Genomic DNA, 57057 nt, shown 5'->3' with positions numbered 1-57057 from the left:
CAGGGCGTCGAGATCGGTGATGGCGAAGTCCATGGAACGCACGAGGAACGGGACGTCCAACGGCACACCGTAATAGCGGTGGAAGACGAATATGGACGCCTGTCTCGCGGTCTCCACCACGACCATGCTGTCGGTGAGCCCTCCCGGGCCCGGCTGGAAGACCGCGTGATCACGCGGCCATTGGGCGGCGAGCAGGAAGCGGTCGCCCGCGGCCCGCTCGGAGTCGGTCAGAAAAACCTCCGAGACTGCCGACTTGTGGACCAGCTTCCGCGATACCGTCCGGTGGAAGTCGAGTTGTGCGGCCGCTCGCGGTGCCGGTACGGCATCCGCAGCGGCGATCCGGTGGGCTGGTGCAAGTGTGTTCATCGCAAGCCTCCCCCGCAGGGCTGTGAACAACGTGGCTCTAGCCGAAGTCCAGGGCTCGGACTGCGAAAAAATATACCTACGAGAAGGTATGTTGCCAAGCCTGTTGCTCGCTGTAGAGTGACGGAGGGGTCGAGATCTGTAACGAGACCACCACAGGACCTCCACAGAAAACACAGAGAGCCCGCGCCGCAGATGCGGCACGGGCTCCGGCGCTCCCCCTCGCTACGAGGGAAGCAGCAGATCGAGAAGCTCGTCGATCCTCTCGACGACGTCCGTCCGATCGTTGAGGATCCACGAGACATGCTGGACACCGAAGAACGAACTCACCAGCGTCCTTGCCAGCGTGGCCGGTTCGACGTGGGGCGGCAGCAGGCCGGCGTCGGCGGCCCGGGTGAGCAGCAGGCTGATGAAGGCGATGTAGTCGACGAACGGCAGCGGCAGGTCCACGTCGATGCTGACGCGCTCCGCCTGCAGCCGCACCGCGGCCTGGGCCACGGGCTCGTCCCGCAGGCTCCGGCCGGTGGCGCGGGTCAGCTCGCGCACGGCTTCCAGCGGCTCCAGCTTCGGGTCCACCAGCTCGGAGGCCTGGCGGGTGGCGGCGGTGTAGAAGGAGTGCACCAGCTCGACCGCCATCGCCTCCTTGTTGGCGAAGTGGAAGTACACGGCGCCCTTGGTGGCGCCGGCGAGTTCGGCGATGTCCTGGATGGTGACGGACTGGAAGCCGCGCCGGGCGAACAGCTGGGCGGCCGCCTCCAGGACGAGCGCCCGGGTGCGGACGGCGCGGGCCTGCCGGGGCCCGGGCGCCCGCTCGGCGGCCCTCCGGGCAACGGCTCCCCCTGGTTTCGGTGTGGTCATCTCTCAACCCTCCAGAGGGGCGCGGGGCCCGCATCGTGCCGGCGGTGCGCGCAAAGCATAACGTCACGAAGGTATGTTCCGACAGCGCACGACCGGACGAACCCGCGGAGCGCGGCGTCCCGGCAGCCCGCACGGCACGGCACCAGCCCGCCGGAGGACGTCCGGCGGCACCCGACGACAGTACCGAGGGGGAGACCGTGAGCGGTCCCAGGCTGGCATTCTTCGACGTCGACGAGACCCTGATCACCGTCAAGAGCCTCGCCGGCTTCTTCGTGCGCCACCGTACGGACTCCGGGCATCCGGCCGACGAGACCGACCGGATCCTGCGCGAACTCTGGGCCATGGTGGCCGCCGGCACGCCCCGGGAGACGCTCAACCGTGCGTTTTTCCGCCATCTCGCGGGCAGCCCGCTGCACCGGCTGCAGGAGAGCGGGACGCGTTGGTTCGCGGAGGTACGGGACGGCGGGCTGTTCCACCCGCCCGCCGTCGAGGCCGTGCGGCGGCACCAGCGCGACGGCGACGTCCCGGTGCTCATCTCCGGCTCCTGCGAGGCCTGCATCCGCCCGATCGCCGACCACCTGGGCATCACGTACGTCCTCGGCACCGAACTCCGCACCACCGGCGGCCCCGACCCGCAGCTCACCGGCGAGACCGGGCAGCCCCTGATCGGCGCCGGCAAGGCCCTGGCCGCACGCGCCCTGCTCGACCGCCTCGGCGCCCGGGCCGAGGACGCCACCGCGTACGCCGACGACGCCACCGACCTGCCGCTGCTCCACACCGTGGGGCGCCCCGTCGTGGTCGGCGACGATCCCGAACTCCGCCGCCGCGCCGAACGGTTCGGCTGGCGGCGGCTGCCCGGCGTCGACCGGGCCCCGGCGGGCCGGCCCGCCTGAACCACCCGAGGCACCGTACGCACCGGACGCACCGCACCCACCGGGCGCACCGGCGCCTCCCGGAGAACACCGTCAACGATCCAGGGGGACAACAGCTGTGACCACCGTCGACCGTCCACGCCCCGTGCCCGCCGCCCCGCTCTCCGAGGGCGTCCTCGCCACCCTCGGCGGACCGCTCACCGCGGCGGCCCGCGCCCTGCCCGCCACCGCCTTCGACGGCGCCGCGGAGGCGGACCGCGAGCGCACCCTCGCCCCCGGGCTGGCCGCGCGCCTCGTCGAGGCGGGCTTCGCCCGGCACTTCGTGCCCGCCGACCGGGGCGGCTCCGAAGGCACCTTCACCGACCTGGTGACCGCCACCGCGCTGCTCGCCGAGGGCTGTACCTCCGCGGCGTGGTGGGCGGCCCTCCAGGCCGCGCACGGGCGCCTCGCCGCGTACTTCCCGGAGGCGGGCCGGGCCGAGATCTGGAGCGGCTCCGCGGACGTGCCGATCGCCGCCGCCGTGGTGCCGCCCGCCGGCCGGATGACCAGGACGCCCGACGGCGGCGCACGCGTCGAGGGCCGCTGGAGGTGCGTGAGCGGGGTCGAGCACGCCGCGTGGGTGCTCCTGGCGGTGCCCGACCCGGCCGCACGGCCGGGCGACTTCCTCGTGGTCGCCGTGCCGCGCGCCGACGTCACCGTGCACGACACCTGGCACAGCGCGGGCCTGCGCGGCACCGGCAGCCACGACATCGCGCTCACGGAGCCGCTCGCCGTGCCCGCCCGCCGGTGCATGGGTTTCACGGACGTCCTGCGGCAGTCCGCCCGCACCGACGTCGCCCGCTGTCACGGCGTGCCGCCCCGGCTCGTCGCCGGCCTGGCGTTCGCCGCGCCCGCCATCGGCGCGGCCCGCGGGGCGCTCCGGGCGTGGGCGGCACCACTGGCCGACGCCCGGACGGGCCCGGGGGCCGCCCAGGTCAGCCCGGCCCGGTGCGAGGTGCTCGCGCGGGCGTCGGCGGAGATCGAGATCGCGGAGTCGCTGCTCGCCGGCGCGGCCGCCCGCGCCGACCAGGGCCCGGTCACCGAGCAGGCGGTGGGCCGCAACCTGCGGGACGTCGCCCTCGCCGTCGAGCAGACGGTGGCCGCCGTGGAGCGCCTCTACCGGGCCGGCGGCATCGCCGCCCAGGAGCAGAACTCCGCCGTCCAGCGCGCCTGGCGCGACGTCCACACGCTGGCCGCGCACGGCGCCCTCAACTGGGAGGCCGCGGCCGCCGAGTACACCCGGACGGAGCTGCCCGCCTTCGCACGCTGACCGGCCCGGCACGGCACCGGGACGGCGGACGGCCCCGGTACGGAGGAATCCGTACCGGGGCCGTCCGCTGCGGGCCGTGGAGGCCGCCGGGGGCAGTGCGCCGCTGCCGGGCGGCCGGCCGCCGCCTCCCGACCCGGGCGGGTGCGCCCGGGGCAGGAGGCGGCGGTTCAGGCCGACATCTCGGTGGGCAGCAGCAGGTCGCGGGCGATCTGCGGCAGCATCTCGTCGAAGAGCTGCTGGCCGCACAGCTCGCCGTCCAGCGTGTAGGGGATGTCGTCGACCGGCACGACCAGCGCGGGCAGCGTCGGGACGAGCCGGGCGCAGGCGGCCCGGGCGGCCCGCTGCGTGGACTCCTCGCGCTCCGCGTCGGCGGGCACGAAGGCCACGAGGAGCAGGTCCCCGTGGGCGGGCAGTTCACCGATCAGGACGGCGGTCTGCCGGGAGGCCGGCAGTTCGGAGAGGGCCCGCTCCAGCAGGAGCAGCCGGGACTCGATGTCGTCCTCGTGCAGTTCGTCGGAGGTCTGCGGCGGAACAGGCGTGGTCATGCGGGGATCTCCGTAGCTGACTGCTTGTCCAGGTGGATGTAGAGGTTGACCAACGGCATGATCTCGGTCAGGAGTTCGGCGGACCGGATGGTGCCGGTGGGGCTGTAGGGGATGGCCTCGACCGCGATGACGTGGGCCGTGATCCACGGCACCCGTCGGGCGCAGACGGCGCTGACGGCGCGGTACGCCGCGGTCTCCACGTCACGGCCGACCGGCACGAACGGCACGGCGAGCACCGGCCCGTGGTCGGGCACGTTCACCCGGAGCACGGCCAGGTCGTGCACCGCGGGCTGGTCGAGCAGTTCGGTCTCCAGCCCGAAGAAGGCGGTGTCCTGTTCGCCCGCCGCACGGGCCCGGACGGCGCCGGCCGTGCGGCCGGTCAGTTCGAGCCGTCCCTCGTAGTCGAGGACGCCGTCGTCCCCGGTCAGCAGGAACGGGCGCGGGCCCTGGCCGTCCGCCAGGTCGACCAGCACCGACGGCGCGGGGGCGTCGCCGTACGAGTCCATCAGCTGGTAGCTCGCGACGGCGACCCGGCCGCGGACGCCGGGCGGCAGCGGCCGGTGCTCGGCGTCGAGGACGGCGATGCCGATGCCGGGCATCGCGCGACCCGAGCGGCAGGGAGAGAGCGCGAGCTCCTCGGGGCCGAGCACGGTGACCAGACCGGTCTCGGTGGGCCCGTAGTAGTGGTGCAGCACGGGGCCGAAGCGGTCCCACGCCTCGTTCACGATCCAGCGGTTGAGGTGCTGGCCGCCGGTGAGCAGGAAGCGCAGCCTGGAGGTCTCGCGGAGCGCCGCGGAGGCCGGGTGCGCGAGCAGCCGCGACAGCACCGGCGGCACCATCAGGGTGGCGGTGACGCCCTCGTCGGTGATCAGCCGGCACATCTCGCCGAGGTCGTGGTAGGGGCCGAGCACGACGGTGCCGCCGAGCGCGAAGAACACCCGGGCCCAGCCGGGGCCGGAGGCGTGGTACATCGGCACGGTGACGAGGTAGGTGTCGTCCTCGTCGAAGGCGAACTCGTCGACGAGTTCGGCGAGTCGGCGGGCCTCGAAGGAACGGCGGCGCACGACCAGCCGGGACGCGCCGGCCGCGTCGTAGCCGACCGCGAACGACTCGTAGGGCTGGGAGACCGGGGCGGTGACCGGGGTGAGCGCGGCGGCGAGCGTCGAGTACGCGACCGGCTCGCCGGCCTGCGGGTCGGCGACGATCGGCTCCGGGGCCGCCAACTCCTCGCCCACGCCGTGCAGGTGGACCTGCAGGACGCCCTCGCGGTCGTCCCAGCCGGTGGCGATGAGCAACGGCCGGTGCAGCTTGCTGCTGACGACCACGGTGGGCCTGAGCTGTTCCAGTGCGTCGGCGGTGGCTTCCGGGGACGCCTCGAAGTCGAGTCCGGTCACCGGCACCCCGAGGGTCTCGAAGGCGGCCGTGGTGATGACGAGTTCCCAGCCGTTGCAGCACAGGAAGGCGGCGCGGGCGGGTCGGCCCTCGGGCAGGACCGTGGCGAGGCCGCCGGCCACCTTCGCGATCTCGTCGGCCAGTTCGGACCAGGTGATCCGGCGTCCGCCGTCCACCAGGGCGACATGGTCCGGCCGTTCAGTGGCGTGCCGCAGGGCGTCTTGCAGCTTGATCATCTCTAACTCCGTTCCATTGGGCTGGAGTTGGCCCGTCTGGTTCGTCCATCGATTGGGGCGCCGGAACACCTGCCCGGCGGTTCGCGCTGGGGAAGGTCGGGCTCTTACTGCTGCACGCGGTCGCCGCCGAATGCGCGGGCACGCGTCGGGGGGACACCCCCACGATGGAAACAAACCTTCGAGAAGGTATCAATAGACATCGGCAGCTCCGATGTACATCCGCACGACTCCCCGGAGGGCGGCCCGCGAGCCCTCCGCCCGCCCCCACCTGCACCGATACCCGACGTGCGCGGATCCACGACGGCCGGTGCGCGCACCGGCAACACCGCCGCACGCGGCCTCAGTAGCTTCAGCCGGGCACCACCCTTCGCCGCCAGAACCCCGCTCACAGCCCCTCCGTGGAAGGACCAGCACCATGAAGCGCCGCCTCGTCGCCCTCGCAGCCGCCCTCGCCATCTCCGCCTCCGGCGCCACCCTCGTCGCCACCCAGGCGTCCGCGGACGACGGCACCGCGGCCGTGGCCGCCGGCGCCGCGTACAGCTCCCTGCCGCCGTTCGCCGGCAAGACGTTCCTGATCACCGTCGACAACGGCAACGTCTACCGCAACACCTACTCGGCGGACGGCACCTCGCTGCACTCGGAGACCGTCCAGGGCACCGGCGTGGGCGAGGTCTTCGACGCGACCCTCGCCAACACCCAGGTCGGCCTCGGCCTCTGGTTCAGCAACTGGGTCGAGCCCAACGGCGTGACCGTCAGCCACGTGCTCAACTTCGCCAACCGGACGGTGCAGGTGTACTTCACCTTCGCCACCGCCTCCGGCACCCGCCTCGGCCAGCTGCACAGCGCCACCCTGACCCGCGTGGCCTGATCCTCCGCACCCACCCGCGGCACGCGCCCGGGCCGGCCCGACCGCCGGTGCCCGGGCACGTCCGCGGACAGTGGTTGACTGGAGAACATGAGCATTCACGAGAACCTGCTCGGCGGCCCCCCGCCGACCCACCTGCCGGCCGAGCCCGGTCCGCTGGAGGCGCTGGCCCAGGGCGCCTCGCCCACCGAGGTCGCGGCGACGTTCCCGACCTCCTCGCTCGCCTGGGCGCAGCTGGCCGACGACGCCTTCGCCGCAGGCCGGGTCGTCGAGTCCTACGCCTACGCCCGCACCGGCTACCACCGCGGCCTGGACGCGCTGCGCCGCTCCGGCTGGAAGGGCCACGGCCCCGTGCCGTGGGAGCACGAGCCCAACCGCGGCTTCCTGCGCGCCCTCCACGCCCTGGGCCGGGCGGCCGCCTCGATCGAGGAGAAGGGCGAGGCCGAGCGCTGCGCGCAGTTCCTGCGCGACAGCTCGGTCACCGCCGCCGACACCCTCGGCTGACCCGCCACGCCTCCTGGCGCCCCCGCGACCGGTCGCGGGGGCGCCTTTCTTTCTGCGCGCGCCCCGTACGCATGCGCACGCCCCATCGGTGGAATTCGCGCCGCCCGTTCCCGTTCACGCCGCCGCAATGCACTCGCACGTCCGGAGAAGTCCCCCGGCCGCACGACCGTGCGGCACCCGCGGTGAATACCGGCGATTCCCGGCATTGCCGGAGTGCATTTCCCTTGGGGTGCCCGGCCCCGGGCGGTTCCGACGGCCGCACGGAGACCCGTCCTCTCCCCGCGTCCGGCGCGACCGCGACCGGCACGTGGCGTGCGGCGTTCCGGCGGAGTTCCGCGCACCCGACCGGAGGGCCGGTTCGCACGACCCGGCAGGAATCCTCAACATCCTTGCTGCACAAGGGAGATGGATGCTTCCGCCGCAGGTCGTCGACACCGGGACACGGCCTGCCGCGCTGCGGTGTCGCCCGCCGCTGGTAGGTAGGTGGGTGGTTATTCTCACTCTTCTTTGGAGGAGATGGCTTCCCACCTACACACCCACCAGAGAAAACCCACCAGCAGAAAACCGGCCGTCACTCACGAGAGTGAAACGCGTACGGATCGTGTTTTCCGCCGGATAGAGTCACCTCGTCCGAGAACGAGAGCGGCCCCCGGCACGGGTGATACCCCGACCGGAGGCCTGACCACACAGGAAGCCCAAACCACTTCCCGATGACTGATCGTCAGCGTACCGGCTCCCGCTCGGGAGTCACGCACATCCGCACCGGACACGCCGGTCCGAAGCTCGGAATCTCCGAGGACCTCGTGCTCACCACCAGGAGCGCACTCGCCATCGGCCTCGCGGCCTACCTCACGGCGGTGCCCGAGGGCACACCGGTCACCATCAAGGCACTGGCCCAGCACTTCTGCGAGGGCGAGATCTCCACCGCCAAGGCCCTGAACGTCCTGGTGGACGAGGGCTGGCTGGTCCGCAGCATGTCCCGCCTGGACAACGGCCGGGTCTTCACCCGCACGCTGCTCCACGACGCCCCCGTCGGACGGACCGCGCCGGCACATGCGCCGGCGCCCCCACCGCCCGTCCCTCCGGCCCTCGCCCTCGGGCCGGCGGCCGCCCCGCCCGTCCCCCTGCCGGTCGGCCACCCGTCCGACTCCGTGGCCGCACCGTCCTGGCGCAGCTGGAAGATGCGCGCCCGCACGCGCCGACGGGAGGGCAGCGCGGCTCGCCCGCCCACCCCGGACACCGCGGACCCCGCACCCCCTCCTGCCGCACCCTGCTGCGGGGCGCACGCGGTACAGCCCGTACGGCCGGTTCCGGCGGCAGAGGCGGTGGAGGCGGTGGAGGCGGCACAGCCGGTACCGGCGACGGCCCCGGGTCGCCGTCCCGCCGCATCGCGCCCGCCCGGGAAGCCGGGGCGGCCTACGGCTCCCGGCACCGCCGGGCGGCCTCCCCGGACCACTGCCCCGCCCGCCGCGCCGGTCGTCCCGTTCGGCCGGCCGGCGGCCGACGACGACGATCCGGTCGACCCGCAGGCGGCCCTGATCCTGGCCTCCCTGCACCAGCACGACAGCCGGCTGCTGCTCTCCGAGGGAGAGATCCGCCAGCTCGCCCCCTTCGTCAGGACGTGGCTGAGCAGGGCCGCGACACCGAAGCAGATCATCACGGCCGTCACCGAGGGCCTGCCGACCGAGTTCAGCCACCGGCCCGTACGGATCCTCGGCTACCGCCTGCGGGCGCTGACGCCCCCGGAGCCGCCCCCGCCGGGCACCGTGCGGGCCGACCACGTCCTTCCAATGCAGACCTGCGACGGCTGCGAGCGCGCCTTCCGGGCGGCCGAGCCCCGGCTCTGCGCCGAGTGCGCGGAGGAGCCGGACCTTCCCGCCACGGCCTGACCGGCGCCGCGACCGCTCCCGATCCGGACCGGAACCGCCGCTCCGGGCTCCGCGTCCGTAGCCGGTGAGCAGGTGGTCCGGACCGTCCGGCCACCGGGCGCCACCGCGGGTGCATACCGGGTATGTGGACACCCGGCCCGGTTGCGTGCGAGGGTGGATCGCCGGTATCGATCGTGCATCGCCATGACGCTCCGTCAGATCGTGTCCCCTACCAGAGAGCCACCCGTGCGATCAGCCTCCGCCCACAGGAACGCACCCGCGCCCAGCAGACGCCGGGCCCGGCAGCAGCGTCGGCGGCGGGCGCGACGGCGGACGGCCTTCGGTATAGGTCTGCTCTGCTCGCTCTCCGTGCTGGGCGCGACCGCCTTCATGATGCTCGGCGACGACGGCGAGACCGGCAACGGCCAGACCTCGCAGGCCCGGCCGATCCCGCCGCTGACCGGCAACGCGGTGACGACCAAGGCGGCCCCGTCGCCGAGCCCCTCCCCCAGCCCGACACCGACGTCGACGCCCAGCCCCAGCCCCACCCAGGTCACCGAGAAGGGCAAGGGCACCTTCACCGTCGCCACCGCCTCCGGCAGTGCCGTGGGCAAGGGCACCGTCCGCCGCTACCGGGTCGAGGTCGAGGACGGCATCGGCATCGACCCCCGCGCCGCCGCGGAGCAGGTGCACGCGATCCTCAGCGACCGGCGCAGTTGGACGGCGGACGGGAAGAACGGCTTCAAGCTCGTCTCCGACGGCGTCTACGACTTCACCGTCAAGGTGGCCTCGCCGGACACCGTCGACCGGATCTGCGGCTCGGCCGGCCTCGACACCAAGGGCGAGGTCAACTGCGACGTCGGCAAACAGGTCGTGGTCAACTCCAAGCGCTGGCTGACCGGTTCACCGCAGTTCAGCGGCACGCTCGACGACTACCGGGCGCTCATCATCAACCACGAGGTCGGCCACCGGATCGGCCACGGCCACGAGGGCTGCCCCGGCAAGGGCAAGCTCGCGCCCGCCATGATGCAGCAGATCTACGGCCTCGACGGCTGCCGTTCCAACGCCTGGCCGTACACCGCGAGCGGCACCTACATCAGCGGGCCGAGCGTCCCGTAGCGCCCGCCGCGCGCCCCCGCCCGGCAGCCGGCGGGGCCCACCGCCGGGCGGGCCCCGCGGTCAGTACCGGACCGCCGCGACGCCCTCCGCGGTGCCGGCCACGAGCAGCCCGTCGGCCAGGGCGAGCGCCCAGACCGGCGAACCGAGCCGGAGGTCGAGCGGGCCGTCGGCACCCGGCCGCCACAGCCGCACCAGGCCGTCCGCCCAGGCCGCCGCGACCACCGGTCCCGCCGGGGTGTCGGCCGCCGCGACGGCGCTGACCGCACCCGTACGGCGGTCGAGCGGGTCGGGCGCCGCCGTGCCGGCCGCCGCCCCCCACAGCCGGACGGCACCGTCGAAACCGCCGCTGACCAGCAGGGTCGTACTGCCGGCCAGGGCCGTCACCGGCCCCTCGTGCAGGTGCTCGGCCACCACCGCACCACCATGGAGGCGGCGCACCGTGCCGTCGCCGTCGGCGAGCGCGGGAACCCCCTCCGGACCGACCGCGGCCAGCGCGCTCGGCCCGCCCCGGGCGTCCGCGCCCAAGACGTCGAGCGCCTGCCGCACGGCGGCCGCGCCGGTCGGGGCGTCCTCGGCGGGCACCACCCCCGGGACACCCTGCGCGTCCAGGACGACGACCGTGCCGTCGGGCGTCACCGCGAGCGCCCGGAGCGGGCCCGTCCCGGGCCGTTCCACCCGGGCGAGCGGGCGGCCGGTGCCCGCCTCGACGGTGCGGATCGTGCCGCCCGGGTCGGCCAGCAGCAGCTGACCCGCGGTGGGTCCGGCGCCGACGGCGAGCCCGGCCACCGCTCCCGGCCAGCCGGCCGACGACCCCGGCCACATCGCCCAGGCCGCCTGCCAGGGTGCGGGCACCTCGGCGAGCCGGCCTGCGGCCGCGTCGTCCATGCCGATCAGGCGGGTGCGGAGCACGGCGGCACGGACCCCCGGATCGGGCTCGCCCGCCAGCGCGGGACCAGCCGTCGCCCAGGCGGCGGGCAGTGCCCCGTCCAGGCCCTCCAGCGCCGCGGTGACGGCCACCGGGTGCGCACGGGTCAGGAGTTGGGGGTCGGCGAGGAGCCCGGCCGCGGAGCCGTCCCGGGCGGCGGCGGTCCACAGGTCGGAGAGCAGTGCCTCGTCGGCGGCGGCGAGGTCGGGGCTGCCGTCCGGATGGCGCGGGATACGGGCGATCAGGTCGGCGCCGGACTCCGGCGGCCCGTCGACCGCCCGGCCGAGCGCGACGGACGGGTGCGGGTAGGCCGCGGGGTCGCCGCCCGCACGGACCGCCCAGGAGGCGAACCGCTCCCGGTCGGTCCACTGCTCGTGGTCGAGGTCCAGCACGGCGGGATGCTCCACGGCGAGACCGAAGGCGGCCGCCGCGACGCCGCCGTCCGGCGCCTCGACCACCAGCCGGATGTTCGGCAACTCCACCAGAGGGGCGAGCAGTTGGGCGATCAGCTGGGATGGGTGCACGGCCCGTCCGAGGTCCGGCACGCAGATGACGGCCCGTCGGCCGTCGTCCGCGAGCGCGGAGAACAGCTCGTCGGGGCTGTGGGCCGGGTGGCCGAGCCGGCGGCCGAGCAGCCACAGCGCGGCGGGCACGGTGAGCCGCTCGCCGTCGAGCAGGGCGTGCACCCGCCGGTGCTCGGGCAGGTCCTCGCCGGAACAGCCGTCGGCGAGCCATCGGAGCAGGTGCGTCTTGCCCGAACCCGCCGAACCGGACACCCGGCAGAGCCGCGGCGCGCGGTCGTCCGCGAGCCAGCCCAGGAGAGCCAGTCCGGCCGGTCGGCGGCCCGCCCGGAGCGGCGGTATCCGACGCGCCTCGTCACTCATGCCCTGGTCCCCTCGTAGCCCGACGAACGACCTCCGAGCTTACTTACCGCCCGTCACCCCGCGGACCGTCCGCCCCCGCGGCACCCGCACCCGCGGCACCCGCACCCGCCGGCCGTCCACCGCCGAGGCCGCCCTGGCCCCCGGCCGTCGGACCGTGCCACGGCACAGGCCGACAGCCGACGGCCGACGGCCGACGGCTCAGCCCATCAGCGGCAGCAGCGCGCCCAGCCCGGCGGGCACGTCGTGGTCGTCGGTCCAGGCCGTCCGCCCGGTGGCGAGCCCGATCCAGGTCAGGGCGTCCAGCCGGGACGTGTCCGGGGCACCCCCGGCGGGGCTCCGTCCGGCGGCCACCGCGGTCAGGAGTCCGGCGACGGTGCCGACGGCCTGCCGGTCGTGCGGGAAGTCGGTGCGGCCGAGGGCGTGGGCGAGGTCGTCGGCGTGCACGACGGTCTCCACGAGCCGGGTCACCAGGAAGTCGGTGAGGAGCATCGGGCCGAAGCGCATGGCGATCGACCGGTTCGGGTCGGCCGCGGACGGCCCGTGCAGGACGGCCAGCAGGGCGTCGGCCGCGGTGTCGAACTCCGCGGCCACCGCGGCCGGGGGTCCGGCGAAGGCGTCCGCGGCGTATTCGCGTACCCCGGCGGCGATGGCGGCGGCGGCCGTCCTGGTGACGGCCACCCACCCGGTCAGGGTGAGCGGCTCGCCGTCGGGCACGGGCTCGTCGAGGTGGCGCGGCACCCAGTCGAGCACGATGCCGAGGTGGGCGACGAGTTCGCGCACCGTCCAGTCGCCGAGCCGGGTCGGCCGGGCGAGGTCCTCCGCCGTCAGCGCGTGGACGGCGGCACGGAGCGCCCCGGTCTGCGCGGCCAGCGCGGTACGGGTGGCCAACGGGTCGTGCCGGTAGGGAACTTCCTCGGTGATCGACATGGGACGGAGCGTACCCGCCACCGTCCCGGTCAGTGCAGCACCGGAAGGAGGCCGCCGATGTCGCTGCGCTCGCCGCTCGCGGTGACCGCGGCCGTGTCGACGGCGTCGGCCCAGCCGGCCCGTCCGGCGGCGAGGCGGATCCAGGTGAGCGGGTCCGTCTCGACGACGTTCGGCGGGGTGCCGCGGGTGTGCCGGGGGCCCTCGACGGCCTGGACGACGGCGTACGGCGGGACGCGCAGCTCGACGGCCCCGCCCGGCGCGCGGTCGGCGAAGGCGTCGGCGAGCAGCCGGGTGACGGCCGCGACGGCCTGCCGGTCGTGCGGGAAGTCGGTGAGGCCGAGGGCGTGGGCGAGGTCGTCGGCGTGCACGACGGTCTCCACGAGCCGGGTCACCAGCATGTCGGCGAGCGTCATGGAGCCCAGCCGGATCTCGAACCGCCGTGCGGGGTCCGCGGCTTCGGCGCCGGCGAGGAAGTCCGTCAGCAGCGCGGTCTCGTCGGCGAAGGCCTCGGCGACCTCGGCGGGCGGCCCGTCGAAGGCCTCGGCGGTGTGCTCGCGGGTGCCGGCGTCGAGCAGCGGGGCGAGGCCGCCGACCCCGGCGACCCACTGCAGGAGGCTCAACTCGGCCCGGCCTTCGAGCGGTCCGTCGATGTGCCGGGGCACCCAGCCGATCTGCAGGGCGAGGTGGGCGACGAGTTCGCGCACCGTCCAGTCGCCGAGCCGGGTCGGCCGGGCGAGGTCCTCCGCCGTCAGCGCGTGGACGGCGGCACGGAGCGCCCCGGTCTGCGCGGCCAGCGCGGCGCGCACCTTCACGGGGTCGTACGAACGGCTCTTGGGCGGCATGCCGGCCAGGGTACGCCGAGGGGCGGCCGGTTCGGGAGAACCGGCCGCCCCTCGGGCACCGCTGCGGGACGTCAGGCGAGCAGGGCCTCGATGACGCCGGTGTGGGCGTCCTTCAGCTCCGCCAGCGAGACGGTGAACTGTCCCTGGACGTCGAGGGTGTCGCCGTCCACGACGCCGATGCGGGCGACAGGCAGGCCGCGCGCGCCGCACATGTCGTTGAAGCGGACCTCCTCGCTGCGCGGCACGGAGACCACGGCGCGGCCGGCCGACTCGGAGAACAGGAACACGAAGGCGTCCAGGCTCTCCGGCACGACGACGCGGGCGCCGTTGCCGCCCTTGAGGCAGCTCTCGACCAGGGCCTGGGCGAGGCCGCCGTCGGAGAGGTCGTGCGCGGCGTCGATCATGCCGTCGCGGGAGGCCGCGATGAGGATGTCGCCGAGCAGCCGCTCGCGCTCCAGGTCGACCTTGGGCGGCAGGCCGCCGAGGTGGTCGTGCGCGACCTGGGACCACGCGGAGCCGCCGAGCTCGTCCGCGGTGTCGCCGAGCAGGTAGAGCAACTGGCCCTGCTCGCCGAAGCCGATCGGGGTGCGGCGGGTGACGTCGTCGATGACGCCGAGCACCGCGACGACCGGGGTCGGGTGGATGGCGACGTCGCCGGTCTGGTTGTACAGCGAGACGTTGCCGCCGGTGACCGGGGTGCCGAGCACCAGGCAGGCGTCGGCGAGGCCGCGGGTCGCCTCGGCGAACTGCCACATGACGTCCGGGTCCTCGGGGGAGCCGAAGTTGAGGCAGTCGGAGACGGCGAGCGGCTTGGCTCCGCCGGCGGCGACGTTGCGGTACGCCTCGGCGAGGGCCAGCTGGGCGCCGGCGTACGGGTCGAGCTTGGCGTAGCGGCCGTTGCCGTCGGTGGCGACCGAGACGCCGAGGTTGGTCTCCTCGTCGATCCGGATCATGCCGGAGTCCTCGGGCACCGAGAGCACCGTGTTGCCGAGCACGTAGCGGTCGTACTGGTCGGTGATCCAGGCCTTGGAGGCCTGGTTCGGCGAGCCGGCGACCTTGAGCAGGGCGTCCTTCAGCTCGGCGCCGGTGGCCGGGCGGGCGAGCCGCTCGGCGGTGGGGGCGTCGGCCTGCAGCGCGTCCTGCCAGCTCGGGCGGGCGTAGGGCCGGTTGTAGGTCGGGCCCTCGTGGGCGACGGTGCGCGGCGGCACGTCGACGACCAGCTCGCCGTGCCAGAAGATCTCCAGGCGCTCGCCGTCGGTCACCTCACCGATGACGGTGGCGATGACGTCCCACTTCTCGCAGATCTCCAGGAAGCGGTCGACCTTGCCGGGCTCGACGATGGCGCACATGCGCTCCTGCGACTCGCTCATGAGGATCTCCTCGGGCGAGAGCGTGTTGTCGCGCAGCGGCACGGTGTCGAGCTCGATCCGCATGCCGCCGGTGCCGGCGCTCGCGAGCTCGCTGGTGGCGCAGGAGAGGCCGGCGCCACCGAGGTCCTGGATGCCGGCGACGAGGTCTTCCTTGAAGATCTCCAGGGTGCACTCGATGAGGAGCTTCTCCTGGAAGGGGTCGCCGACCTGCACGGCGGGGCGCTTGGCCGGGCCGGTCTCGTCGAAGGTCTCGGAGGCGAGCACGGAGACGCCGCCGATGCCGTCGCCGCCGGTGCGGGCGCCGTAGAGGATGACCTTGTTGCCGGGGCCGGAGGCCTGGGCGAGGTGGATGTCCTCGTGCTTCATGACGCCGACGCAGAGCGCGTTGACGAGCGGGTTGCCCTGGTAGCAGGGGTCGAAGACGACCTCGCCGCCGATGTTGGGCAGGCCGAGGCAGTTGCCGTAGCCGCCGATGCCCGCGACGATGCCGGGCAGCACGCGCCGGGTGTCGGGGTGGTCGGCCGCGCCGAAGCGCAGCGGGTCCATGACGGCGACCGGGCGGGCGCCCATGGCGAGGATGTCGCGCACGATGCCGCCGATGCCGGTGGCCGCGCCCTGGTAGGGCTCGATGTACGACGGGTGGTTGTGCGACTCGACCTTGAAGGTGACGGCGTAGCCCTGGCCGACGTCGACGACGCCGGCGTTCTCGCCGATGCCGACGAGCATGGCGTCGTTCTCGGGGGCCTTCTCGCCGAACTGCTTCAGGTGCACCTTGGAGCTCTTGTACGAACAGTGCTCCGACCACATGACGGAGTACATCGCGAGCTCGGCGCCGGTCGGGCGGCGGCCGAGGATCTCCCGGATCCGGGTGTACTCGTCCTGCTTGAGGCCGAGTTCGGCCCAGGGCTGGCCGGCCTCGGGGGTCTGCTCGGCGTTCTTGACGGTGTCGAGGCTCATCAGGCGTTCACCAGCTGCTTCAGGACGGAGGTGAAGAAGCCCAGGCCCTCGGTGGTCGGACCGGTGAGCGGCTCCACGGCGTGCTCGGGGTGCGGCATGAGACCGACGACGTTGCCGGCCGCGTTGGTGATGCCGGCGATGTCGCGGTACGAACCGTTGGGGTTCACGTCGACGTAGCGGGCGACCACGCGGCCTTCCGCCTCCAGGGCGTCCAGGACGTGTGCGTCGGCGACGAAGCGGCCTTCACCGTTCTTCAGCGGGACGACGATTTCCTGGCCGGCCGAGTAATCGGACGTCCACGCGGTGTTGTCGTTCTCGATGCGCAGCTTCTGGTCGCGGCAGATGAAGTGCAGCGAGTCGTTGCGCGTGAGTGCACCGGGCAGGAGGTGCGATTCGCAGAGCACCTGGAAGCCGTTGCAGATACCGAGGACGGGCATTCCCAGGCGGGCCTGCTCGATGACGGTCTCCATCACGGGCGAGAAGCGGGAGATGGCCCCGCAGCGGAGATAGTCGCCGTAGGAGAATCCGCCGGGCAGCACGACGGCGTCGACCTGGTGGAGGTCCTTGTCGCGGTGCCAGAGTGCGACCGGCTCGGCGCCGGCGAGGCGGACCGCGCGCTGGGCGTCGCGGTCGTCGAGGGAACCGGGGAAAGTGACGACGCCGACGCGGGTGGTCACTTCGCCTCCTCCTCGACCCGGACGACGAAGTCCTCGATCACGGTGTTGGCGAGGAAGGTCTCGGCGGCCTCGCGGATGCGGGCAAGCGCGGCGTCGTCGACCGGCCCTTCCAGCTCCAGCTCGAAACGCTTGCCCTGACGGACGTCGGCGATCCCGGCGAATCCGAGACGCGGCAGTGCACGCTGCACCGCCTGTCCCTGCGGGTCGAGGATCTCCGGCTTGAGCATGACGTCGACTACGACGCGTGCCACTGGCACTCCCGGTGGTGATTGCGTGAAGGCGGGGGGACCTTCAGACTACCCGGGATTTCGGGCCCTCCAGCGGCCCCGACCGGTGACGCGCGTAGACCTCCGCCCCTTACGCCGCAAGGGCCCCGGGCCTGCACAACCCTCCCCGGCGGGCCGCCGGCCGCCCCATTCCACCGGATTCAATGCCGCCGGCCGGTCCGGGCCGAGAACACCCGAATACCGGCACTCCGGACAGATCGACCACCCACGTATCCGGCACTATCCGGCAGCGCGTGAAGCCTCGTGAATATCCGGAAAAAAGGAATGCCAGACCCTTCGATTTCCGGCCTCTTTGGGTGCAGAATAGGGCGACCGGTGACAGTGAGCTGCTGTCTTTCGGCGTGGCACGTCCGCATGCCGTCATGCCCGCGCACCGGCGGACGGGCCACCGGGCACCAGCATCCGGCGGCCGAATTGCCCGAGAGGATTGACACCCATGGCTCAGCGTGTAGTTGTCACGCTCTCCGACGACCTGGACGGCGGCGCCGCGGCGGAAACCGTCCACTTCGGTGTCGACGGGAAGTCGTACGAGATCGACCTGTCCGTGGAGAACGCGGAGAAGCTGCGGGAGGCCCTCGCCCCGTTCGTCGCGGCCGGCCGCCGCCAGAGCCGCAGCGGCAAGTCGTTCCGCCGCACCGCCCTGACGCCCGACCCGGCCGCCGTCCGCGCCTGGGCGCAGTCGCACGGCATGGAGCTGCCGGCCCGCGGCCGCATCCCCAAGGTGGTCTACGAGCAGTTCGCCGAGGCCAACTGATCGGCCTGCGCCCCGCCCCGGTACCCGCAGGGGAAAGGGTGGGGCGAGCACTCCGACCGATGGGGTAGAGTATTTCTCGTCGCCGCAACCGGAGCCGAAAGCGCCGGGCGGGGCGGCAGGTGCCACCGGCACCTTGCGGACGTGGCTCAGTTGGTAGAGCATCACCTTGCCAAGGTGAGGGTCGCGAGTTCGAATCTCGTCGTCCGCTCGCAGTAACGGCAGTACAGCAGGACAACTCAACATCATGCGGACGTGGCTCAGTTGGTAGAGCATCACCTTGCCAAGGTGAGGGTCGCGAGTTCGAATCTCGTCGTCCGCTCCGAATACCGAAGGCCCCCTCTCCCGAGGGGGCCTTCGGCGTTTCCCGGCCCCCGATTTCCGTAGTTCCGGCACGACGCGGTCCGGACGTTCCACGGCACGGCCCTCCCCCTTACCGACACGCCCGCCACCGGCATGACATTTGTCACCGCCGACCCGTGCATCGGCACGGGCATCCGATGACGGCACGCACTGACCACGCCCGCGGTGCGCCGGAAGACTGGATCCATGAACGCCACCAGCCGCCCGGGGCCCGTCATCGAGGCCGCGGCCCTGCACCGCCGCTACGGGGCCGCCGGCCCGACCGGCTTCGACGCCGTCCGCGGGCTCGACCTCACCGTGCACCGCGGCGAGCTCTTCGCCCTGCTCGGCACCAACGGGGCCGGCAAGACCTCCACCATGGAGCTGCTCGAGGGCCTGGCCGCGCCCTCCGCCGGGCAGGTCCGGGTGCTCGGCCACGACCCGTACCACGAACGGGCCGCCGTCCGGCCGCGCATCGGCATCATGCTGCAGGAGGGCGGATTCCCCGGCGACCTCACGGTCGCCGAGACCTGCCGCGGCTGGGCCGGTCTCACCAGCGGCGCCCGGCCCGTCGACGAGGCCCTCGACCTGGTCGGCCTGCTCGGCCGGCGCGGCGTCCGGGTCAAGCAGCTGTCCGGCGGCGAGCGCCGCCGCCTCGACCTCGCCGTCGCCCTGCTCGGCCGCCCCGAGGTGCTGTTCCTGGACGAGCCCAGCACCGGCCTCGACCCGGAGGCCCGCGCCGCCGTCTGGCGGCTGGTCCGCGACCTGCGGGCACAGGGCACCACCGTGCTCCTCACCACGCACTACCTGGAGGAGGCCGAGGAGCTGGCCGACCGGCTCGCCGTCATGCACGACGGCCGGATCGCCGCCTCCGGCACCGTCGCCGAGGTCATCGCCGGACGCCCCGCCCGGATCGGCTTCGAGCTGCCCGAGCGGTGCGGCCCGTACGAGGCCCTGGGCCTGCCGCCGCTGCCGGGGGCCGAGGTCACCGCGGACGGCCGCCGGATCACCGTCCGCACCCCGCGGCTGCAGGCCGACCTCACCGCGGTCCTCGGCTGGGCCGCCGCGCACGACGTCGTGCTCACCGGCCTCGACGCCCGCAGCGCCACGCTGGAGGAGGCCTTCCTCGCCATTGCCGCCGAGGCGGCCGCCACCCCCGAGACGATCGGCAGCCCCCGATGACCGCGCCCGCATCCGCCACCCAGGCCGCCACCGCTCCTGCCGCTCCCGCCCCGCAGGGCGCCACCACCACGACCGCGGGCCGACTGCTCGCCCTCGGCCGCACCGAGGCCACCCTGCTGCTGCGCAACCGCACGGCACTGTTCATGGCCGTCGCGATGCCGCTGGTGCTGATGGTGTCGCTGAAGGGCATCCTCGACCAGCAGGCCACCGACCACCCCGACCTCGACCTGCACGCCAACCTGGTCAACGGCGTGGCCGGGATGATCCTGCTCTTCGTCGTCTACTACAACCTGACCACCGCGTACGTCGCCCGCCGCGGCGACCTGGTGCTCAAGCGGCTGCGCACCGGCGAGGCCCGCGACCTGGAGATCCTCGGCGGCACGGCCCTGCCGTCCGTCGTGCTCGGCCTGCTGGAGTGCACGGTGGTCGGCGTCGCGGGCGCCACCCGGCTGGACCTGCCCGCCCCGGTCAACCCGCTGCTGATGGCCGCCGGACTGCTGCTCGGCATCGGCCTGCTGATCGCGCTGGCCGCCGTCACCAGCGCCGTCACGAAGACGGTGGAGACCGCCGGCATCACCACCCTGCCGCTGCTGCTGTTCGCCCAGCTCGGCTCCGGACTGCTGATCCCGCTGGAGACCATGCCGGACGGCCTGGCGGCGGCCTGCCGCGCGCTGCCGACCACCCCGGCCTTCCAGCTGCTGCGGCTCGGCTGGTTCGGCACCGACGGCTCCGAACCGCCCGCCGGCTTCCTGGGCACCTGGCCGGAGGCGCTGCCGCACCTCGCCCTCGGCGCGGCCTGGCTGGCCGTCTCGGTGTGGGCCGCCCGCCGCTGGTTCCGCTGGGAGCCCCGGCGCTGACGGCCCGACCGGCACCGGGTGGGAGGATCTGACGACCGTGCATCCACCGGGAGGGGACGACGTGGACATGGCCGGGCCGTCCCGGCGCTGGCGGGCCCAGGGCAAGCCGAAGCGCACCGAGATCTTCATCCGCTGGTCCCTCTACCTGACGGGCCTGCTGCAGCCGCTGCTCACCCTCGGCGCGATCACCGGCACCGCCGGGCGCGATCTGTCCGACGCGTCCCGGATCGGCATCGCGGCGGCCTCGGCGGCCTCGACCGTCCTGTTCGTCGTCTGCTGCCGGACCGGGCTGGCGCACTACCTGGGACGACGGGCCCGGCCCACCGGCTGGCTGCTGCTCTTCAGCGCCACCATGCTCGGCGGCTACTGGCTCGTCACGCTGAGCAGCCGCCCGCACGGTGCCGACCCGCTGCCGGCCGCCGTCGGGGCGACGACCTGGATGCTGGTGTTCTGGTTCGCGCCGCTCGCCACCGTCCTGCCGCTGCGGTGGTCGGCGCCCTTCGGCCTGCTGGGACTGCTGCTGTGCGCCCCGGCGGCGACGGCCGCCGGACTCGAGCTCTCCACGACGCTCGGGCTGCTCACCGGCGGCGCCGTGTCGATGGCGCTGGTCGGCGCCACCTGGCGCGGCAGCGCCTGGATCCTCGCCGTGGTCTGGGAGCTCGACGCCGCACGGGAGGCGCAGGCCCGGCTGGCCGTCGCCGAGGAGCGGCTGCGCTTCTCGCGCGACCTGCACGACGTGCTCGGCCGCAACCTCACGACGATCGCGCTCAAGAGCGAGCTCGCCGTGCAGCTCGCCCGCCGCGGGCGGGCCGAGGCCGCCGACCAGATGGTGGAGGTGCAGCGGATCGCGCAGGAGTCGCAGCGCGAGGTGCGGGAGGTCGTCCGCGGCTACCGCACCGCCGACCTCGCGGCGGAGGCCGCGGGGGCCCGTTCGGTGCTGCGCGCGGCGGGGGTCACCTGCGACATCGACCTCGGCCCGGGGGCGGGCAGGCTGCCGCCGGTCGTCCAGTCCGTGCTCGGCTGGGTGGTCCGCGAGGCCGCCACGAACGTGCTCCGGCACAGCGAGGCCGGGCACTGCAGCGTCCGGCTGCGCCTGGAGGGGCGCCACGCCCGCCTGGAGGTGGAGAACGACGGCGTCACGCCGCGCACCGGGACCGGACCGTCCGGTACGGGACTGGTCGGTCTGCGGGAGCGGCTCGCCGCGCACGGCGGCGCCCTCGACCTCCCGGCCGCCGGCCCGGGCCGCTTCCGGCTCACCGCCTCGCTCCCGCTCGATCTTCCGGCCCTGGAGGTGGCCGTCCCGTGACCGCACCCGTCCGTGTCCTGCTCGCCGACGACGAGCACCTCATCCGCGGCGCCCTCGCCACCCTGCTCGGCCTGGAGGACGACATCCAGGTGGTGGCCGAGGCCGCGTCCGGGCCCGAGGCGCTGGCGATGGCCCTCGCGCACCGGCCCGACATCGCCGTCCTGGACCTCCAGATGCCCGGCCTGAACGGCATCGAGGTCGCCGCGGAGCTTCGGCACGTCCTGCCGGACTGCCGCACGATGATCGTCACGGGGCACGGCCGCCCGGGCTACCTGAAGCGGGCCCTGGAGGTCGGGGTGCGCGGCTTCCTGCCGAAGACCGTCTCCGCCTCCGACCTCGCCGGGATCATCCGCACCGTGCTGGCCGGCGGGCGGTACGTCGACCCGGAGCTCGCGGCCGACGCGATCAGCGCGGGCGACAGCCCGCTCACCCCGCGCGAGACGGACGTGCTGGAGCTGGCCGCGCACGGCACCTCGATCGCCGAGATCGCCGAGCGGGCCGCGCTCTCCCCCGGCACCGTCCGCAACTACCTGTCCGCGGCGGCGGGGAAGCTCGGCGCGGAGAACCGGCACGCGGCCGTGCGGATCGCCCGCGAGCACGGCTGGATCTGAGCGGCGGCCGCGCGGGTGCACCGGGGGGTGCGCCCGCGCGGCGGGCCGGTCAGACCCAGGAGGTGCCGGTCAGGCGCTCGTACGCCTCGATGTACTTGGCCCGGCTGCGCTCGACGACCTCGGCGGGCAGCGCCGGCGGCGGCTCCTCGCCCTTCCGGTCCCAGCCGGAGGCCGGCGAGGCGAGCCAGTCGCGGATGAACTGCTTGTCGTAGGACGGCTGGTCGCGTCCCGGCTGCCACTGGTCGGCGGGCCAGAAACGGGAGGAGTCCGGGGTCAGCACCTCGTCGCCGATCACGAGCTCGCCGTCGGCCAGGCCGAACTCGAACTTCGTGTCGGCCAGGATGATGCCGCGCTCCCGGGCGATGTCCCGCGCCCGGCCGTAGACCGCCAGGGTGGTCTGCCGCAGGGTGGCCGCGAGTTCGGCGCCGATCCGGCGGGCGGTCTCCTCGTACGGCACGTTCTCGTCGTGCTCGCCGACCTCGGCCTTGAGCGCCGGGGTGTAGATGGGGGCGGGCAGCTCGGAGCCGTTGTCGAGGCCCTCGGGGAGGGCGATGCCGCAGACCGTCCGGTCGGTGCGGTACTCGATCAGGCCGGATCCGGCGAGGTAGCCGCGGGCCACGCACTCGACCGGCACCATGTCCAGGCTGCGGCAGACGAGCGTGCGGCCCTTCCAGTCGGCGGGGGCGCCGGCCGGCAGTTCGGTGGAGATCACGTGGTTGGGCACGATGTCGGCGATGCGCTCGAACCACCACAGCGACAGCTGGGTGAGGATCCGGCCCTTGTCGGGCACCTCGTTGGGCAGCACCCAGTCGAAGGCGGAGGTGCGGTCGCTCGCCACCATCACCAGGTCGCCGTCGGCGGCGCGGTACAGGTCGCGCACCTTACCGGTGTGCAGGTGGACCAGGCCGGGTACCTGGACGGGCTCGGGCTTGGTGACAAATCCGCTCAAGGTCGTCTCGTCCTCAGGGAAGGGGGCTGACGGTCCGAGTCTTTCACGAGCGCGTCAGGCGTCCTTGCACAGGTGGTCGAGGAGGTTGGCCGTCGCCCGCTGGATCCGCTCGTCGGTGTGGCCCGGCCGGTCGAGCGCCGGCGACCAGGCGAAGGTGCCCGCGGCGAAGACGTACGCGCCGCTCGGCGCCCGGTAGAGGGAGCTCTGCTGGTGCCGCCGGCGGCCCGCGCCGTCGCGGTACGGGGAGTGCGCGAGGAGGATCCGCTCGGTGTGCGCGGGCAGCGGCACCCGCGGGTGGTAGTGGTCGGCCTCGCCGGCGACCAGGCCGGGCAGCGGGTCCGCCTCGTGCAGCCCGGTGCCCGCCCACAGCCAGTGGTCGGTGTTGCGCGCGATCATCGGGACGGGCTCGGGCACCCGGCCCGCGTACTGCACTCCCAGCAGTTCCTGCTCGGGCTCGCCGGCCTCCCGCCAGAGCGCGCCGGCGGTGCCGGGGAGACCGGCGGCGGGAGTGCCCGCGGGCACCCGCTGGCGCTTGCGGCAGCTGAGCAGCCGGTGCGGCTCGCCGGACGGCGCGGCCGAGAGGTCGACCCGCCAGTACATGGTGTTGGCGGAGAGGAAGACCAGCGAGGTGCCGCCGTCCCGGGCCCGCTCGGCGCAGCGCCGCATGGGCTCCGACCAGTACTCGTCGTGCCCGGGGAAGATCATCGCCCGGTGCCGGTGCGGTTCGACCAGCCCGGCGTGCAGGTCGGTGGCGGTGGCGTAGGCGAGGTCGTAGCCGTACCGCTCGGCCCAGCGGATGAAGTCGTACGCGTGCCCGACGTGCAGGGGCAGTCCGGCACCGGCGTGCGGCCGGTCGAAGGAGACGGTGACGGCCGCCTCGGACTCCCCCACCAGCCGTCCCCCGCCGTCCCAGGCGTGGTAGAGGCTGGCTCCGCTCCGGCCGTCCTCCGGGAAGAGGTTGTAGGCCTGCCAGGTCACGTCGGGCAGCACGAGCAGCAGGTCGGCGGTCTGCTGCGGGTCGGCGTCCCGCACGGTGAAGGGCACGTGGCTGCGGTGCCGGTTGTCGGCGGTGGTGAGCACGGCGACGTACGCGCCGGGCTGCCAGTGGGCGGGGACGTGCAGCCGCCAGGACTGCCACCAGTGGTGGCAGGAGACCGTCCGTCCGACGACGAGCGGGGCGGGCTGGACGAGGCCGGAGAGCAGCGGGCTGGAGGCCGTCTGGCGGGCGCCGTCGCCGCCGTAGTGGCCGATGCGGTAGACGTCGACGGTGAACTCGCGGGGCGGGTTGACCGTGACCCGGAAGTCGACCGAGCCGCCGGGCCGGACGACGCCGGCCGAGGCGAAGCCCTTGATCTGCTGGGCGACGTCGTCCGCGTTGGCCGGCGTGTTCACCGGGGACGCGGGCCGCGGCACGGTCAGGGGCTGCTGCCCGGGCGCGTCGACGCTGACGTACCAGGGCATCGCGCCGTCGGCCAGGTAGTGGTCGGCGCTGCGCAGCCACGGCAGCGGTCCCTGCCCGAAGGGGTCGGACACGCCGTGTGCCAGCGTGCCGGACTCCCAGCGGTGGTTGAGTTCCGTCCCCACGCGCCCCTCCCACGGTCGCCGGCGCCCTGCCCATCCGCGGCTGGCATGTGCCACACGGATGTGCGTGCGGACCAGCACACCACACGTCGCTGGCACTGCGTCACCCCGTGGTGGCAAATCGTAGGCAAGGCGCCCGATTTCATCCTCTTTGTCACCAGCTGCGGACGGGGCGCGCGGCTCGCACGCCCGCCGCCTCCAGCCAGCCGCGCAGCGGCGCGTCCTTGCCGAGCTCGACGGCCTGGGCGACCACCGCGCCCAGGTCGGCCCGCCGCACCCCGCCCATGAGGAGCACCGGCCCGTCCAGCCAGTCCAGCCCCGGCACTCCGGCACCGGCGTCGACCACCGCGCAGCAGACCATCGCGGTGACGTGCTCCGCCAGCAGGTCGCGTCCGCCGCGGGCGGGTGCCCCGTGCGGTGCGGACCGGGACAGCTCCGCGCCCAGGGCGGCGGCGAGCTCCTCGCTGCCGCCCCCGGCGAGCCGGGCGAGCAGCCGGCAGAGCGGCGGCTCCGCGGACCGCGGGGCGGAGCCCCCGTCGAGCGCGGCCCGCAGCACGGCGGCCCGCTCGCGCCAGCCGCGGTCGACGACGTCCGCCGGGTAGGCGTCCCAGTCGAGCTGCCGCCAGCCGCCGGGCGGCGGTGCGTGCAGCAGCTCGGCGGCGAGCAGCGAGACCTCGGCGTCCACCCGGCCGGGCTCCTCGAGCAGGTCGCAGGCGGGGCGGTCGCCGAGGCGGGTCTCGTAGCCGTCGGCCAGCCGGTCGCGGCGGGCGAGCTCGGTGAGCGCGGCCACCACCCCGGCGTTCAGGTGCTCGGGGTGCCGGCCGAGCCGCCACGCGGGCATCGCGACCCGGGTGAGCAGGCGGTCCCACCCCGCGTACGCCAGGCCGACCTGCTCCTGGGCTGCGATCCGCAGCCCGTAGTCGACGGCCCGGGCCTGCTCGGACGACCAGGCGGCGGCCGAACGCTCCAGCTCGGCGGAGTGCTCCCGGCAGGCGCCGAGCAGCGACCGGTTGATCCGGTCGACCAGGGCGGCCGGGCCGCGCCGCCGCTCGCCCAGGGCCGCGTCGAGGCTGCGGACGAAGCGCCGGGCGGCGGCGATGTCCGGGTCGGCCGCGGCGGCGGTGCCCGCCACCACGGGCGCGAGCAGGGCCCGCAGTTCACCGGCCCGCATCCACCACAGGAACGGCGAGCCGATCACGAGCACCTGGCCCGCCCGCCCGGCTCCGCGCCGGGCGTCGGCGGGTGACTCCTCCAGCCAGCTGTCGCAGTCGGGGGTGAGGGAGATGCCCGCCGGGGCGGGCACCTCCAGGCGGTCGGCCAGTTCGGCGATCAGGCGGTGCAGCTCGGGCGCCTCCGCGGGGGCGACCGGCACGGCCGGGGTGACCGGCGGCACGGCGGTGCGGTGCGACCGGCGGACGAACCAGCCGACCAGCAGAGCCACGACGGCGACGGCGGTGACCGCCCAGCGGGCGGCGTCCCATCCGGCGGCGTCCGGCGCGCCGGGCGCGCCGATCCGGCCGGTGAGACGGCCCGCCAGCAGCACGACGGACAGGGCGGCGGGCAGGACGGTGGCAGCCAGGGCCCAGCCACGGATTCGCAGCACGGCCCGGGCATGCGCGCGTGCGGCGTCGACAGCGGCCATTCGGCGCGGCACCCCCTTCGGAGCGGTCGGGCGGTGGGTGACCGGAGATCGGGGGATCCGGCGGTCGGGACGTCCGAGCCGACTCGAAATGATCAGTATCCGGCCGGGAAACGGCGGCAGCCGCCCCCGGGTGTGCATCCTTCATGGCTCTTCTGACAGTTTTGACGCCCTCGTGCAGATGGGTGTTCCGGATCGCTCCGCATTCCACCCGTCCTGATGACGGCGCGCGCGTTCCGGACGCCCCCAGCATCCCCCCGGGAGCGACGCGCCACCCGGTGGCAGCCATCACGGCAGGGCCACGGGCGGGCGCGATCCAGCGCACCCTACGACCGTGGCCGGGGCTGCGTCAGCCGGATGTCCGATCAGTCACCCGAAGGGCTGGATTCCGGGCGGGGTGCACCCCGCGGCGGCCCTCGCGGCGGCTCCGGCCGGGCCCGCGAAACGCCCGAGGGCGCTGCACCCATGGGGGTTGTCCCACGGTGTGCGGCGCCCTCGGTGCGGGTCCTGCTAGCGCGCCGCCTTCAGCGCGATGTCGGTGCGGTGCTGCGCGCCCTTCAGGGAGATCCGCGCGATGCCGCGGTAGGCGCGCTCGCGGGCCTCGGCGATGTCCGTGCCGGTCGCGGTGACCGAGAGCACGCGGCCGCCGGCGCTGAGCACCTCGCCGCCCTCGCCGCTGCGGGTGCCCGCGTGCAGCACGTACGTGGTCGCGTCGGCCACGTCGTCCAGGCCCTCGATGACGTCGCCGGTCCGCGGTGCCGCCGGGTAGCCCTCGGAGGCGATGACCACGGTGACGGCGGCGCCGTCGTCCCAGCGCAGCGGCTCCAGCTGGCCGAGCGTGCCCCTGGCCGCGGCCAGCAGCACGCCGGCCAGCGGGGTGCGGAGGCGGGCCAGCACGACCTGGGTCTCCGGGTCGCCGAACCGGGCGTTGAACTCGATCACCCGGGTGCCGCGCGAGGTCAGCGCGAGCCCCGCGTACAGCAGGCCGGAGAACGGCGTGCCGCGGCGGCGCAGCTCGTCGACGGTGGGCTGCAGGACGGTGGCCATGACCTCGTCGACGAGGCCCTCGGGGGCCCACGGCAGCGGGGAGTACGCGCCCATGCCGCCGGTGTTGGGGCCCTCGTCGCCGTCCAGGGCGCGCTTGAAGTCCTGCGCGGGGACGAGCGGCAGCACGGTGGTGCCGTCGGTGATCGCGAAGAGCGACACCTCGGGGCCGTCGAGGTACTCCTCGATGACCACGCGGTCGCAGGACGCGGCGTGCGCCAGCGCGGCCTCGCGGTCGGAGGTGACGACGACGCCCTTGCCGGCGGCCAGGCCGTCGTCCTTGACGACGTACGGCGCGCCGAAGGCGTCCAGCGCGGCGGCGGCCTCGTCGGGAGTGGTGCAGACGTAGGAGCGCGCGGTCGGCACGCCCGCGCCGGCCATCACGTCCTTGGCGAACGCCTTCGAGCCCTCCAGCTGGGCGGCCTCGCCGGACGGGCCGAAGACGGGGATGCCCGCCTCGCGCAGCGGGTCGGCGACGCCGGCGACCAGCGGCGCCTCGGGACCGACCACCACGAGGTCGGACTCCAGCACGCGGGCCAGGGCGGTGACGGCCGCACCGTCCAGCTGGTCGACCGGGTGCACCGTCGCGACCTGCGCGATCCCGGCGTTGCCCGGGGCGCAGTGCAGCTCGGTGACGGCGGGATCAAGGGACAGGGAGCGGCACAGGGCGTGTTCGCGGGCGCCGCCGCCGATTACGAGGACCTTCACGCTCCGAGAGCCTAGTCGGTGGCCTGTTCCGTTCTCTCCCTGGTGGTGGCGAAACCTCCAATGGTGCCGCTTTTCGCCGCATCCGCTTCGGAGGATCGTCCAAGCCGGGAGACCGTGGGGCCGGTCCGCCGGGCCGGGTCATGCCCGGGGGGCCTGCGGGCGTGACCCGGAAGAGTGAAATCCCGCCGCCCGGCGAAACCCTCCCACCTCGGCTTCCGGACCCGAATTCGGATAACGATCACAGCCGAAGCCGCCCCACGGTAAGCCATTTGGGGGTAAGACATGCTGTTGGACGAGAACCGGCGACCGCCGGGGCACGGCACCATGGGCGGCTCACACCCCCAGCACGGAGCCATGTGCGACGGCGTACCGGTTCGACGCGCCGCCAGCCACGTGTCCAGCCAAGGACTGCACTGTCACCCCGCCACAGGGAGCCCCAAAGGTGAGCCAGCCGGAAATGCAACCCGAGGAGAGCCCCTGGGGCAAGGACGTCGGTGAGGAGGACCAGCCGTCGACGACCGCGCCCGGCCGGACCCCCACCCGGCGCCGCGCCGACCTGAGCGCCCGCCAGTTCCCGCTGGGCGACTGGGGCGAGCCCGCCGAGCGCCTGGAGGAGCTGTACCGCTGGTCCGAGGAGCGGGCCGTGGAGGCGATCGACTGGTACCGCCGCGACCGCGTCTGGAAGCGCCGCTGGGCCCGGCTGCTGCGCTTCGGTGCGGCGGTCTCCGCGGTGGGCGGCGCGAGCGCCCCGCTGGTCGGCCTGACCGGCGTGCTGGAGCGGGCCGCGGGCTGGGGCTACGTCGGCCTCGCCCTGGCGGCGGCCTGCCTGCTCACCGACCGCGCGTTCGGCCTGACCTCGGGCTGGATGCGGGACGTGTCCACCGCGCAGGCGCTGCAGCGCCGCCTGGAGGCCTTCCAGTTCGACTGGGCCTCGGAGTGCGTGCGCGAGGTGCTGGGCCCCACCGAGGGCACCGCGGGCGAGGCGGCCGAGCGGTGCCTCGGCGTGCTGCGGCGGTTCTGCGAGGACGTCTCCGACATGGTCCGCACGGAGACCTCGGAGTGGATGCTGGAGTTCCGCGCCTCGATGACCCAGCTGCCCACCCAGGCGCCCGGCACCTGGGGCGGCCGCAGCGAGGGCGGCATCGGCGCCCAGGTGCGGGTGCTGCCGTCGCCGGGCACCCGGCCCACGATGCCGCGCCAGCGCCCCCCGGAGGGCCCGCTGCGCTGACGGTGCGCACCGCGCGTGCGACGGAGGGGCGGTCCCGCGGGGCCGCCCCTCCGGCCGTTACCCGGCCGGGCGCCGCGGGAACGACCGGAACCGGTCAGGCGAAGACGATCATCGAGCCCTGGGTGACGCTGCGAGTGGCCGCCGCGTACAGCCCGGCCCAGGCGTGCCGCTCGCGGGCGTACGGGTGGACGTCGTCGAGCGGCGGCGCGAACGGCTGCTCCAGCCCGGTCGGGGCGAGCGGCCTGGTCGGCGACGGCGGATCGAGCACATCGATGCCCAACACCGGTGCCACCAACTGCAGTTCACGCAGCAGCCCGTACGAGGAGCCGAGCGGTCCGCCGGTCGCGAGCAGCGCGTCGTCCACCAGCGGCACACCGAACTCGACCGGCACGTACGCCCCTGCATGGTCGAAGTGCCAGACCAGGTGCGACTGTTCGGCGGTCGACTCGAACATCTCCAGCAGCTGCTCGTAGTCACCGCCGAGCGCGTCCACCGGGGTGATCGCGAAGCCGGTGATGCCCAGCAGGTAGGCGCGGCGCAGGAAGTGCAGCGAGTCGTAGTCGAACGCGGCTATCGGCTCGACGTCGCCGCTGATGCCGGGCGCGTAGCTGTGCACCGGGACCTCGGGCAGCCCGTGGCCTGCCAGTACCGCGTTGTAGCGGGCCAGGTCCTCGCGGAAGGGGTTCTCGGGGCTGTACGTGAGGACGTCCACGAGCGGGACGAGCCAGAGGTCGCAGGCCATGGGCCGGCTCACCCTCTCCGGTGGTCGGGCGCCGGGTGCGGCCGCCGGCGTTGGTGGGGAACGACCGCCCACCCTACCGGCCGGGTCCTCGCGCCCGTCGACCTCCTCGGGCCACCCGGACCCGTCCCGCGGGCGGGTGCCCACCGGTCAGGGCGAGGCCGCCTCGCCGCCCGCGGAGGCCACCGGGCGCACCGGCCGGCCGAACCGGCCCGGCGGGACGGACCGCGGCAGCGGCACCCGGTTCGCGTCCTCGACGACGGGCGCCGCGGCCGGACGCGCCACCGGCGCCCGCAGCAGGCCGACCACCGGCACGCTGTCGAGGTCCTCGCCGGACAGCCGGGCGAGGAGTGCGAGGGTGTGCAGGTTGTAGTCGTTCACCGTCTGGTGGGCGCCGGGGAGGTCGCGGGCCTCGATGCGGTCGACGAGCTCGCCGTGGCGGTCCCAGCACAGCCCTCCGAGGTTCTCGGCGGGCCGCAGGAACGGCGCGGCGAACATCCAGGACTGCACCCGCAGCCAGCCCAGGTACTCGGAGATCCGGGCGTTGCCGAGCAGCCCGGACGCCTCCTCCCAGAACCGCAGGTCGCAGCCGACGAGCACGTCGAGCTGCCCGGACCGGGACGCCCGGGCCGCCGCGTCCGCCCGGCGGCGCAGCGAGGGCAGCCGCGACCAGTCGAACCGGCGGGACGGGCCGGCCGTGAGGCGGCGCAGCGCGCTGTCGGTGAGCAGGGTGCGGGCCTCGAAGATCTCCAGGAAGTCCCGCCAGGTGAAGGCGGGCACGGTGAAGCCGCGGTTGTGCTCGGTGCGCAGCAGGCCCTGGGCCGCGAGGTCGACCATCGCCTCCCGGGCGGGGGTCGCGGAGACCCCGTACAGGTCGGCGACCTCCTTGACGGTGAAGTTCCGGCCGGCCGGGAGGCGCCCGGCCATCATCTCCTCGCGGAGGGCGTCGGCGATCTGTTCCCGCAGGCTGTTGCGCTGGATCGGCGGACGGGCGGCACCGGTGCCGTTCATGCGGGCCACCCCTCCTCTCGGCGGTCGGGGAACCACCGCGGAACGCGATGGCGGCTCATCTTCTCAAAGAGACGCCCCCGGGTACACACGCACCCAACCCCGCCCATAAGCGGACAGCGGCGCGGCCGGTCCGCCGGTCAGCGCTGGACCGGCGCCGGGATGCCCAGCAGCCGGTCGCGGTGCACCGGGAACTCCGCCCGCGCCTTGGCCACCTCCGCCGGGTCGAGGTCGACGGTGAGCACCTCCTCCTCGGCCCCCGCCTCCCCGAGCACCCGGCCCCAGGGGTCGACGACCAGGCTGTGCCCGGCCTGCGGCACCCCGCCGTGGGTGCCGGCGGTGTTGCAGGCGAGCACGTAGGCCTGCTCCTCGACCGCGCGCGCCCGGGCCAGCAACGTCCAGTGCTCGCGTCGGCGGGCCGGCCAGGCGGCGGGGACGACCAGCAGTTCGGCGCCGTCGTCGAGCAGGGCCCGGAACAGTTCGGGGAACCTCAGGTCGTAGCAGGTGGCGAGGCCGAGCCGGCCGACGCCGGTGTCGGCGGTGACGATCTCCTGGCCTGCGCCCATCGCGACGGCCTCGCCGCTGTCGAAGCCGAAGCGATGGATCTTGCGGTAGGTGTGCGTCAGCGTGCCGTCCGGCGCGAAGAGCAGCGAGGTGTTGTAGATCGGCCCGTCGGGGTCGCGCTCCACGATGGAGCCGGCGTGCAGCCAGACGCCGGCGGCCCGGGCGGCGGCGGCCATGGTCTCGGCGGTCGGCCCGTCGAGCGGCTCGGCGCCGGCGGACCAGGCGTCGTACGCGAAGCCGCCGAGTGCCCAGAGCTCGGGCAGGACGACGAGGTCCGCCCCGTCCTGGGCGCGGACCAGCGCGGCCGCGCGCGACCTCCGCTCGGCCGGCGGTTCGGCGTCGGAGACCGCGAGTTGGATCAATGAAGCGCGCACAGTACCACCGTCCACGGCAAGAGTCCTACGATCATCACCCGAAAGCACTGCCCTGCTGTGACCCGACAGCGTAACGTGCGGGTAGCACTTGCGCCCCCAGGTCTCGGCGACAGCGGCGGCGGGTGTCGGAAGCTGACGGAGGGCCGGAGATTCCCGTGACGGACAACCAGACCGTGCAGGCCTACACCGACGCGTGGACGCAGTCCATCGAGTCGGTCGCGGAGCTGCTGGCCCCGCTGCCCACCGACTCGTGGAACCGGCCCACCGACTGCCCCGGCTGGTCGGTGCGCGACGTCGTCTCGCACATCATCGCCGTCGAGTCCGAGCTGCTCGGCGACCCGCGACCGATCCACTCGCTCCCCCGCGACCTGCGGCACGTCACCAGCGAGTTCGCCCGGTACATCGAGCTGCCGGTCGACAAGCGGCGCTGCCACACGCCGGTCGAGATCACCAGCGAGCTGGAGTACACGGTGATCCGCCGCTCCCGGGCCCTGCGCAACGCCCGGCAGGAGCCGCAGGACCTCGTCCGCTGGCCGGCCGGCCCGCTCTCCCGCGACATCCCCTACACCGAGCTGCTGCGCAACCGCGCCTTCGACGTGTGGGTGCACGAGCAGGACCTGCGCCGCGCCCTGCGGGTGCCCGGCAACCTCGACTCGCCCGGCGCCCTGGTCGCCCGCGACCTGCTGGTCCAGGCGCTGCCCAAGGTGGTCGCCAAGCTGGCGGGCGCACCGGCCGGTTCGACGGTCGTCCTCGACGTGACCGGCCCGGTGGAGTTCCTGCGCACCGTCCGCGTCGACGCGATGGGGCAGGGCAGCGTCGACGCCTCGGTGGGCCTCGCCCCCGACGTCCAGCTCCACCTCGACTGGGAGACGTACGTGCGGCTCGCCTGCGGGCGCGTCCGCCCGGAGACCGCCGCGGCGGGCATCCGGGTCGACGGCGACACCGAGCTGGCCGCGCGGGTCATCGCCCACTTCGCCGTCACCCCCTGACGCTCCCGGCAGGCCCGGCGCAGGCGCCGCGGCGCGCGCCCCCGTACGCGGGTGGCGTGCACCGCTGACCCCCCGGACATTCCCGGGCGGCCGTCACGTCACCCGTTCGGCCCTCGTTGATGCGTGCAGACCCATCACCGAGAGTGAAGGAGGGGCGGCATGGACGACGAGACCGGCATGGTGCTGGTGCCGTCGGAGTTCCCGGTCACCGGGGAGGCGATCAGGGTGGTGATGATCGACGGCGAGCCGTGGTTCGTCACCGCGGACGTGTGCAGGATCCTCGGCAGGAACAACCCCAGCGACGCCGTGAAAGGCCTCGCCCCGGGACACACCGGGCAGGTGGACCTGCGGTCCGTAACTCTAGCCTCAGGCGAGGGTATTGACGTTTCCGCAGGTGGAAAACCCTACGGGCGGGGCAATCCGGTGGTCGGCGTGCTGAGCGAGGCCGGGCTGTACCGGCTGATCATGCGCTCCCACAAGCGGTCCGCGGCACCCTTCCAGGCGTGGGTGACCGACGAGCTGCTGCCCGGGATCCGGGCCGGCGCGTTCGACCTCGGGCACCACCGGGAGCGGATGGCCGAGACCCTCGCCGAGGCGGTCGGCAGCCGGATCGACATCGTCGCCGAGGTCACGCGGGGTGACGGACTGGGCGTGCTCGTGCACTCGGACGGCACGGTGCACTGCCGGCACGGCGAGATGGTGTTCCGGGTGCCCGGCCGGGAGGAGGACAGCGGCCCGCCCTTCGGCGGGTACTTCGGCTGCCCGAGCGTGGAGCACGTGGGCATCCGGGGCAGTGTCGCCGTCCCGCGCTGCCCGCGGCTCAAGCTGGTGGAGCTGATCCGCCGGCTGGCGGCGCCGACCGTACGGCCCTCCGCCGGCGGCGCGCTCTCCTGCGAGCTGGGACGCGCCCGGCTGTCCGGCGCCGTGCCCGACATCGCCGACCTGCTGCGGGAGCTCGGCGAGGCCTGACGCGGGGTCGCCGTCCCCCCGCGGCCGGGGGGGGCGGCGTCCGCCGTCGGGCCGGTCAGCCGGCGGGTGCGACCTTGCGGCGCAGGCGCAGGATCATCGCGGTGCCGGCGGCCAGCGGCAGGAACTGCCAGCAGAGGGCCCACCTGTACGTCTCGGCGGTGTACGCGCCGCCGGGCCCGGCGAGGGCGTCGAGCAGGACGCCCACGCCGAGCAGGGTGACGACCGTCCCGACGAAGCCGCCCATGTTGGCGATGCCCGAGGCGGTGCCGAGCCGTTCGCGGGGGTTGGCCGAACGGGCGTGGTCGAGGCCGATCAGCGAGGCCGGTCCGTTGCTTCCCATGACGAGCACGAGCACGAGGAGCAGCCAGAGGGGCGGGCGCCCGCCGGGCCAGGCGAGGGCGGCGGCCCAGCTGCCCGCGGTGGCGCCGATCACCGCGAGGGTGAGCGGCATGCGGCTCTGCGGGCTGCGGGAGACGACCCGGCCGAAGACCAGGGAGAAGACCATCGTGCCGGCCACGAGGACGGTGAGCATGCCGCCGGCGGCGGCGCGGCTCATGCCCTGGCCCTCGACGAGGTAGGGCATGCCCCAGAGCAGGCCGAAGGCGGCGGCGGGGAAGGCGGTGGTGAAGTGCACCCACAGGCCGAGCCGGGTGCCGGGTTCGGCCCAGGCCGCCCGGATCTGGGCGCCGACCCGGATCGGTGCCGCGGCCGGGGGGCGGCCCCGCCCGTGCTCCGGCCCCTCCCGCAGGGTGAGGGCGACGAGTGCGAAGACGGCTGCGCCGGCGGCACCGATGGCGGCGAAGGTGACGGTCCAGCCGCGGCTGTGCAGTGCCTGGGCGAGGACGACGGTGGTGAACAGGTTGCCGACCACGCCGACGAGGCCGGTGAGCTGGGCGATCAGCGGGTTCCGGGCGGCGGGGAACCAGTGCGCGGCGACCCGCAGCACACTGATGAAGGTCATGGCGTCGCCGCAGCCGATCACGGCACGGGCGGCGAGGGCCGGGCCGAACGAGGCCGCGAACGCGAAGGCGAGCTGCCCGGCGCTCATCAGCAGGACGCCCAGCAGCAGGACCCTGCGGGCGCCGAGCCGGTCGACGAGCAGGCCGACGGGTATCTGCATGGCCGCGTAGACCAGCACCTGGAGGACCGCGAAGGTGGAGAGCGCGGACGCCCCGATGCCGAACCGCGCGGCGGCGTCGAGACCGGCGACGCCCAGGCTGGTGCGGTGGACCACGGCGAGGAGGTAGACGGAGGCGCCCACGGTCCAGGCCGTCCAGGCGGCGCGACCGCCGGGAGGGTCGGTGCGGGGCGCGGGTGCCGGGCGGGCCCCGGGCAGGGGGGTGGTCGTGCCGGCAGGGTCCGCGCTCATGGCGCGAGCCTAGTCATCCCATGACCTGACCAATCAGGCAGGGTCCGGCCGACCGTGCCCGGCCCTCCGGACCCGTACGGGCGGCCGCCGGGCGCGGCCGCCCGTCAGCCCGTCAGCGTCCAGCTCACGGTGCGGGTCATGTAGCGGTCGCGGAAGGCCTCGTCACGGACCCAGTCCGTGGTGTCCCGGACGGTCGCGGTGACGGTGGCACGGGCTCCCGCGGGCAGGCCGAGGGTGGCGGTGTCCAGCCAGCTGCCGCCTGCGGCGGTGGGCGGCACCGGCTTCCCGTCCACCGTCCAGTCGACGTGCAGCTGGCGCGGCCCGTCCAGCGGCAGCGCGGACACCTGCAGCCGGGGGCGCCCGCTGACCGGTCCGGCGGCGGGCACCGTCCCGTCCAACGGCTGCACCCGGCGGTAGATCTGCTCGACGATCGCCTCGCGCGACGGCAGGTTGTACGAGCCGCCGAGGGTCCGCATCACGGAGTCTGGGGTGGGCCGGTAGAGGCCGTTCGCGCTGCGGTACGCGCCGACCGTGCCCCCGCCGTCCGGCGAGGTGGCGCCCAGCCACCGCCACCACTTGGTGCGGGTCCGCAGCATCTCGGCGGCGTCGACGGCCGAGAGGTTGGCGTAGGCCGGGTCGGTGGGGGCGCTGTCGTACTCGTCGCCGAGGTCGCCGACCGTGTGGCCGATCTCGTGCTGGATGATCCGTCCGGCGTCCGGGCTGCCGCCCGCGAGCGTGGTGACCCCGGTGCCGCCCGCGCCTCCGTACTCGGCGGAGTTGGCGAGCGCTATCAGGTACTGCGGCCCGGCGTCCGGGCCGGCGTAGCGGGCGGTGGCGTCCTCGTCGGCGCAGAGCAGCCGCGCCGTCCCCTCGCACCAGAAGTGCATGCCGAGCGGGGTGTCGGCGGCTTCGCCGTCCTCCGACTCGGCGATGCCGGCGGCCGGGGAGACGACCTCGACCCGCCGTATGTTGAAGAAGTTCTGGTACGTCCGGAACGGCTCGATCTCCATCAGGGCCCGCCAGGCCCGGTCGGCCTGCTCCCGGAAGAGCGCCTGCTGGCCGAGGGTGTAGCCGTCGCCGAGCAGCACCAGGGTGATGCGGTTGGCCGGGTCTCCGGCGCGGCGGACGTCGACGCTGGGGGCGGCGCCGGGGGCCCGCAGGTCGAGCCGGTGCGGGGCGGGCGGTGCCACCCGGTCGGGCAGCGGGCCGACGGGCGGCCCTATCACCGCGGACGGTGCGGGTGACGCCACCTCCAGGGCGGCGGGCAGCACGGCGGCCGACATCAGCACGAGGGCGGCGAGACTCCGGACGATCCGGCCAGGGTTGCCAGGCGGCATGCGGGTGCGTCCTCCGGGCTCCGGTCACCCGGCGGGGGCTCGGGTGGGGGTCGCACAGACGTACCCACGGCGGTGCACCCGGCCCACCGGTCGAGCCCGAAGTTCGCCGGACCGGACCAACGCCCGTCCGGCGTGTCGGCTGGCGCCGGCGGCCGCGGCGGCCCCGGCACCCGCCGATCAGCCGCCGATCAGCCGCTGCGCAGCGCGGCGACCGGGTCCGTCCGGGCCGCCCGGACGGCCGGGTGGAGACCGGCGAGCGCGCCGACCGCGGCACCGGCCAGCGGCGCCGGCAGGGTCGCCCACGGCTGCAGCACGGCCGTCCAGTCCCGGGCGGCGGCCACGGCCAGCACGGTCAGCACCCCGGCGCAGGTGCCGACGAGGCCGCCGAGCGCGCCGAGCACCGCCGACTCGGTGAGGAACTGCGCGGCGATGTGGTGCGTACGCGCGCCCAGGGCGCGGCGCAGCCCGATCTCCGGGGTGCGCTCCACCACCGCCACCAGGGTGGTGCCGGTGATGACCGCCGCGCCCACGGCCAGGCAGGTCGCGGCGAGCGCCAGGAGGAGTCCGTTCGGGCCGGCCGTGCGGGGGTCGCGCAGGGTGCGCGGGTCCGGCGGGGCGGTGACGGTGAACCGGTCGGGGGCGTCCGGGCGCAGCGCCACGGCCAGCTGGTCGGCGACCACCGCGGCCGCACCGGCCCGGGTGGCGACGAGCAGCCGGGCGGCCCGGTCGCCGCCGGGGCCCGGGTTGCCGAAACGGGCCAGCGCCGTCGAGCCGGGGATGATCAGCCCGGGCCGGGGGTCGGGCAGCCGTGCGGCGTCCTCGTACACGCCGACCACGGTGTAGGGCAGCCCGTCGATGAAGATCGCGGGCCGCGCGTCCAGCCGGTGCACCCCCAGGCGGGTGGCGGCCTCCGTGCTGAGCAGCACGACCGGCAGTTCGGCCGACTGCGCGTACCGGTCGAGGGTCACCCCGGCGGTCAGCGCGGGATCCATCGCGGCGACCGCGCCCGGGCTGGCCGCGATCAGCGTCAGGTCCGGCCCCGCGGGGCCGCCGCCCGGCGAGGCGGAGATCCGCAGGTGCTCCGCCGGGATCCGCCACCACACGCCGGCCGCGGTCACCCCCTTGATCCGGGCGGCCCGGGCGTCGGCGTCGGTCGGGAAGCCGGACTGCGGGTTGGCCCCGGGCGGCACGCCGTCCTTCACCGGATGGTCGGCCACGGTGACGGTGGTCGCCTCCGTCGGGTCGAACCGGGCGCCGATCTGCCCGGACACGGTCGCCGCCAGCCCCAGCACGGCGACGGACGCACCGATGCCCAGCACGGTGCCGAGCATCGTGAGGGCCGAACGCCCCGGCCGCCGGACCACCCCCGCCAGGGCCTCGGACACGATGTCGCGCGGGCCGAACCGGGAGGGCGGCCCGGGCAGCGCCGTCCTGGCCATCAGGCGGCCGCCGGCTCGGCGAGACGGCCGTCGCCGATGTGCACCACCCGCCCGGCCCGGGAGGCCACCGCCGGGTCGTGGGTGATCACGACCAGGGTGTGGCCGTCGTCGTGCAGGCCCGCCAGGAGCTCCAGCACCACCGCGGCGGCGGCGGAGTCCAGGTTGCCGGTCGGCTCGTCGCACAGCAGCAGGCTCGGCCGGTTGACCAGCGCCCGGGCGACGGCGACCCGCTGCCGCTCGCCGCCGGAGAGCGTGGTGGGCAGCGCGTCCAGCCGGTGGCCCAGGCCGACACGGCGCAGCGCCGCGCGGGCCGCCGGTCCGCGGTCCGGCCACGGGGTGCGGTTGTAGACCTGGGCGAGCAGCACGTTCTCCTCCGCGGTGCGGTGCGGCAGCAGATGGAACGACCGGAGGACGAAGCCGATCCGGCTCCCGCGCAGGGTGGAGCGGTCCCGGTCGGACATGCCGCCGGTGTCGATGCCGTCCAGCAGGTAGCGGCCACAGCTCGGGGTGTCGAGCAGGCCCAGCAGGTGCAGCAGCGTCGACTTGCCCGAGCCGGACGGCCCGGTGACCGCCACGTACTCGCCCTGCCGCACCGCCAGGTCGCACGGGTGGAGCGCGGTGACCGGCGGCGGGCCCGCGAAGGTGCGGCCGATGCCGTCGAGCCGGATCACCTCGCTCACCGGCCCACCACCACCGGGTCGTTCGCCTGGAGCTGCGCGGACTGCACCGGGGTCACCGCCACCTGGCCGTCGGCGTTGACGCCGGTCGTCACCGGCACGGTGATCCGGCGGCCGAGGGAGTCGATCCGGGTGACCGCGGTACGCCCGGAGGCGTCGGTGAAGACGGCGGCGACCGGCACGCTGAGCACCGGTTCGGCGGTGGCGCTGCGCACCACCGTGATCCGCACGTTCTGCCCGTCGAACGCGGCCGGCAGCGGCTCGGCCGGTTCGATCCGCAGCGGCACGTACGCGGAGACCTGCGGGCCCGGCCCCGGGGAGGCCCCGGCCGTACCGCCCGCGGCCGGGGCGGCCGCGGCCCCGCCGATCGGGATCACCCGGGCTGCGGGCGGTGCGGTGGTCGGGGTGCCCACCTCGGCGACCCGGCCCTTGACCGTGGTGCCGGTCGCCTCGGAGAGGATCTCCACCGCCATGCCCGCCCGGATCCCCGGCGCCTGGCCCGGGGGCAGCTCCCCGGTGACCACCAGGTCACCGCTGGCCAGCGAGAGCAGGGCGCCGGCCACCGGCGCACCGACCGGCGCGTTGACCGTGGTGACGACGGCGGGCAGGGCGGGCACGAACACCACCTCGCCGGCCGGCACCGTCGGCCCGTCGAGCGCCTGCGCCTCGGCCAGCGCCGCCGTGTCCTCGGCCAGTCGCGCGCGGGCCTCCGCGAGCGGCTCGGGGGGCGCCACGGCGGCGCCCTCGGCCGGCCCCACCGGTGCGGCGGCGGCCTGCTGTGCCGTCAGCAGGTCGATCTGGCGCTGGTCCGCCTCCACCGCCTGCCGGGCGGCGTCGACCGCCTGGCGGGCCGCCGGGCCCGCGGTCGGCGCCTGGCGGCCGAGCCCGCGGTAGTAGGCGGTCACCGCCGCGGCCGTGCCCGGCCCGTAGTCGCCCTCGTCGTCCGTGCCGCGCCCGTGCCCGAGGTCGGCGAGCGCGGCCTGCAGTTGGGCCACGTCCGGCCCGCTGCTGCCGGGCCTGAGGTCCCGGTAGGCCGGGACGGCGCCGCGCAGCACGACGAGCGGCCGGCCGGAGACCTCCGCGAGCAGCTGCCCGTTGTCCACCCGGTCGCCGGCCTTCACGGCGAGCGCGGAGACGTAGAGCTGGGTGATCTCGGCCGAGGTCGGCACCGGGGTGACGTCGTAGCGGGTGGGCGGGTAGACCTGGCCGCGGGCGACGGTGGACCTGGTCAGCACCTGCATCGTCGCCTGCGCCGTCAGCAGGGTGTCCGGCGGCGCGGCGGCGCCGGCGGCCCGCTCGGCGGGCGAGGTGACGAACGCGGCGGCGGCGACGACCCCGCAGGCCACCAGCCCGGCGGACGCCGCCACCGCGAGGAGCGCGCGGCGGCGCCGGGTCGTCGGCGACCGGCCGGCGGGCGCGGTGTCCTCCGGCTCGTCCGGGTCGAATTCCTGCTCCGGTTCACTGATCAGGTCGCTCAACGCCAGTCCCCAGCCGTTCACCGCCGCTCGTCGGACGGATTTCCACGTGCACCGGAGCGATTGATGCGCCTTCCCCACCGCAGCCGGGCCGAGCCGCCCCAGCGTCGCACGGGGCCCGTCGCCCCCCGTGGTGCGACAGCGCCGAATCCGGCCCGAGCACCCGTCTCCCGCAGGGAATTCCACCATTCGGGTCACTCCGCCGGGCGGTGTGCCGGGCGCGTCCGGCCCGGCGCCTCACGGGCGGGGGCGGTACCGGGCCGGGTCCGGCCTCAGCGCCGCCGGAAGGTCAGGACGGCGTGCGTGGCCACGCCGAGCAGCAGCCCCCAGAAGGGTGCGCCGATGCCGAACAGCGTCATGCCCGAGGCGGTCGCCAGGAAGGTGACGACCGCGCCGTCCCGGCCGCGCTCGTCGGCGACCGCCGCGGCCAGGCTGCCCTGGAAGGAGGCGAGCAGGGCCACTCCGGCGATCACCGCGATCAGCACGTGCGGAAGCCCGGTGAAGAGGCTGACCAGCACCCCGCCGAAGCTGCCCACCACCAGGTACAGCACGCCGGCGGACATCCCGGCGACGTACCGGCGGCGCGGGTCGGGGTGGCTCTCCTCGCTGGTGCAGATCGCGGCGGTGATCGCCGCCAGGTTGACCCCCGGCGAGCCGAACGGGGCGAGGAGCACCGACAGCCCGCCGGTCGCGCCGACCAGCAGCCGGTCGTCCGGCCGGTAGCCCGAGGCCCGCATGATGCCGAGGCCGGGGGCGTTCTGCGAGGCCAGCGCCACGATGGTGAGCGGCAGCGCCAGGCCCACGGTCGCCGCCCAGGAGAAGGCGGGCACGGTGAGCACCGGCCGGGTGGGGCCGCCCGATCCGACGTGCAGCGGCAGCCCGACGGTCGCGGCCGCGAGCACGGCGCCGGCCACCAGGGCCAGCGGCACGGCGTACCGGGGGACGAACCGCTTGGCGCACAGGAACGCGGCGAAGGCGCCGAGCACCAGCACGGGGGCGCCGCGCAGCTCGGTGAAGATGCCGGCCCCGAAGGTGAAGAGGATGCCGGCCAGCATGGCGTTGACGATCCCGACCGGGACGGCGCGAACGAGCCGGCCGAACAGCCCGGTGGCACCGAACACCGCCACCGCGGCCGAGCTCAGCAGGAAGGCCCCGACCGCCTCCCGGTACGGGTACGCCCCGAGGCTGCCCACCAGGAGCGCCGCACCGGGGGTGGACCAGGCGGTGATCACCGGGGTCCGGGTCCACCAGCTGAGGAGGAGACAGGTGAGGCCGCTGCCGATCGACACCGCCCAGATCCACGACGCGGTGTGTGCCTGGTCGAGCCGGCCGGCGGCCGCCGCCGCGAGCACCACCACCAGCGGACCGGAGAACGACACGGCGATGCAGACGAGCCCGGCGAGCAGGGCGGGCAGCGAGGCGTCGCGCCGGAGCGACGGCGAGTACGCGGACGGGGTGGCGGAGGCCTCGACCTGCACCGCCGTCTGATGATCGGACATGCCGAGCAGTATCGCGGAGGACCGCCCGAACCCCGGAGGAATATCCCGGGAGAACCTGCAACCGTTCGCCGGGAAACGCGTCCATAGCGATGAAGGCCGACAACGAACGAACCCGGTGACAGACCCGGGGGACGGTCGCACCGGACGGCCTTCGCCTCGCACCGTCAGCACAGCTCCCTGGGGGGACCTGCCATGCTCCTGACCGTTATCACCCGATTCGTCCGTAACGCCGCCGTCGCCACCGCCGCCACCGCCGTGCTCGGCGCCGGCCTGCCGCTGCTCACCGCGGGAGACGCCTGGGCGTGCGGGGACGCCCCCACGGCGCCTGCCCCCACGACGGCCACCCCGGCGAACACCGGGAACACCGCCTCCGGATTCATCGCCCCGGTGCCGACGAGCGTCACCGCCGGTGGCGCCGCCGTGGAGATCGGCCTGGAGCAGGTGAACCTCACCGGCGCGCCGGTGGACCGGCTGGCGCCGGAGTTCTCCCTGTTCGCCTCCGAGCCGATCCCGGGCACGGACAAGCTGGTGAACCTGCAGCCCGAGGACGTCACGCTCGACGTCATGTTCCACGGCCACTGGAAGCGGCTGTCCCTCCGCCACGGCTGCGACCCGACCCTGTTCGCCGACACCTCGTCGATCGCCGAACCGGTGCAGGACGGCCGGGCCCACCGCTACGTGTTCCGGCTGGCGCTGTCGGCCAAGACGCCCGCGCAGCTCAAGAAGGTCGACGTCTACGGCGGATCCGACGGCAGGAGCGGCGTGGCCACGCTCTCCCTCGCCGTGCAGCACCCGAAGACCTCGACGGCCACGCCCTCCCCCACCGGGCCCGCCCCGATCACCGCGACCGGCACGCCCACGGCAACCCCGACCGCCACCCGTACGCCCACGCCGGCCGCGTCCGCTCCCGCCACCGCGGAGCTCGCCGAGACGGGACCGTCCACTCCGGCGGCCTTCCTGCTCGTCTCGGGCGCCGTGGCGCTCGCGCTCGGTGGGGCCGTCCTGTACGGCGCCGCGCGGATCTCCCGGCGCTGAGCGCGGCCGGACGGGACGGACCGGTACGGGCGCGGGGAGCGCGGCGGAGGCGCGATCCGCGGGTCAGGGCGACATCTTGCCCGCGCTCCCCCCGTGACCGGCCGGATCGTGCGTCAATGGGGTGAAGGCTCGGCGCGGGAGGCCGGGGCCGCTGCACCGGACACCTTCGCCTGCACAGTGCCGCACCATGCCCTGGGGGCTGCCATGCGAACGTCCGCCGTCTCCCGCCCCGCCCGCCGTGCCGCCGCCCTCGCAGCGGCCGCGCTGACCGTCGGCGCGGTCCTGCCCGTCCTCTCCGCCGGCACCGCCCGGGCCGCCTGCGGTGACGCGCCGCCCGCGGCGGCCTCCCCCGCAGCGCGGCACGCCACGGATCCCGTGTCGGGTTTCGTCCCACCGCTGCCGGAGACCGTCGCGCCGGGCGGCCCCGCCGTGGAGATCGCGCTGGAGCAGGCGAACTTCACCGGCGCACCGTACGAGCGGCTGGCGCCGCAGCTCGCGCTGTTCGCCTCGGAGCCCTCGGCGGAGCCGGGCCGGCTGGTGAACCTGCAGCCGGAGGACGTCGCGGTCGAGGTCATGCGGCAGGGTGCGTGGCAGCCGCTGCCGGTGCACCCGGGGTGCGACCCGACGCTGACCGTCGACACCTCGTCCGTCGCCGAACCGGTGCCGGACGGGCAGGCCCACCGCTATCTCTTCCGGCTGGCGCTCACGGCGTCGCTGCCGGCGGAGCTGACGCGGATCGACGTCCTCGGCGGGCCTGGCGTCGAGGGCGGCACCGCGTCGTTCACCCTCGCGGTCGAACGGTCCGCGGCGGCCGGGGCGGTGCCGGTCGGCACGGCGCCGGTCGCGTCGGTGACCGGTACCGCGGCGGCGCCCTCCCTGGCCGGGTTCGGCGTCGTCGCCGGGTCGGCGGTGCTCGCCGCCGGGTCCGGAGCCCTGCTGGTGCGGCGTTCCCGGCGCCGCTGAGCGGGAGGAACGCCGCAGCCCCGCCCCTCGCGGTCCGAGGGGCGGGGCTGCGGCGTTCCCGGGGCGGTCAGCCCCAGGTGATGAGGCGCTTGGGGTGTTCCAGGATCGCGGCGGTGTCCGCGAGCACCCGGGAGCCGAGCTCGCCGTCGACCAGGCGGTGGTCGAAGGAGAGCGCGAGGGTGGTGACCTGGCGCGGCACCACCTTGCCCTTGTGCACCCACGGCATCGCCCGGACCGCGCCGAAGGCGAGGATGGCCGCCTCGCCGGGGTTGAGGATGGGCGTGCCGGTGTCGACGCCGAAGACGCCGACGTTGGTGATGGTGATCGAGCCGCCCTGCATGTCCGCGGGCGCCGTCCTGCCTTCGCGGGCGGTGTCGACGAGTTCGCCGAGCGCGACCGCGAGCTGGGTGAGGCTCCGCGCGCCCGCGTCCTTGATGTTGGGCACGATCAGGCCGCGCGGCGTGGCGGCCGCGATGCCGAGGTTGATCCGGCCCTTGAGGACGATCTCCTGGGCGGCCTCGTCCCAGCTGGCGTTGACCGCGGGGTGCCGCTTGACCGCGGTGAGGAGCGCCCTGGCGACGAGCAGCAGCGGGCTGACCCGGACGCCGGGGCCGAGCTCACCGCTCTCCTTGAGCCGCCGGACGAGCTTCATCGTGCGCGTCACGTCGACCTGGACGAACTCCGTGACGTGCGGAGCGGTGAAGGCCGACGAGACCATCGCGGACGCGATCGCTTTGCGCACCCCCTTCACGGGGATGCGGACGTCCTCCGCGCCGCTCGCGACGGCGACCGGGAGGGCGGCCACGGGAGCGGTGTCGACGGACGCGGTGTCGACGGACGCGGCGGCGGCAGGCTCGACGGCCTCGACCGGCGCCTGCACCGGGGCGACCGCGGCGTGCACGTCCTCCCGGGTGATCACCCCGGCGGGACCGGTCGGGACGACCGTCCGCAGGTCGACGCCGAGGTCCTTGGCGAGCTTGCGGACCGGCGGCTTGGCGAGCGGCCGCTCCCCCGCCTGGGCGGGCAGGACGGCCGGAGCCGCCGCGACCGGAGCCGGGGCCGCCACGACCGGAGCGACCGGGGCGGGGGCCACCGGGGCGACCGGGGCAGGCGATGTTTCACGTGAAACCGGCGCCGCCGCGGGGGCGGCCGGCGCGCGGCGGGCCCGGCGCTGGGTGCCGCCGGTGCGCGGCCCGTAGCCGACGAGCACCTCGCGGCGCTCCGGCACGACCTCCGCCTCGGCGGCAGCCGTGGCCGCGGCCGCGGGTGCTGCGGCGGCGGGTGCGGCCGGTGCGGCGCCCGCGACGGCGATCGCGATGATCGCGGTGCCGACGTCGACGGTGGAGCCCTCCGGGAAGAAGAGCGCTTCGACGATCCCGGTGAAGGGGATCGGCAGCTCGACCGCCGCCTTGGCGGTCTCGACCTCGCAGACGACCTGCCCGTCGGTGACGGTGTCGCCCGGCTTGACGTACCAGGAGAGGATCTCGGCCTCGGTGAGGCCCTCGCCCACGTCGGGCATGCGGAACTCGCGGAGCGAGCGTACTTCGGTGGTCATGGCGTCGCCCCTCTCAGTACGCGAGCGCGCGGTCGACGGCGTCGAGCACCCGGTCGAGGTCGGGCAGGAACGCCTCCTCGACACGGGACGGCGGGTACGGCGCGAAGTAGCCGCCGACCCGCAGGACCGGCGCCTCCAGGTGGTAGAAGCACCGCTCGGTGAGCCGGGCGGCGAGTTCGGCGCCCATGCCCAGGAAGACCGGCGCCTCGTGCACGACGATGCCGCGGCCGGTCCGCTTGACCGACTCCTCCAGCGTGGCGAAGTCGACCGGGGAGAGCGAGCGCAGGTCGACGACCTCCAGGCTGCGGCCGTCCTCCTGGGCGGCCGAGGCGGCCTCCTGGCAGACCTTCACCATCGGGCCGTACGTGATCAGCGTGGCGTCGGTGCCGGGGCGCACGATGCGCGCGGAGTGCAGGGGCAGGTCGGAGGCGTCGCCGACGTCGCCCTTGTCCCAGTAGCGCCGCTTGGGCTCCAGGAAGACCACCGGGTCGTCGGAGGCCACGGCCTCGCGCAGCATCCAGTGCGCGTCGTGCGCGTTGGACGGGGTGACGACCTTGAGGCCGGCGGTGTGCGCGAAGTACGCCTCGTGGGACTCGCTGTGGTGCTCCACCGCACCGATGCCGCCGCCGTAGGGCATGCGGACGGTGATCGGGAGCTTCACGTGCCCGAGCGAGCGGGCGTGCATCTTGGCGAGCTGCGAGACGATCTGGTCGAAGGCCGGGTAGACGAAGCCGTCGAACTGGATCTCCACCACGGGGCGGTAGCCGCGCAGGGCCAGGCCGATGGCGGTGCCCATGATGCCGGACTCGGCGAGCGGGCTGTCGATGACCCGGTCCTCGCCGAAGTCCTTCTGCAGGCCGTCCGTGATGCGGAAGACGCCGCCGAGCTTGCCGATGTCCTCGCCCATGAGGAGGGTCTTCGGGTCGCTCTCCAGCGACCGGCGCAGGGCCTCGTTGAGCGCCTTCGCGATGCTGAGCCGCTCTGCCATCAGTGGTTCTCCCCGCCCTCGAAAGAGGCCGCGTAGGCCACGTACTCGGCCCGCTCCTCGTCCACCAGGCCGTGCGGCTCCGCGTAGACGTGGTCGAAGATCAGTGTCGGATCCGGGTCGGGCATGGAGCGCACGCCCTCGCGGACCCGCAGGCCGAGCGCCTCGCTCTCGGCCTCGACGCCCGCGAAGAACGCCTCGTCGGCGAAGCCCTCCTTGTCGAGGTGGGCCTTGAGGCGGGTGATCGGGTCCTTGGCCTTCCAGGCCTCGGTCTCCTCCGCGAGCCGGTAGCGGGTCGGGTCGTCGGAGGTGGTGTGCGCGCCCATGCGGTAGGTGAACGCCTCGACGAGCACCGGGCCGTTGCCGCTGCGGGCGTGGTCGAGCGCCCAGCGGGTCACGGCGAGACAGGCCAGCACGTCGTTGCCGTCCACCCGCACGCCGGGGAAGCCGAAGCCGGAGGCGCGGCGGTAGAGCGGGATGCGGGTCTGGTTGGTGGTGGGCTCGGAGATCGCCCACTGGTTGTTCTGGCAGAAGAACACCACAGGCGAGTTGTAGACCGCGGCGAAGGTGAACGCCTCGCTGACGTCGCCCTGGCTGGAGGCGCCGTCGCCGAAGTAGGCGATCACCGCGTCGTCCGTGCCGTCCTTGGTGATGCCCATCGCGTAGCCGGTCGCGTGCAGGGTCTGCGAGCCGATGACGATGGTGTAGAGGTGGAAGTTCTTCTCGTTCGGGTCCCAGCCGCCGTGGTTCACGCCGCGGAACATGCCGAGCAGGTTCAGCGGGTCGACGTCGCGGCACCAGGCGACGCCGTGCTCCCGGTAGGTCGGGAAGGCGTAGTCGCCGGGGCGCATGGCCCGGCCCGAGCCGACCTGGGCCGCCTCCTGACCGAGCAGCGAGGCCCACAGGCCGAGCTCGCCCTGCCGCTGCAGGGAGGTCGCCTCGGCGTCGAAGCGCCGGACCAGCACCAGGTCGCGGTAGAGCGCGCGGAGCTCGTCGGCGTCGACGGTCAGCGGGAACTCCGGGTGCTCGACCCGGTCGCCCTCCGGCGTGAGCAGCTGTACGAGTTCCGGCGCGGCGTCCGAGCCTGCGCGGAGGTTGTCAGGGACGCCGGGGGCGGCCTTCTTGCGCGCCCTCGCCGTGCTTTTGACGGTCACGTTCACTCCTCGGTCTGTCCGGCCGCCCGGGGTCGCCGGTGACCGGTCCGGTCACCTCCGGGCAAGGCGCGCTGGGTGTGCGCACCGGCTGCACGGCAGGTGGTGATCCTTTTCCGACGGCGTCCCTCACGAGAACGTTACCCAGCGCCGCCCCGTGGTGCGCCTGCGCTAGGACGTCCTACTTGTTCCGTGCGAGAGCCGCGGATGTGGTACGGGTCTCACGCTCGGCGCCGTCAGGACACCAGCGCACGGTATCCGGGCAGAGCTCTCCGCGTAAGGGGGTAACCGGCATCGATTCGGTGTCCGCGATGCGGGCGTTCGTCCGGACCGCCCTCCGGGGCCCGGCCGGGCACAGGCAGGTCGGCCTGGTGGCGTGGAAGGATTCGACCATGACTGGAAACGGACATATCAGGGTTTTTCTCCTCGACGACCACGAGGTGGTCCGCCGGGGCGTGCACGACCTGCTCTCCACCGAGGACGACATCGAGGTGGTCGGCGAGGCCGGTACGGCGGCCGAGGCCCTCGCCCGCATCCCGGCCGTCACGCCGGACGTGGCCGTCCTGGACGTCCGGCTGCCGGACGGCAACGGCGTGGAGGTGTGCCGTGAGGTGCGCTCCCGAAGTCCCGAGGTGCGCTGCCTGATGCTGACCTCGTTCTCGGACGACGAGGCGCTCTTCGACTCGATCATGGCCGGGGCCTCCGGGTACGTCCTGAAGGCGATCCGCGGGACGGACCTGATCACCGCCGTCCGCGACGTCGCCGCCGGCCGGTCGCTGCTCGACCCGGTCGCCACCAGCCGCGTGCTGGAGCGCCTCCGCGAGGGCGGCGGCAAGGAGGACGAGCGCCTCGCCCGGCTGACGAAGCAGGAGCGGCGCATCCTCGACCTGATCGGCGAGGGGATGACCAACCGGCAGATCGGCAACGAACTCCACCTGGCCGAGAAGACGGTGAAGAACTACGTGTCCAGCCTGCTCGCCAAGATGGGCATGGAGCGCCGCACCCAGGCTGCCGCGTACGTGGCGCGGAGCCGTCCGCCCGACCGCCGAGCAGATCGCTGACGATCTGTCAAGCACCCCTTCCGGACAACACTACGCTCACTCCGTGATCCCCAGCCCGGCGTCCCCGCCCCACGTCCGCAGGGACGGTACGACCCTCGTCCGCACCCATGCCGTCCCCGCCGCACGGTCCGCCAGGACCGTCCGGCGTCCCCGCCCGGCCGGCGCCCCGGCCCGGCCCGACCCGACCGCACCGCCGCTCGGCACGCTCAGCCCGCCCGTGCCGCCCGCCGTGCTGGCCGCGGTGCTCGGCTCGTACCGGACGGCTCCGCCCGTCTCCGTCCGACCGGTGGCCGAGGGCCTGCTCAACCGCGGCTACCTGGTCACCACGGCGGACGCCCGCTACTTCCTCAAGTGCTACGTCGACCGCGCGACCGCCTCCCGGACGGCCGTGACCGCCCAGCACCGCGCGACCGCCGCGCTGCACGCCCGCGGACTGCCCGTGACGCCGCCGCTGGCGGGCCGGGACGGCTGCACCGTGACCACCCGCCGCGGCCGGCTCTTCGCGCTGTACCCCTGGGTGGAGGGCGACCACCGGCACGGCGACGCGCTCGACCACCCGCACTGCGCCGACCTGGGCATCCTGCTGGGCCGGCTGCACGGCGCCCTCGCCGAGGCCTGCGGACCCGTCCGGCAGCCCGCCGGGCGGCTCGCCGCCGATCCGGAGGAGACCGGCGCGCTGGTCGCCGACCTGCGCCGGCGCATCGGGCCGCGGCCGGTGCCGGGGTCCTTCGACGCGCTCGCCGCGGAGCACCTCGCCGAACGCCTCGACCTGCTCGCGCAGCACGGCCGGCGCCGGCCGGCGCCGGACGAGGCACCGCCCACCGGCTGGACGCACGGCGACTTCCACGGGCTCAACCTGCTCCACCGGGACGGGCGCGTCACAGCCGTCCTCGACTGGGACAAGCTCGGCCTGCACCCCACCGCCGAGGAGGCGGTGCGCGCCGCCACCCTGGTCTTCAACGACCGCACCACCGGGGTGCTCGACCTCTGCCGGGTGCGGGCCTACGCGCGGGCCTACCGCGCGGAGGCGGCGGCCGGGCCGCCGGTGCTCGCCGCCGCCGTGCGCCGGGTCTGGTGGGAGCGGCTGAACGACCTCTGGATGCTCCAGTGGCACTACCAGCGCGGGGACCACCGGGCGGACCAGCTCTTCCCCGCGGCCGCCGGCCAACTGCGCTGGTGGTGCGAGGAGTACGAGCAGGTGCTCGACGCCTTCACCAACTGACCGGTCCCCCGGTCAGCCGGCGGACTCGCCGGGCGTCGGGGTCGGGGTCGGGGTGTCCGTCGGCGGCGGCGTCGTCTTCGTCTCGGTCGGCGTGGGCGACGGCGACGCGGTGGCCGTGGGCGAGGCCGAGGCCGAGGGCGACGGCGAGGCCGAGGCGCTCGGGCTGCCGGACGGCTGACGCGAACCGCTGAACGTCTCGCTCGGCCGGGAGGTGTCGACCTGCGAGGGCGTGCTGGTCGGCAGGGTCGGCTGGTCGGTCGGCCCGCCGGTGTCGACCGGCGCGGTGCTCTGGGTCGGGTTCGGGCCGGGGTCGTTGCCGCCGCCGTTGTTGTGCAGCGCCAGGGCGATCCCGATGGACGCGGCCACCAGCACCGCAAGGACGCCCAGCACCCAGCGCCACGGGCTGCGCCCCGGCTCCGGCTCGTAGTCGTCCGGGCCGTCGCCGCCCCCTCCGTAGCCCGGACCGACCGGCGGGTAGCCGCCGGACGGCGTCGAGTACGGCGTGGTGACCTGGTACGGCAGGGCCGTGGTCGGGTCGGCCGGGGCGGCCCGGCCGACCGGCTCGGTCATCGCGGTGCCGCCGCTGGGCGTGCCCGGGTATCCGGCGGTGCCGCCGTTGCCGCCCTGTCCGGCGGCGGCGAGCCCGGCCGCCGCGGCGGCCGCGGCGGCGGATCCGGCCGTGTAGCCGGCGCCCTGTGCGCCGTGCATGGTGCGCAGGGCGTGCTGGAGGTGCGCGCGGAACTCGTCCGCGGTCTGGAAGCGGTCGTCGGGGTTCTTGGCGAGCGAGCGCAGCACGAGGTCGTCGAGCCCGACCGGTACCCGGCCGTTGGCGCGGGACGGCGGCACCGGCATGTCCTGGACGTGCTGGTAGACGACCGACAGCGGCGTCTCCCCGGTGAACGGCGGGCGCAGCGCCAGCAGTTCGTACAGCATGCAGCCGGCCGCGTACAGGTCGGACCGGTGGTCGACGGAGCGGCCGAGTGCCTGCTCGGGCGACAGGTACTGCGGGGTGCCCATGACCATGCCGGTCTGCGTCATGGTGCTCGCGGCGCCGGTGAGCGCGCGGGCGATGCCGAAGTCCATCACCTTGACGGCGCCGCCCGTCGTGATGATCACGTTGGCGGGCTTGATGTCGCGGTGGACGATGCCGTGCCGGTGGCTGTAGGCGAGGGCCTCCAGCACGCCGGCGATGATGATCAGCGCCTGGTCGACCGGCGGTGCCTCCTCGTCGACGAGGAGTTCGCGGACCGTACGGCCCTCGACCAGCTCCATGACGATGTACGGCGTGGACTCGCCGTCCAGCACTTCCTCGCCGGTGTCGTAGACCGCCACGATCGAGTGGTGGTTGAGGGCGGCGACCGCGTGGGCCTCGCGCGTGAAGCGGAGCCGGGCGATGTCGTCCTCGGCGAGGTCGGCGCGGAGGAGCTTCACCGCCACGGTGCGGCCGAGGCGGACGTCCTGGGCGGCGAAGACCTCGGCCATGCCGCCGCGGCCGAGCCGGCCGGTGATCTGGTAGCGACCGTCGCCGAGCGTGCCGAGCGCGGCCTTCGTGCCGCGGAACGGCGTCTGCCCGGACCGGCCCGACAGCACCTTCGTCTCTGCGGTCCCCGCGGGCTCGGGCCCGGTGTCCGCCGCGTCCTCGGTGGAGGCGTCGACGTCCGGTTCGTCGCCGTCGTCGGGCCGATCGGTCTGTGCCATCGCTCCTCGCCCCGGGCCCTCGCTCGGCGCGTAGTCGCCCTGTCGGTTACGTCCTGTGAAACGCTACCGCTTCGGCCCGGTCACCGTGGAACGGGGAGTCCGGGCCGATGCCTCAGTGCCGGCCGTCCCCGGGGAGTTCCCCTGCGACGGTCGCGGAGCGTGCCGACGACGAACTGCTGCCGTAGTCGGTCCCCTTGTTCTGCTCGCCCTTGACCGCCGCAATCATCACGATGATGCCGGCGAGCAGGATCACGCCGAAAATCACACCGACCACGACGAGGGCCGTCGAGCACCCCGCGTTGTTGTTCGGCGCCTGCGGCTTGGCCACGAACGGGCGCTGCTGCGAGGGCATCGGACCGGTCGGGTGGGCCTGCTGCGGGAAGGGCCGCGGCGTCTGCAGCGGCTGCGGGAACGGCTGCGGCGTGTGCGCCTGCGGGAAGGGCTGCGGCGTGTGCGGCGGCTGCGGGAACGGCTGCGGCGTGTGCGGCGGCTGCGGGAACGGCTGCGGCGTGCTCGCCTGCGGCTGGTAGGGCTGCTGGATCTGCGGCGCGGGTGTCCGGATGTCGCCGCTCACCTGCGGGAAGTTGGTCAGCGACGGCGCGGCGCTCACCGAGCGCGGGCCCTCGCCGATCACCAGCGGGGTGGACGCCTGCAGGGGTGCGCCACCGGCCTGCGTGGCGGAGTTGACCCGCTCGACCTCGTCGCGCATCGCCTCCGCGGTCGGGAAGCGGTGCGCCGGGTCCTTGCGCAGCGCGCGCTCGACCAGGGCGTCGACCGCGGGGGTCACCGCCCGGTTGATCGTGGACGGCGCCGGCGGCGGCTCCTGCACGTGCTTGTACGCGATCGAGAAGGCCGAGTCGCCGTCGAACGGCAGCCCGCCGGTGAGCAGCTCGAAGAGCATGCAGCCCACCGAGTACAGGTCGGAGCGGGCGTCGACGCTCTTGCCGAGCGCCTGCTCCGGCGAGAGGTACTGCGGGGTGCCGACGACCATGCCGGTCTGCGTCATCGACGTGACGCCGGACTGCAGGGCGCGGGCGATGCCGAAGTCCATGACCTTGACGACGCCCTTGGTGTTGACCATGACGTTGCCCGGCTTGATGTCGCGGTGCACGAGGCCCTGGTCGTGCGAGGCCTCCAGCGCCGACAGCACCGCCGCGGTGATCTTCAGCGCCCGGTCGGTCGGCATCGCGCCGTGCTGGGCGACCGCCTCGTTGAGCACGTCGCGCAGGGCCTTGCCCTCGACGTACTCCATGACGATGTACGGCGTGGCCGCGCCGTCGGCGGCCACGTCCTCGCCACTGTCGTACACCTGCACGATGTTGACGTGCTGGAGCCGGGCGACGGCCTGCGCCTCGCGGCGGAAGCGCTCCTTGAACGAGGCCTCCCGGCCGAGTTCGGTGTGCAGGGTCTTCACGGCGACCTGACGGTCCAGCACGGTGTCGTACGCCAGGTGCACGGAGGCCATGCCGCCCTGCCCGAGCAGGCGCTGCAGCACGTACCGACCGTTGCCCAGGGCGTGGCCCTCGGCCGTGGTGGCGTCCTCGCTCATGTCCCCCTGCTTCCAGGTGTCGTCCGGCATGCCGGTCCCGCGGTCCCGCGGACCGCCGGCCCCCGCCGGTGGCGCGGCGGCCGCACGGCAGGGGCCCAGGGTATCGGCTCGCACCGACGTCATCGGGTGCAGGGGCACAGCTGTGTCCGGCCTGCAACGCGGTTGCCGAACACCTGCGACACACAGGGGTTACAGGTACGGGCCCGAACGGATTCCGCGGCCCGGCCCGGTCTCCTCCTCGCCCGGTTCGGCGCCCTGCAGACCGGGCGGCAGGGCCCGCCTCATCTGCTCCAACTGCGCCCGGGCCGCCATCTGCTGGGCGAAGAGCGCGGTCTGGATGCCGTGGAACAGCCCCTCCAGCCAGCCGACCAGCTGGGCCTGGGCGATGCGCAGCTCGGCCTCGGTGGGGATGGTGTCCTCGGTGAAGGGCAGGGAGAGGCGTTCGAGCTCCTCCACCAGCTCGGGGGCGAGCCCGAGCTCCAACTCCTTGATCGAGCTCGCGTGGATGTCCTTGAGCCGGGCACGGCTGGCCTCGTCGAGAGGAGCCGCCCGGACCTCCTCCAGCAGTTGCTTGATCATGCTGCCGATCCGCATGACCTTGGCCGGCTGCTCGACCATCTCGGTCACCGGCAGTTCGCGCGGCTCGAACTGGTCGCCACTGCGGCCGAAGCCTCCCGGAACGGCCCCGACGGGCATGCCGTCGGGGCCGACGATCAGCACCTTCGGGTTGTCGTCCGGCTGCCCGTCCGACGCCTCGTAGGCCTGCTGCGGAGAGCGCTCGTTCATCGGGTTCGTCATGCCAGGCATTCTCCCCCACCGGGCGTGGCGCCGGGAGGTCCCGGGGATCTTGCCGGGCCGGAACAGGCCGCCCGGCGGGCCCGGTCAGCCCCGGCGCAGCCGCAGGCCGACGAGCGCGAGTCCGCAGCCGATGAGGGTCAGCCCCGCGCCGAGCGGCAACTGCCGGGTGGACGCGTCGGACCAGCGCAGCGGCGCGGCGAGCTCGGTCGCGGCCGGCGGCACGGCGTCCGCGGCGACGGTCGCGCCGGTCGCGCCGGGCTGCTCGGCGGGGGTGCCGGGGGCGGCGGGGACAGCGGCGGCGGGGGTCTCGGCGGCCGGTGCGGGCTCGCGCCGGTCGAGCGCCGCGGCGGGCCCGCTCCGGCCGTGCGGGCCGGCGGCGGAGTGCGCGGCCCCGGGCCGGACGGCGACGGCGGCCGAGGACGGGGCGGCGGGTGTCGCGGACGCCTCCGCCTCGTCGTCGCAGGGCTCCTCGGCGGGAGCCCCCGTCGCGGCGGCACCGGTGCCGGCGGGGTCCGGATGTCCGGCGGGCTCCTCCGCCGGCTGCTGGGCGGCGCCGGAGGCCGGCCCGGCCCCCGGGTGCTGTGCCGGCCCCTGGTCGGGGACGGAGCCGGGCTCCGGCACGGTGGCCGGCGAGTGCGGGCGCGGCCCGGAGAGGGGGCCGGACATGCCGGAACCCCCCGACGGCGACGGGAACGGCCCGGGCAGGCCGAGGCCGGGTATGCCGCCGGGTATGCCGAGGCCGGGCGCGTCCGGGTCCGGTACGCCGTGGCCGGCCTCGCCGGCGGCGGCCGCACCGGGCCCGGGGAGGGCGGACGCCGCCTGCTGGACGGCCCCTTCGACGGCTTCGTGCACCTCGTGCGGGACGGTCCGCGACGGCGGGTGCGGGCCGGGCGGCGGACCGGCCTGGCCGGCCGGGGCGGGCGCCGCCAGCAGCAGCGGCAGGGCGATGCCCGCACCGGCGACGGCGGCCCAGCGGCAGGACGAGGGGAGCGCGGAGGAGAGGGCGCGGAACACGTGCGGAAGTGCAGCCACAGCGGGAAGTCCTTCCGACGAGCGGTCGCACGGGGGCACGACCGGCGGCGGGACAGCTCCGCACCAGGGTCACACAATCCGACAATCCGGGCATTTCGTACGCCCACGCTCCGCGACGCCGCACGCCGCCGCCACCGTCGGCCCAACCCCCGCACCCGCCGCACCACCGGAAGCACCCGCCCGGGCGATCAGCCCACCCGCAGCACGACCTTGCCGACGTGACCGCTCCGCTCGACCAGCCGGTGCGCCTCGGCCGCGTCCTCGACCGGCACCACCTCGTGCACCACCGGCCGCACCACACCGGACTCCACCAGCGGCCACACGTGCTCGCGCACCGCGGCGACGATCGCCGCCTTCTCCTCCAGCGGGCGCCCGCGCAGGTTGGTCGCCACCACCGCACCCCGCTTGCGCAGCAGCGAGTTGAGGTCGATCTCGCCCTTGACACCACCCTGCAGGCCGATGATCACCAGACGCCCGTTGACCGCCAGCGCGTCCACGTTCCGCTGCAGGTACCGGGCGCCCATGATGTCGAGGATCACGTCCGCGCCGCCCCCGTCGGTGGCCTCCCTCAGGGCCTCCACGAAGTCCTGCTCCCGGTAGTCGATCAGCACGTCCGCACCGAGCCCGGCGCACCGAGCCAGCTTCTCCCGGCTGCCCGCCGTCACCGCCACCCGCGCCCCGACCGCCTTCGCGAGCTGGATCGCCATCGTGCCGATGCCGCTGGCACCGCCGTGCACCAGCAGCGTCTCACCGGGGCGCAGCTGCGCCAGCATGAAGACGTTCGACCAGACCGTGCACGCCACCTCGGGCAGCGCCGCGGCCTGCTCCGCGCTCAGGCCGGCGGGCCTCGGCAGCAGTTGGCCCGTCGGCACGACCACGCGCTGCGCGTAACCGCCGCCGGTGAGCAGCGCGCACACCTCGTCGCCCACCGCCCAGCCCGCGACGTTCGGGCCGACGGCGGCGATCCGGCCCGCGCACTCCAGGCCCGGGTAGGGCGAGGAGCCGGGCGGGGGCTCGTAGAAGCCCTGCCGCTGGAGCAGGTCGGCGCGGTTGACCGCACTGGCCGCGACCTCGACGAGGACCTCGCCCGCACCCGGCTCCGGGTCGGGCACCTCGGCCCAGGTCAGTACCTCGGGACCGCCCGGCCGGGAAATGGTGATGGCTCGCATGCCGCCACGCTACGCGCGCCGCCCCCGCCGACGGCGGGCGGCCCGCCGGGCACCCGCCCCGTCAGCCGCCGCCGACCGACCGCTGGATGGCGATGACGCGGTCGGTGATCTGCAGCACCGCGGCCTCGGGGTTCGTGTAGTTGAGCACCCGCCGGCCGCGGACGACCGCCACCACGAGGTCCTCGCACGCCCGCGGGCTGTGCCCCGCCTCCGCCCGCGTGACCGGGCGTTCGACCAGGTCGAGGCTGCGGCCGACGGTCAGCAGGTCCTCCATGACGGCGCCCGCGTGCGGGCTGAGGATCGACATGCCGAGCAGGCGTCCCGCCGAACTCGAACTCGTCACGACGACGTCCGCGCCGCTCTGCCGCAGCAGCGGCGCGTTCTCGTCCTCCCGGACGGCCGCGACCAGCACCGCCGCGGAATTCAACTGACGGGCCGTCAGGGCGACCAGCACCGCGGTGTCGTCGCGGTCCGGGGCGATCACCACCTTCTCCGCACGCGGCAGTTCGGCCCGGAGCAGCGTGTCGGTGCGGGTGGCGTCTCCCAGCACCCCGGACAGACCGTCCCGGTTGGCGTGGTCGATCGCCTTGCGCTGCGGGTCGACGACCACGATCGACTCCTTGCGGACCCCCTGGCCGAGCAACGCGGTGACCGCGGCACGGCCCTTGGTGCCGTACCCGACGACGACGGTGTGCTCCCGCACGGACGCCTCCAGCGCTCTGCCCGACCCGGACGACACGGCGCCGCCGGGAGCCGACCCTACCCGCCGCCGACCCGCGCGACCCGCGTGTGGCGGTGGCCCCCGAGGGCGCGCCCCGCCATGCTGGTCCGCGTGAATCACGGTACAGAGCCCTCCGGAACGCACGGCAGGATCCCGCGGCGCCGCCGCCGCGCGGAGCGGCACGAGGAGAGCGGGGTGGAGTCGGGCGGCCGGGTGTCGCTGCCCACCCGCACCCCTCCCCCACCCATGCGCCAGGTGTCGCGACGGCTGCTGCTCGCCCTGGCCGTGCTGGTCGCGACCACCCTGACGGTCTGGCTCGACCGCGGCGGCTACAAGGACAGCGCCGACTCCACGGTCGACTTCCTCGACGCCGCCTACTACGCCACCGTCACCCTCTCGACCACGGGCTACGGCGACATCACCCCGGTCAGCGACAGCGCCCGGCTGATCAACATTCTCGTGATCACGCCGCTGCGGGTGCTCTTCCTGATCATCCTGGTCGGCACCACCCTGGAGGTGCTCACCGAACGCACCCGCCAGCAGTGGCGGATCGGACGCTGGCGCTCGACCGTCAGCGACCACACCGTGGTGATCGGGTACGGCACCAAGGGCCGCGCCGCGGTCACCGCGCTGCTCGGCCAGGGCGTCCACAAGGAGTCGATCGTGGTCGTCGACCCGCAG

50 protein-coding genes, 2 tRNA genes and 1 pseudogene (2 of these 53 only partly in view) are annotated in these 57057 nt (G+C 74.7%); 21 read left to right on the top strand and 32 right to left on the bottom strand.

Annotated features, from left to right (window positions below):
* Together OG335_RS19480 and OG335_RS19475 are read right to left on the bottom strand one after the other, a co-directional pair.
* A protein-coding gene (locus tag OG335_RS19480; RefSeq protein ID WP_405012394.1) for a ScbA/BarX family gamma-butyrolactone biosynthesis protein crosses the window boundary here: on the bottom strand, positions 1 to 366 show its 5' end (the start). The gene continues 660 nt to the left of window position 1, outside the view; the window shows 366 of its 1026 coding nt (coding positions 1-366); its start codon is at positions 364 to 366; its stop codon lies off the left edge, out of view.
* A gap of 222 nt (positions 367 to 588) precedes the next feature.
* Complete coding sequence (locus tag OG335_RS19475) at positions 589 to 1221, bottom strand: ScbR family autoregulator-binding transcription factor (RefSeq protein WP_405012393.1); 633 nt, start codon at positions 1219 to 1221, stop codon at positions 589 to 591.
* A 197-nt stretch (positions 1222 to 1418) separates the two neighbouring features.
* Here OG335_RS19475 and OG335_RS19470 point away from each other — a divergent pair, with 197 nt between their 5' ends.
* On the top strand, positions 1419 to 2114 hold the full coding sequence (locus OG335_RS19470) for an HAD family hydrolase (RefSeq protein WP_405012392.1): 696 nt from the start codon (positions 1419 to 1421) through the stop codon (positions 2112 to 2114).
* 97 nt (positions 2115 to 2211) lie between these two features.
* Positions 2212 to 3402 (top strand): hypothetical protein, encoded by a 1191-nt coding sequence (locus OG335_RS19465; RefSeq protein WP_405012391.1) that lies wholly within the window; start codon positions 2212 to 2214, stop codon positions 3400 to 3402.
* Between the two features lie 167 nt (positions 3403 to 3569).
* Here the strand turns inward: OG335_RS19465 and OG335_RS19460 are convergent, their stop codons facing one another.
* Complete coding sequence (locus OG335_RS19460) at positions 3570 to 3947, bottom strand: hypothetical protein (RefSeq protein ID WP_405012390.1); 378 nt, start codon at positions 3945 to 3947, stop codon at positions 3570 to 3572.
* Complete coding sequence (locus OG335_RS19455) at positions 3944 to 5575, bottom strand: class I adenylate-forming enzyme family protein (protein WP_405012389.1); 1632 nt, start codon at positions 5573 to 5575, stop codon at positions 3944 to 3946. Before OG335_RS19455 ends, OG335_RS19460 begins: the two co-directional genes overlap by 4 nt.
* Before the next feature lie 415 nt (positions 5576 to 5990).
* On the opposite strand from OG335_RS19455, the gene OG335_RS19450 reads away from it, so the two are divergent.
* The 4 genes from OG335_RS19450 (at position 5991) to OG335_RS19435 (ending at position 9931) form a co-directional block, all read left to right on the top strand.
* Positions 5991 to 6443: a MoaF-related domain-containing protein gene (locus OG335_RS19450; RefSeq protein ID WP_405012388.1), complete on the top strand. Its 453-nt coding sequence runs from the start codon at positions 5991 to 5993 to the stop codon at positions 6441 to 6443.
* A gap of 87 nt (positions 6444 to 6530) precedes the next feature.
* Positions 6531 to 6944, top strand: coding sequence for a DUF3151 domain-containing protein (locus OG335_RS19445; RefSeq protein WP_405012387.1), 414 nt, complete (start codon positions 6531 to 6533; stop codon positions 6942 to 6944).
* Positions 6945 to 7654: 710 nt separating this feature from the next.
* Positions 7655 to 8833: a hypothetical protein gene (locus OG335_RS19440; RefSeq protein WP_405012386.1), complete on the top strand. Its 1179-nt coding sequence runs from the start codon at positions 7655 to 7657 to the stop codon at positions 8831 to 8833.
* 225 nt (positions 8834 to 9058) lie between these two features.
* Complete coding sequence (locus OG335_RS19435; RefSeq protein WP_405012385.1) at positions 9059 to 9931, top strand: DUF3152 domain-containing protein; 873 nt, start codon at positions 9059 to 9061, stop codon at positions 9929 to 9931.
* 60 nt (positions 9932 to 9991) lie between these two features.
* Here OG335_RS19435 and OG335_RS19430 read toward each other — a convergent pair whose 3' ends face one another.
* The 6 genes from OG335_RS19430 to purS all read right to left on the bottom strand — a co-directional run bounded on the left by OG335_RS19430 (position 9992) and on the right by purS (position 16764).
* Positions 9992 to 11740: a hypothetical protein gene (locus tag OG335_RS19430; RefSeq protein WP_405012384.1), complete on the bottom strand. Its 1749-nt coding sequence runs from the start codon at positions 11738 to 11740 to the stop codon at positions 9992 to 9994.
* A 198-nt stretch (positions 11741 to 11938) separates the two neighbouring features.
* On the bottom strand, positions 11939 to 12667 hold the full coding sequence (locus OG335_RS19425; protein WP_405012383.1) for a maleylpyruvate isomerase family mycothiol-dependent enzyme: 729 nt from the start codon (positions 12665 to 12667) through the stop codon (positions 11939 to 11941).
* A 29-nt stretch (positions 12668 to 12696) separates the two neighbouring features.
* Positions 12697 to 13509 (bottom strand): sterol carrier family protein, encoded by an 813-nt coding sequence (locus OG335_RS19420; protein WP_405012382.1) that lies wholly within the window; start codon positions 13507 to 13509, stop codon positions 12697 to 12699.
* 71 nt (positions 13510 to 13580) lie between these two features.
* Positions 13581 to 15836: a phosphoribosylformylglycinamidine synthase subunit PurL gene (purL, locus tag OG335_RS19415; RefSeq protein WP_405012381.1), complete on the bottom strand. Its 2256-nt coding sequence runs from the start codon at positions 15834 to 15836 to the stop codon at positions 13581 to 13583.
* The gene (gene purQ / locus OG335_RS19410; RefSeq protein WP_405012380.1) at positions 15836 to 16513 is read right to left on the bottom strand and encodes a phosphoribosylformylglycinamidine synthase subunit PurQ; all 678 of its coding nucleotides are present in this window, start codon (positions 16511 to 16513) and stop codon (positions 15836 to 15838) included. Before purQ ends, purL begins: the two co-directional genes overlap by 1 nt.
* The gene (purS, locus tag OG335_RS19405; protein WP_100889307.1) at positions 16510 to 16764 is read right to left on the bottom strand and encodes a phosphoribosylformylglycinamidine synthase subunit PurS; all 255 of its coding nucleotides are present in this window, start codon (positions 16762 to 16764) and stop codon (positions 16510 to 16512) included. The genes purQ and purS overlap by 4 nt, the downstream gene beginning before the upstream one ends.
* Positions 16765 to 17236: 472 nt before the next feature.
* Here purS and OG335_RS19400 point away from each other — a divergent pair, with 472 nt between their 5' ends.
* The 7 genes from OG335_RS19400 (at position 17237) to OG335_RS19370 (ending at position 21849) form a co-directional block, all read left to right on the top strand.
* Positions 17237 to 17554, top strand: a complete 318-nt coding sequence (locus OG335_RS19400) for an Lsr2 family protein (protein ID WP_405012379.1) — start codon at positions 17237 to 17239, stop codon at positions 17552 to 17554.
* Positions 17555 to 17689: 135 nt separating this feature from the next.
* Positions 17690 to 17762, top strand: a tRNA-Gly gene (locus OG335_RS19395).
* Between the two features lie 38 nt (positions 17763 to 17800).
* Positions 17801 to 17873 (top strand) — tRNA-Gly (locus OG335_RS19390).
* A gap of 227 nt (positions 17874 to 18100) precedes the next feature.
* Positions 18101 to 19075, top strand: coding sequence for an ABC transporter ATP-binding protein (locus OG335_RS19385; protein ID WP_405012378.1), 975 nt, complete (start codon positions 18101 to 18103; stop codon positions 19073 to 19075).
* Positions 19072 to 19932, top strand: a complete 861-nt coding sequence (locus OG335_RS19380; RefSeq protein ID WP_405012377.1) for an ABC transporter permease — start codon at positions 19072 to 19074, stop codon at positions 19930 to 19932. Before OG335_RS19385 ends, OG335_RS19380 begins: the two co-directional genes overlap by 4 nt.
* Positions 19933 to 19969: 37 nt before the next feature.
* Positions 19970 to 21238, top strand: coding sequence for a sensor histidine kinase (locus tag OG335_RS19375; RefSeq protein ID WP_405012376.1), 1269 nt, complete (start codon positions 19970 to 19972; stop codon positions 21236 to 21238).
* Positions 21235 to 21849, top strand: coding sequence for a response regulator (locus OG335_RS19370; RefSeq protein ID WP_405012375.1), 615 nt, complete (start codon positions 21235 to 21237; stop codon positions 21847 to 21849). The genes OG335_RS19375 and OG335_RS19370 overlap by 4 nt, the downstream gene beginning before the upstream one ends.
* Positions 21850 to 21898: 49 nt before the next feature.
* Here the strand turns inward: OG335_RS19370 and OG335_RS19365 are convergent, their stop codons facing one another.
* The 4 genes from OG335_RS19365 to purD all read right to left on the bottom strand — a co-directional run bounded on the left by OG335_RS19365 (position 21899) and on the right by purD (position 27770).
* Positions 21899 to 22798, bottom strand: a complete 900-nt coding sequence (locus OG335_RS19365; RefSeq protein ID WP_405012374.1) for a phosphoribosylaminoimidazolesuccinocarboxamide synthase — start codon at positions 22796 to 22798, stop codon at positions 21899 to 21901.
* 54 nt (positions 22799 to 22852) lie between these two features.
* Complete coding sequence (locus OG335_RS19360; protein WP_405012373.1) at positions 22853 to 24382, bottom strand: N,N-dimethylformamidase beta subunit family domain-containing protein; 1530 nt, start codon at positions 24380 to 24382, stop codon at positions 22853 to 22855.
* Between the two features lie 151 nt (positions 24383 to 24533).
* Positions 24534 to 26021 (bottom strand): hypothetical protein, encoded by a 1488-nt coding sequence (locus OG335_RS19355; RefSeq protein WP_405012372.1) that lies wholly within the window; start codon positions 26019 to 26021, stop codon positions 24534 to 24536.
* A 507-nt stretch (positions 26022 to 26528) separates the two neighbouring features.
* Positions 26529 to 27770, bottom strand: coding sequence for a phosphoribosylamine--glycine ligase (purD, locus tag OG335_RS19350; RefSeq protein ID WP_405012371.1), 1242 nt, complete (start codon positions 27768 to 27770; stop codon positions 26529 to 26531).
* 442 nt (positions 27771 to 28212) lie between these two features.
* On the opposite strand from purD, the gene OG335_RS19345 reads away from it, so the two are divergent.
* A complete protein-coding gene (locus OG335_RS19345) occupies positions 28213 to 28998 on the top strand; it encodes an SLATT domain-containing protein (protein ID WP_405012370.1) in 786 nt (261 codons plus the stop codon).
* Between the two features lie 94 nt (positions 28999 to 29092).
* Here the strand turns inward: OG335_RS19345 and OG335_RS19340 are convergent, their stop codons facing one another.
* From OG335_RS19340 to OG335_RS19330, 3 genes are all read right to left on the bottom strand, one after another.
* Positions 29093 to 29740 carry a hypothetical protein gene (locus tag OG335_RS19340; RefSeq protein ID WP_405012369.1) on the bottom strand — a complete coding sequence of 216 codons (648 nt, stop codon included), beginning with the start codon at positions 29738 to 29740 and terminating at the stop codon, positions 29093 to 29095.
* Positions 29741 to 29887: 147 nt separating this feature from the next.
* Complete coding sequence (locus OG335_RS19335; RefSeq protein WP_405012368.1) at positions 29888 to 30748, bottom strand: GntR family transcriptional regulator; 861 nt, start codon at positions 30746 to 30748, stop codon at positions 29888 to 29890.
* Between the two features lie 137 nt (positions 30749 to 30885).
* The gene (locus OG335_RS19330; RefSeq protein ID WP_405012367.1) at positions 30886 to 31683 is read right to left on the bottom strand and encodes a carbon-nitrogen family hydrolase; all 798 of its coding nucleotides are present in this window, start codon (positions 31681 to 31683) and stop codon (positions 30886 to 30888) included.
* A gap of 155 nt (positions 31684 to 31838) precedes the next feature.
* Here OG335_RS19330 and OG335_RS19325 point away from each other — a divergent pair, with 155 nt between their 5' ends.
* Positions 31839 to 32672 carry a maleylpyruvate isomerase family mycothiol-dependent enzyme gene (locus OG335_RS19325; RefSeq protein ID WP_405012366.1) on the top strand — a complete coding sequence of 278 codons (834 nt, stop codon included), beginning with the start codon at positions 31839 to 31841 and terminating at the stop codon, positions 32670 to 32672.
* 159 nt (positions 32673 to 32831) lie between these two features.
* On the top strand, positions 32832 to 33641 hold the full coding sequence (locus tag OG335_RS19320; protein ID WP_405012365.1) for a BRO family protein: 810 nt from the start codon (positions 32832 to 32834) through the stop codon (positions 33639 to 33641).
* 55 nt (positions 33642 to 33696) lie between these two features.
* Here the strand turns inward: OG335_RS19320 and OG335_RS19315 are convergent, their stop codons facing one another.
* The 6 genes from OG335_RS19315 to OG335_RS19290 all read right to left on the bottom strand — a co-directional run bounded on the left by OG335_RS19315 (position 33697) and on the right by OG335_RS19290 (position 41437).
* Positions 33697 to 35010: a nitrate/nitrite transporter gene (locus tag OG335_RS19315; protein WP_405012364.1), complete on the bottom strand. Its 1314-nt coding sequence runs from the start codon at positions 35008 to 35010 to the stop codon at positions 33697 to 33699.
* 104 nt (positions 35011 to 35114) lie between these two features.
* Positions 35115 to 36347, bottom strand: coding sequence for a M64 family metallopeptidase (locus tag OG335_RS19310; protein ID WP_405012363.1), 1233 nt, complete (start codon positions 36345 to 36347; stop codon positions 35115 to 35117).
* 188 nt (positions 36348 to 36535) lie between these two features.
* Positions 36536 to 37786, bottom strand: coding sequence for an ABC transporter permease (locus OG335_RS19305; RefSeq protein WP_405012362.1), 1251 nt, complete (start codon positions 37784 to 37786; stop codon positions 36536 to 36538).
* Positions 37786 to 38457 (bottom strand): ABC transporter ATP-binding protein, encoded by a 672-nt coding sequence (locus OG335_RS19300; RefSeq protein WP_405015454.1) that lies wholly within the window; start codon positions 38455 to 38457, stop codon positions 37786 to 37788. The genes OG335_RS19305 and OG335_RS19300 overlap by 1 nt, the downstream gene beginning before the upstream one ends.
* A 5-nt stretch (positions 38458 to 38462) precedes the next feature.
* Positions 38463 to 39941, bottom strand: a complete 1479-nt coding sequence (locus tag OG335_RS19295; protein ID WP_405012361.1) for a peptidoglycan-binding protein — start codon at positions 39939 to 39941, stop codon at positions 38463 to 38465.
* A 269-nt stretch (positions 39942 to 40210) separates the two neighbouring features.
* Positions 40211 to 41437: a benzoate/H(+) symporter BenE family transporter gene (locus tag OG335_RS19290; protein ID WP_405012360.1), complete on the bottom strand. Its 1227-nt coding sequence runs from the start codon at positions 41435 to 41437 to the stop codon at positions 40211 to 40213.
* 192 nt (positions 41438 to 41629) lie between these two features.
* Between OG335_RS19290 and OG335_RS19285 the strand changes: the two genes are divergently transcribed.
* Both OG335_RS19285 and OG335_RS19280 read left to right on the top strand, forming a co-directional pair.
* Positions 41630 to 42472, top strand: coding sequence for a hypothetical protein (locus OG335_RS19285; protein WP_405012359.1), 843 nt, complete (start codon positions 41630 to 41632; stop codon positions 42470 to 42472).
* Between the two features lie 204 nt (positions 42473 to 42676).
* The gene (locus OG335_RS19280) at positions 42677 to 43435 is read left to right on the top strand and encodes a hypothetical protein (RefSeq protein ID WP_405012358.1); all 759 of its coding nucleotides are present in this window, start codon (positions 42677 to 42679) and stop codon (positions 43433 to 43435) included.
* A gap of 67 nt (positions 43436 to 43502) precedes the next feature.
* On the opposite strand, the gene OG335_RS19275 is transcribed toward OG335_RS19280, so the two are convergent.
* From OG335_RS19275 to pdhA, 3 genes are read right to left on the bottom strand one after another with little or no spacing between them, the layout of a single operon-like run.
* Positions 43503 to 44990 carry a dihydrolipoamide acetyltransferase family protein gene (locus OG335_RS19275; RefSeq protein ID WP_405012357.1) on the bottom strand — a complete coding sequence of 496 codons (1488 nt, stop codon included), beginning with the start codon at positions 44988 to 44990 and terminating at the stop codon, positions 43503 to 43505.
* 13 nt (positions 44991 to 45003) lie between these two features.
* Positions 45004 to 45978, bottom strand: coding sequence for an alpha-ketoacid dehydrogenase subunit beta (locus OG335_RS19270; RefSeq protein WP_405012356.1), 975 nt, complete (start codon positions 45976 to 45978; stop codon positions 45004 to 45006).
* Positions 45978 to 47129, bottom strand: a complete 1152-nt coding sequence (gene pdhA, locus OG335_RS19265; protein ID WP_405012355.1) for a pyruvate dehydrogenase (acetyl-transferring) E1 component subunit alpha — start codon at positions 47127 to 47129, stop codon at positions 45978 to 45980. The genes OG335_RS19270 and pdhA overlap by 1 nt, the downstream gene beginning before the upstream one ends.
* Positions 47130 to 47518: 389 nt before the next feature.
* On the opposite strand from pdhA, the gene OG335_RS19260 reads away from it, so the two are divergent.
* Positions 47519 to 48187, top strand: a complete 669-nt coding sequence (locus OG335_RS19260; protein ID WP_405012354.1) for a response regulator — start codon at positions 47519 to 47521, stop codon at positions 48185 to 48187.
* 43 nt (positions 48188 to 48230) lie between these two features.
* Positions 48231 to 49409, top strand: coding sequence for a phosphotransferase (locus OG335_RS19255; RefSeq protein ID WP_405012353.1), 1179 nt, complete (start codon positions 48231 to 48233; stop codon positions 49407 to 49409).
* Between the two features lie 12 nt (positions 49410 to 49421).
* On the opposite strand, the gene OG335_RS19250 is transcribed toward OG335_RS19255, so the two are convergent.
* The 6 genes and pseudogenes from OG335_RS19250 to OG335_RS19225 all read right to left on the bottom strand — a co-directional run.
* Positions 49422 to 50891: a protein kinase domain-containing protein gene (locus tag OG335_RS19250; RefSeq protein ID WP_405015453.1), complete on the bottom strand. Its 1470-nt coding sequence runs from the start codon at positions 50889 to 50891 to the stop codon at positions 49422 to 49424.
* Between the two features lie 328 nt (positions 50892 to 51219).
* Entirely contained in the window at positions 51220 to 52656 is a 1437-nt protein-coding gene (locus OG335_RS19245; RefSeq protein WP_405012352.1) for a protein kinase domain-containing protein, read from the bottom strand.
* A gap of 189 nt (positions 52657 to 52845) precedes the next feature.
* Positions 52846 to 53454 (bottom strand): bacterial proteasome activator family protein, encoded by a 609-nt coding sequence (locus OG335_RS19240; RefSeq protein ID WP_405012351.1) that lies wholly within the window; start codon positions 53452 to 53454, stop codon positions 52846 to 52848.
* Positions 53455 to 53538: 84 nt separating this feature from the next.
* Positions 53539 to 54486, bottom strand: coding sequence for a hypothetical protein (locus OG335_RS19235; protein ID WP_405012350.1), 948 nt, complete (start codon positions 54484 to 54486; stop codon positions 53539 to 53541).
* Between the two features lie 188 nt (positions 54487 to 54674).
* On the bottom strand, positions 54675 to 55655 hold the full coding sequence (locus OG335_RS19230) for an NAD(P)H-quinone oxidoreductase (protein ID WP_405012349.1): 981 nt from the start codon (positions 55653 to 55655) through the stop codon (positions 54675 to 54677).
* A 61-nt stretch (positions 55656 to 55716) separates the two neighbouring features.
* Positions 55717 to 56381: pseudogene (locus OG335_RS19225) on the bottom strand (potassium channel family protein); the annotation flags it as partial.
* Positions 56382 to 56571: 190 nt separating this feature from the next.
* Here OG335_RS19225 and OG335_RS19220 point away from each other — a divergent pair.
* Positions 56572 to 57057, top strand: the beginning of a protein-coding gene (locus OG335_RS19220; RefSeq protein ID WP_405015452.1) for a potassium channel family protein. The gene runs 534 nt beyond the window's last position; 486 of the gene's 1020 nt are visible here — the first part of the coding sequence; it begins with the start codon at positions 56572 to 56574; its stop codon lies beyond the right edge, outside the window.

Origin of the sequence: Kitasatospora sp. NBC_01539 (assembly GCF_045040525.1) — a bacterium.
Classification (GTDB): domain Bacteria; phylum Actinomycetota; class Actinomycetes; order Streptomycetales; family Streptomycetaceae; genus Kitasatospora.
The sequence above is the reverse complement of the archived record's forward strand: the minus strand, read 5'-3'. Positions and strand labels throughout refer to the sequence as shown.

Coding starts and splice junctions, on each gene's coding strand:
- OG335_RS19250 (WP_405015453.1), bottom strand. CDS start 50,891: ATGGCCGAGGTCTTCGCCGCCCAGGACGTCCGCCTCGGCCGCACCGTG.
- purL (WP_405012381.1), bottom strand. CDS start 15,836: ATGAGCCTCGACACCGTCAAGAACGCCGAGCAGACCCCCGAGGCCGGC.
- OG335_RS19310 (WP_405012363.1), bottom strand. CDS start 36,347: ATGCCGCCTGGCAACCCTGGCCGGATCGTCCGGAGTCTCGCCGCCCTC.
- OG335_RS19260 (WP_405012354.1), top strand. CDS start 47,519: ATGACTGGAAACGGACATATCAGGGTTTTTCTCCTCGACGACCACGAG.
- OG335_RS19280 (WP_405012358.1), top strand. CDS start 42,677: ATGCGAACGTCCGCCGTCTCCCGCCCCGCCCGCCGTGCCGCCGCCCTC.
- OG335_RS19425 (WP_405012383.1), bottom strand. CDS start 12,667: ATGTCGATCACCGAGGAAGTTCCCTACCGGCACGACCCGTTGGCCACC.
- OG335_RS19445 (WP_405012387.1), top strand. CDS start 6,531: ATGAGCATTCACGAGAACCTGCTCGGCGGCCCCCCGCCGACCCACCTG.
- OG335_RS19460 (WP_405012390.1), bottom strand. CDS start 3,947: ATGACCACGCCTGTTCCGCCGCAGACCTCCGACGAACTGCACGAGGAC.
- OG335_RS19270 (WP_405012356.1), bottom strand. CDS start 45,978: ATGGCAGAGCGGCTCAGCATCGCGAAGGCGCTCAACGAGGCCCTGCGC.
- OG335_RS19240 (WP_405012351.1), bottom strand. CDS start 53,454: ATGACGAACCCGATGAACGAGCGCTCTCCGCAGCAGGCCTACGAGGCG.
- OG335_RS19245 (WP_405012352.1), bottom strand. CDS start 52,656: ATGAGCGAGGACGCCACCACGGCCGAGGGCCACGCCCTGGGCAACGGT.
- OG335_RS19430 (WP_405012384.1), bottom strand. CDS start 11,740: ATGAGTGACGAGGCGCGTCGGATACCGCCGCTCCGGGCGGGCCGCCGA.
- OG335_RS19475 (WP_405012393.1), bottom strand. CDS start 1,221: ATGACCACACCGAAACCAGGGGGAGCCGTTGCCCGGAGGGCCGCCGAG.
- OG335_RS19320 (WP_405012365.1), top strand. CDS start 32,832: ATGGACGACGAGACCGGCATGGTGCTGGTGCCGTCGGAGTTCCCGGTC.
- OG335_RS19285 (WP_405012359.1), top strand. CDS start 41,630: ATGCTCCTGACCGTTATCACCCGATTCGTCCGTAACGCCGCCGTCGCC.
- OG335_RS19230 (WP_405012349.1), bottom strand. CDS start 55,655: ATGCGAGCCATCACCATTTCCCGGCCGGGCGGTCCCGAGGTACTGACC.
- OG335_RS19400 (WP_405012379.1), top strand. CDS start 17,237: ATGGCTCAGCGTGTAGTTGTCACGCTCTCCGACGACCTGGACGGCGGC.
- OG335_RS19305 (WP_405012362.1), bottom strand. CDS start 37,786: ATGGCCAGGACGGCGCTGCCCGGGCCGCCCTCCCGGTTCGGCCCGCGC.
- OG335_RS19275 (WP_405012357.1), bottom strand. CDS start 44,990: ATGACCACCGAAGTACGCTCGCTCCGCGAGTTCCGCATGCCCGACGTG.
- OG335_RS19335 (WP_405012368.1), bottom strand. CDS start 30,748: ATGAACGGCACCGGTGCCGCCCGTCCGCCGATCCAGCGCAACAGCCTG.
- OG335_RS19315 (WP_405012364.1), bottom strand. CDS start 35,010: ATGAGCGCGGACCCTGCCGGCACGACCACCCCCCTGCCCGGGGCCCGC.
- OG335_RS19420 (WP_405012382.1), bottom strand. CDS start 13,509: ATGCCGCCCAAGAGCCGTTCGTACGACCCCGTGAAGGTGCGCGCCGCG.
- OG335_RS19440 (WP_405012386.1), top strand. CDS start 7,655: ATGACTGATCGTCAGCGTACCGGCTCCCGCTCGGGAGTCACGCACATC.
- OG335_RS19355 (WP_405012372.1), bottom strand. CDS start 26,021: ATGGCCGCTGTCGACGCCGCACGCGCGCATGCCCGGGCCGTGCTGCGA.
- OG335_RS19450 (WP_405012388.1), top strand. CDS start 5,991: ATGAAGCGCCGCCTCGTCGCCCTCGCAGCCGCCCTCGCCATCTCCGCC.
- OG335_RS19290 (WP_405012360.1), bottom strand. CDS start 41,437: ATGTCCGATCATCAGACGGCGGTGCAGGTCGAGGCCTCCGCCACCCCG.
- OG335_RS19340 (WP_405012369.1), bottom strand. CDS start 29,740: ATGGCCTGCGACCTCTGGCTCGTCCCGCTCGTGGACGTCCTCACGTAC.
- OG335_RS19385 (WP_405012378.1), top strand. CDS start 18,101: ATGAACGCCACCAGCCGCCCGGGGCCCGTCATCGAGGCCGCGGCCCTG.
- OG335_RS19380 (WP_405012377.1), top strand. CDS start 19,072: ATGACCGCGCCCGCATCCGCCACCCAGGCCGCCACCGCTCCTGCCGCT.
- OG335_RS19455 (WP_405012389.1), bottom strand. CDS start 5,575: ATGATCAAGCTGCAAGACGCCCTGCGGCACGCCACTGAACGGCCGGAC.